General features: G+C 38.2%; 58 protein-coding genes, 1 tRNA gene and 1 pseudogene (2 of these 60 only partly in view). 31 read left to right on the top strand and 29 right to left on the bottom strand.

The window, feature by feature from the left end:
- The 4 genes from HEQ36_RS08825 to HEQ36_RS08810 all read right to left on the bottom strand — a co-directional run.
- Window positions 1-447, bottom strand: the 5' portion of a protein-coding gene (locus HEQ36_RS08825) for a Uma2 family endonuclease (protein WP_168635930.1). 126 nt of this gene lie to the left of the window's left edge; only the first 447 of its 573 coding nucleotides appear in the window; the start codon lies at window positions 445-447; the stop codon falls past the left edge of the window.
- A gap of 781 nt (window positions 448-1228) precedes the next feature.
- Window positions 1229-3436 (bottom strand): polysaccharide biosynthesis tyrosine autokinase, encoded by a 2208-nt coding sequence (locus tag HEQ36_RS08820; RefSeq protein WP_168635931.1) that lies wholly within the window; start codon window positions 3434-3436, stop codon window positions 1229-1231.
- 272 nt (window positions 3437-3708) lie between these two features.
- Window positions 3709-4701 (bottom strand): UDP-glucose 4-epimerase GalE, encoded by a 993-nt coding sequence (gene galE, locus HEQ36_RS08815; protein ID WP_168635932.1) that lies wholly within the window; start codon window positions 4699-4701, stop codon window positions 3709-3711.
- Window positions 4698-6116: a sugar transferase gene (locus HEQ36_RS08810; protein WP_168635933.1), complete on the bottom strand. Its 1419-nt coding sequence runs from the start codon at window positions 6114-6116 to the stop codon at window positions 4698-4700. The genes galE and HEQ36_RS08810 overlap by 4 nt, the downstream gene beginning before the upstream one ends.
- Before the next feature lie 1282 nt (window positions 6117-7398).
- On the opposite strand from HEQ36_RS08810, the gene HEQ36_RS08805 reads away from it, so the two are divergent.
- Both HEQ36_RS08805 and HEQ36_RS08800 read left to right on the top strand, forming a co-directional pair.
- Window positions 7399-8496, top strand: a complete 1098-nt coding sequence (locus HEQ36_RS08805; RefSeq protein WP_027402929.1) for a tocopherol cyclase family protein — start codon at window positions 7399-7401, stop codon at window positions 8494-8496.
- A gap of 33 nt (window positions 8497-8529) precedes the next feature.
- Window positions 8530-8603 (top strand) — tRNA-Arg (locus HEQ36_RS08800).
- A 667-nt stretch (window positions 8604-9270) separates the two neighbouring features.
- Here the strand turns inward: HEQ36_RS08800 and HEQ36_RS08795 are convergent.
- From HEQ36_RS08795 to HEQ36_RS08785, 3 genes are all read right to left on the bottom strand, one after another.
- A complete protein-coding gene (locus HEQ36_RS08795) occupies window positions 9271-10314 on the bottom strand; it encodes a 3-deoxy-7-phosphoheptulonate synthase (protein ID WP_053540990.1) in 1044 nt (347 codons plus the stop codon).
- Between the two features lie 1049 nt (window positions 10315-11363).
- Window positions 11364-11741, bottom strand: coding sequence for a DUF1823 family protein (locus tag HEQ36_RS08790; protein ID WP_053540992.1), 378 nt, complete (start codon window positions 11739-11741; stop codon window positions 11364-11366).
- A gap of 405 nt (window positions 11742-12146) precedes the next feature.
- Window positions 12147-12935 carry a dienelactone hydrolase family protein gene (locus HEQ36_RS08785; RefSeq protein ID WP_168635934.1) on the bottom strand — a complete coding sequence of 263 codons (789 nt, stop codon included), beginning with the start codon at window positions 12933-12935 and terminating at the stop codon, window positions 12147-12149.
- Between the two features lie 642 nt (window positions 12936-13577).
- Here HEQ36_RS08785 and HEQ36_RS08780 point away from each other — a divergent pair.
- Window positions 13578-15683 carry a M3 family metallopeptidase gene (locus HEQ36_RS08780; protein ID WP_168635935.1) on the top strand — a complete coding sequence of 702 codons (2106 nt, stop codon included), beginning with the start codon at window positions 13578-13580 and terminating at the stop codon, window positions 15681-15683.
- A gap of 192 nt (window positions 15684-15875) precedes the next feature.
- On the opposite strand, the gene HEQ36_RS08775 is transcribed toward HEQ36_RS08780, so the two are convergent.
- Window positions 15876-16133, bottom strand: a complete 258-nt coding sequence (locus HEQ36_RS08775; RefSeq protein ID WP_027402924.1) for a hypothetical protein — start codon at window positions 16131-16133, stop codon at window positions 15876-15878.
- Window positions 16134-16470: 337 nt separating this feature from the next.
- On the opposite strand from HEQ36_RS08775, the gene HEQ36_RS08770 reads away from it, so the two are divergent.
- Window positions 16471-17457 (top strand): cyanophycin synthetase, encoded by a 987-nt coding sequence (locus tag HEQ36_RS08770; protein WP_168635936.1) that lies wholly within the window; start codon window positions 16471-16473, stop codon window positions 17455-17457.
- A 3-nt stretch (window positions 17458-17460) separates the two neighbouring features.
- Here HEQ36_RS08770 and HEQ36_RS08765 read toward each other — a convergent pair whose 3' ends face one another.
- Window positions 17461-17811 (bottom strand): hypothetical protein, encoded by a 351-nt coding sequence (locus tag HEQ36_RS08765; RefSeq protein ID WP_168636189.1) that lies wholly within the window; start codon window positions 17809-17811, stop codon window positions 17461-17463.
- Between the two features lie 544 nt (window positions 17812-18355).
- Between HEQ36_RS08765 and HEQ36_RS08760 the strand changes: the two genes are divergently transcribed.
- Both HEQ36_RS08760 and HEQ36_RS08755 read left to right on the top strand, forming a co-directional pair.
- Window positions 18356-18964: a hypothetical protein gene (locus HEQ36_RS08760; protein ID WP_168635937.1), complete on the top strand. Its 609-nt coding sequence runs from the start codon at window positions 18356-18358 to the stop codon at window positions 18962-18964.
- On the top strand, window positions 18942-19355 hold the full coding sequence (locus tag HEQ36_RS08755) for a type II toxin-antitoxin system death-on-curing family toxin (RefSeq protein WP_233455464.1): 414 nt from the start codon (window positions 18942-18944) through the stop codon (window positions 19353-19355). Before HEQ36_RS08760 ends, HEQ36_RS08755 begins: the two co-directional genes overlap by 23 nt.
- A gap of 65 nt (window positions 19356-19420) precedes the next feature.
- Here the strand turns inward: HEQ36_RS08755 and bchH are convergent, their stop codons facing one another.
- On the bottom strand, window positions 19421-23110 hold the full coding sequence (gene bchH / locus HEQ36_RS08750) for a magnesium chelatase subunit H (RefSeq protein ID WP_168635938.1): 3690 nt from the start codon (window positions 23108-23110) through the stop codon (window positions 19421-19423).
- 163 nt (window positions 23111-23273) lie between these two features.
- Here bchH and HEQ36_RS08745 point away from each other — a divergent pair, with 163 nt between their 5' ends.
- On the top strand, window positions 23274-24239 hold the full coding sequence (locus HEQ36_RS08745; RefSeq protein ID WP_053540997.1) for an N-acetylmuramoyl-L-alanine amidase: 966 nt from the start codon (window positions 23274-23276) through the stop codon (window positions 24237-24239).
- Between the two features lie 639 nt (window positions 24240-24878).
- Here HEQ36_RS08745 and HEQ36_RS08740 read toward each other — a convergent pair.
- Complete coding sequence (locus tag HEQ36_RS08740) at window positions 24879-25460, bottom strand: Uma2 family endonuclease (RefSeq protein ID WP_027402916.1); 582 nt, start codon at window positions 25458-25460, stop codon at window positions 24879-24881.
- 79 nt (window positions 25461-25539) lie between these two features.
- Between HEQ36_RS08740 and HEQ36_RS08735 the strand changes: the two genes are divergently transcribed.
- The 10 genes from HEQ36_RS08735 (at window position 25540) to HEQ36_RS08690 (ending at window position 29067) form a co-directional block, all read left to right on the top strand.
- Window positions 25540-25857: a hypothetical protein gene (locus tag HEQ36_RS08735; protein ID WP_053541404.1), complete on the top strand. Its 318-nt coding sequence runs from the start codon at window positions 25540-25542 to the stop codon at window positions 25855-25857.
- Window positions 25854-26216 carry an aspartyl protease gene (locus HEQ36_RS08730; RefSeq protein ID WP_053540998.1) on the top strand — a complete coding sequence of 121 codons (363 nt, stop codon included), beginning with the start codon at window positions 25854-25856 and terminating at the stop codon, window positions 26214-26216. The genes HEQ36_RS08735 and HEQ36_RS08730 overlap by 4 nt, the downstream gene beginning before the upstream one ends.
- Window positions 26217-26307: 91 nt before the next feature.
- Window positions 26308-26622, top strand: a complete 315-nt coding sequence (locus tag HEQ36_RS08725; RefSeq protein ID WP_053540999.1) for a hypothetical protein — start codon at window positions 26308-26310, stop codon at window positions 26620-26622.
- A gap of 5 nt (window positions 26623-26627) precedes the next feature.
- Entirely contained in the window at window positions 26628-26915 is a 288-nt protein-coding gene (locus HEQ36_RS08720; RefSeq protein ID WP_234413254.1) for an HNH endonuclease signature motif containing protein, read from the top strand.
- Between the two features lie 52 nt (window positions 26916-26967).
- Window positions 26968-27162 (top strand): hypothetical protein, encoded by a 195-nt coding sequence (locus HEQ36_RS08715; RefSeq protein WP_228043854.1) that lies wholly within the window; start codon window positions 26968-26970, stop codon window positions 27160-27162.
- Between the two features lie 160 nt (window positions 27163-27322).
- Entirely contained in the window at window positions 27323-27793 is a 471-nt protein-coding gene (locus tag HEQ36_RS08710) for a hypothetical protein (protein ID WP_053541000.1), read from the top strand.
- 80 nt (window positions 27794-27873) lie between these two features.
- Entirely contained in the window at window positions 27874-28191 is a 318-nt protein-coding gene (locus HEQ36_RS08705; RefSeq protein ID WP_027402913.1) for a hypothetical protein, read from the top strand.
- On the top strand, window positions 28188-28550 hold the full coding sequence (locus HEQ36_RS08700) for an aspartyl protease (RefSeq protein ID WP_053541001.1): 363 nt from the start codon (window positions 28188-28190) through the stop codon (window positions 28548-28550). The genes HEQ36_RS08705 and HEQ36_RS08700 overlap by 4 nt, the downstream gene beginning before the upstream one ends.
- Before the next feature lie 35 nt (window positions 28551-28585).
- Window positions 28586-28852: a type II toxin-antitoxin system ParD family antitoxin gene (locus tag HEQ36_RS08695; protein ID WP_168635939.1), complete on the top strand. Its 267-nt coding sequence runs from the start codon at window positions 28586-28588 to the stop codon at window positions 28850-28852.
- Complete coding sequence (locus tag HEQ36_RS08690; protein WP_306459842.1) at window positions 28849-29067, top strand: type II toxin-antitoxin system RelE/ParE family toxin; 219 nt, start codon at window positions 28849-28851, stop codon at window positions 29065-29067. Before HEQ36_RS08695 ends, HEQ36_RS08690 begins: the two co-directional genes overlap by 4 nt.
- A gap of 173 nt (window positions 29068-29240) precedes the next feature.
- Here HEQ36_RS08690 and HEQ36_RS25995 read toward each other — a convergent pair whose 3' ends face one another.
- Entirely contained in the window at window positions 29241-29348 is a 108-nt protein-coding gene (locus HEQ36_RS25995) for a type II toxin-antitoxin system Phd/YefM family antitoxin (protein ID WP_367272404.1), read from the bottom strand.
- Window positions 29349-29470: 122 nt separating this feature from the next.
- On the opposite strand from HEQ36_RS25995, the gene HEQ36_RS08685 reads away from it, so the two are divergent.
- Genes HEQ36_RS08685 through HEQ36_RS08675 form a run of 3 tightly spaced genes read left to right on the top strand, consistent with a single transcriptional unit; the run spans window position 29471 to window position 30221 of the window.
- On the top strand, window positions 29471-29710 hold the full coding sequence (locus tag HEQ36_RS08685) for a hypothetical protein (RefSeq protein WP_027402910.1): 240 nt from the start codon (window positions 29471-29473) through the stop codon (window positions 29708-29710).
- Window positions 29707-29946 carry a putative toxin-antitoxin system toxin component, PIN family gene (locus tag HEQ36_RS08680; protein WP_267902182.1) on the top strand — a complete coding sequence of 80 codons (240 nt, stop codon included), beginning with the start codon at window positions 29707-29709 and terminating at the stop codon, window positions 29944-29946. The genes HEQ36_RS08685 and HEQ36_RS08680 overlap by 4 nt, the downstream gene beginning before the upstream one ends.
- Before the next feature lie 47 nt (window positions 29947-29993).
- Window positions 29994-30221 (top strand): putative toxin-antitoxin system toxin component, PIN family, encoded by a 228-nt coding sequence (locus HEQ36_RS08675; RefSeq protein WP_367272406.1) that lies wholly within the window; start codon window positions 29994-29996, stop codon window positions 30219-30221.
- A 29-nt stretch (window positions 30222-30250) separates the two neighbouring features.
- Here the strand turns inward: HEQ36_RS08675 and HEQ36_RS08670 are convergent, their stop codons facing one another.
- The 4 genes from HEQ36_RS08670 to HEQ36_RS08655 all read right to left on the bottom strand — a co-directional run bounded on the left by HEQ36_RS08670 (window position 30251) and on the right by HEQ36_RS08655 (window position 31472).
- On the bottom strand, window positions 30251-30583 hold the full coding sequence (locus HEQ36_RS08670) for a XisI protein (RefSeq protein WP_168635940.1): 333 nt from the start codon (window positions 30581-30583) through the stop codon (window positions 30251-30253).
- Window positions 30571-30990: a XisH family protein gene (locus HEQ36_RS08665; protein ID WP_168633116.1), complete on the bottom strand. Its 420-nt coding sequence runs from the start codon at window positions 30988-30990 to the stop codon at window positions 30571-30573. Before HEQ36_RS08665 ends, HEQ36_RS08670 begins: the two co-directional genes overlap by 13 nt.
- A 71-nt stretch (window positions 30991-31061) precedes the next feature.
- Window positions 31062-31283: a type II toxin-antitoxin system HicB family antitoxin gene (locus HEQ36_RS08660; protein ID WP_168635941.1), complete on the bottom strand. Its 222-nt coding sequence runs from the start codon at window positions 31281-31283 to the stop codon at window positions 31062-31064.
- A gap of 30 nt (window positions 31284-31313) precedes the next feature.
- Window positions 31314-31472, bottom strand: a complete 159-nt coding sequence (locus HEQ36_RS08655; protein ID WP_168635942.1) for an element excision factor XisH family protein — start codon at window positions 31470-31472, stop codon at window positions 31314-31316.
- 229 nt (window positions 31473-31701) lie between these two features.
- On the opposite strand from HEQ36_RS08655, the gene HEQ36_RS08650 reads away from it, so the two are divergent.
- On the top strand, window positions 31702-32067 hold the full coding sequence (locus HEQ36_RS08650; protein WP_233455490.1) for a DUF2513 domain-containing protein: 366 nt from the start codon (window positions 31702-31704) through the stop codon (window positions 32065-32067).
- 12 nt (window positions 32068-32079) lie between these two features.
- Complete coding sequence (locus HEQ36_RS08645; RefSeq protein WP_168635944.1) at window positions 32080-33708, top strand: HEPN domain-containing protein; 1629 nt, start codon at window positions 32080-32082, stop codon at window positions 33706-33708.
- A gap of 192 nt (window positions 33709-33900) precedes the next feature.
- Here the strand turns inward: HEQ36_RS08645 and HEQ36_RS08640 are convergent, their stop codons facing one another.
- The 4 genes from HEQ36_RS08640 to HEQ36_RS08625 all read right to left on the bottom strand — a co-directional run bounded on the left by HEQ36_RS08640 (window position 33901) and on the right by HEQ36_RS08625 (window position 37298).
- Window positions 33901-34230, bottom strand: a complete 330-nt coding sequence (locus HEQ36_RS08640; protein ID WP_039202651.1) for a XisI protein — start codon at window positions 34228-34230, stop codon at window positions 33901-33903.
- The gene (locus HEQ36_RS08635; RefSeq protein WP_039202650.1) at window positions 34218-34634 is read right to left on the bottom strand and encodes a XisH family protein; all 417 of its coding nucleotides are present in this window, start codon (window positions 34632-34634) and stop codon (window positions 34218-34220) included. Before HEQ36_RS08635 ends, HEQ36_RS08640 begins: the two co-directional genes overlap by 13 nt.
- A gap of 125 nt (window positions 34635-34759) precedes the next feature.
- Entirely contained in the window at window positions 34760-36037 is a 1278-nt protein-coding gene (gene ahcY / locus HEQ36_RS08630; RefSeq protein ID WP_168635945.1) for an adenosylhomocysteinase, read from the bottom strand.
- A gap of 451 nt (window positions 36038-36488) precedes the next feature.
- Entirely contained in the window at window positions 36489-37298 is an 810-nt protein-coding gene (locus HEQ36_RS08625; protein ID WP_053541013.1) for a hypothetical protein, read from the bottom strand.
- Window positions 37299-37496: 198 nt separating this feature from the next.
- Between HEQ36_RS08625 and HEQ36_RS08620 the strand changes: the two genes are divergently transcribed.
- Window positions 37497-38759 (top strand): mechanosensitive ion channel family protein, encoded by a 1263-nt coding sequence (locus HEQ36_RS08620; protein ID WP_290707364.1) that lies wholly within the window; start codon window positions 37497-37499, stop codon window positions 38757-38759.
- 488 nt (window positions 38760-39247) lie between these two features.
- Here HEQ36_RS08620 and HEQ36_RS08615 read toward each other — a convergent pair whose 3' ends face one another.
- Window positions 39248-40459 (bottom strand): HhoA/HhoB/HtrA family serine endopeptidase, encoded by a 1212-nt coding sequence (locus HEQ36_RS08615; protein ID WP_168635946.1) that lies wholly within the window; start codon window positions 40457-40459, stop codon window positions 39248-39250.
- Window positions 40460-40862: 403 nt separating this feature from the next.
- Between HEQ36_RS08615 and HEQ36_RS08610 the strand changes: the two genes are divergently transcribed.
- Window positions 40863-41246 (top strand): metal-sensitive transcriptional regulator, encoded by a 384-nt coding sequence (locus HEQ36_RS08610; protein ID WP_039204850.1) that lies wholly within the window; start codon window positions 40863-40865, stop codon window positions 41244-41246.
- On the top strand, window positions 41243-42058 hold the full coding sequence (gene menH, locus HEQ36_RS08605; protein ID WP_053541015.1) for a 2-succinyl-6-hydroxy-2,4-cyclohexadiene-1-carboxylate synthase: 816 nt from the start codon (window positions 41243-41245) through the stop codon (window positions 42056-42058). Before HEQ36_RS08610 ends, menH begins: the two co-directional genes overlap by 4 nt.
- Before the next feature lie 301 nt (window positions 42059-42359).
- Here the strand turns inward: menH and HEQ36_RS08600 are convergent, their stop codons facing one another.
- The 4 genes from HEQ36_RS08600 to HEQ36_RS08585 form a co-directional block, all read right to left on the bottom strand.
- Window positions 42360-43124 carry a WecB/TagA/CpsF family glycosyltransferase gene (locus HEQ36_RS08600; RefSeq protein WP_168635947.1) on the bottom strand — a complete coding sequence of 255 codons (765 nt, stop codon included), beginning with the start codon at window positions 43122-43124 and terminating at the stop codon, window positions 42360-42362.
- Between the two features lie 196 nt (window positions 43125-43320).
- Window positions 43321-43938, bottom strand: coding sequence for a TIGR04282 family arsenosugar biosynthesis glycosyltransferase (locus HEQ36_RS08595; protein ID WP_168465860.1), 618 nt, complete (start codon window positions 43936-43938; stop codon window positions 43321-43323).
- Window positions 43935-44639, bottom strand: coding sequence for a 16S rRNA (uracil(1498)-N(3))-methyltransferase (locus HEQ36_RS08590; protein ID WP_168465861.1), 705 nt, complete (start codon window positions 44637-44639; stop codon window positions 43935-43937). Before HEQ36_RS08590 ends, HEQ36_RS08595 begins: the two co-directional genes overlap by 4 nt.
- Before the next feature lie 365 nt (window positions 44640-45004).
- A complete protein-coding gene (locus HEQ36_RS08585) occupies window positions 45005-45748 on the bottom strand; it encodes a tetratricopeptide repeat protein (protein WP_168635948.1) in 744 nt (247 codons plus the stop codon).
- Between the two features lie 480 nt (window positions 45749-46228).
- Between HEQ36_RS08585 and HEQ36_RS08580 the strand changes: the two genes are divergently transcribed.
- The 3 genes from HEQ36_RS08580 (at window position 46229) to HEQ36_RS08570 (ending at window position 50551) form a co-directional block, all read left to right on the top strand.
- Window positions 46229-47542, top strand: coding sequence for a pentapeptide repeat-containing protein (locus HEQ36_RS08580; RefSeq protein WP_053541020.1), 1314 nt, complete (start codon window positions 46229-46231; stop codon window positions 47540-47542).
- Between the two features lie 921 nt (window positions 47543-48463).
- Window positions 48464-49651 (top strand): C1 family peptidase, encoded by a 1188-nt coding sequence (locus HEQ36_RS08575; protein WP_168635949.1) that lies wholly within the window; start codon window positions 48464-48466, stop codon window positions 49649-49651.
- 474 nt (window positions 49652-50125) lie between these two features.
- Entirely contained in the window at window positions 50126-50551 is a 426-nt protein-coding gene (locus HEQ36_RS08570) for a protease inhibitor I42 family protein (protein ID WP_168635950.1), read from the top strand.
- Between the two features lie 148 nt (window positions 50552-50699).
- Here HEQ36_RS08570 and map read toward each other — a convergent pair whose 3' ends face one another.
- The 3 genes from map to HEQ36_RS08555 form a co-directional block, all read right to left on the bottom strand.
- Complete coding sequence (gene map / locus HEQ36_RS08565) at window positions 50700-51470, bottom strand: type I methionyl aminopeptidase (protein ID WP_168635951.1); 771 nt, start codon at window positions 51468-51470, stop codon at window positions 50700-50702.
- 11 nt (window positions 51471-51481) lie between these two features.
- Window positions 51482-52480 (bottom strand): Gfo/Idh/MocA family protein, encoded by a 999-nt coding sequence (locus HEQ36_RS08560; RefSeq protein WP_168635952.1) that lies wholly within the window; start codon window positions 52478-52480, stop codon window positions 51482-51484.
- A gap of 624 nt (window positions 52481-53104) precedes the next feature.
- Window positions 53105-53437 carry a hypothetical protein gene (locus HEQ36_RS08555; protein ID WP_233455465.1) on the bottom strand — a complete coding sequence of 111 codons (333 nt, stop codon included), beginning with the start codon at window positions 53435-53437 and terminating at the stop codon, window positions 53105-53107.
- A 278-nt stretch (window positions 53438-53715) separates the two neighbouring features.
- Here HEQ36_RS08555 and HEQ36_RS08550 point away from each other — a divergent pair, with 278 nt between their 5' ends.
- Both HEQ36_RS08550 and HEQ36_RS08545 read left to right on the top strand, forming a co-directional pair.
- Entirely contained in the window at window positions 53716-54600 is an 885-nt protein-coding gene (locus HEQ36_RS08550) for a cupin-like domain-containing protein (RefSeq protein ID WP_168635953.1), read from the top strand.
- A gap of 42 nt (window positions 54601-54642) precedes the next feature.
- A complete protein-coding gene (locus tag HEQ36_RS08545) occupies window positions 54643-55992 on the top strand; it encodes a citrate/2-methylcitrate synthase (protein ID WP_168635954.1) in 1350 nt (449 codons plus the stop codon).
- On the opposite strand, the pseudogene HEQ36_RS08540 reads toward HEQ36_RS08545, so the two are convergent.
- A pseudogene (locus HEQ36_RS08540) lies at window positions 55973-56205 on the bottom strand (IS4 family transposase); the annotation flags it as partial. The gene HEQ36_RS08545 and the pseudogene HEQ36_RS08540 overlap by 20 nt on opposite strands.
- 12 nt (window positions 56206-56217) lie before the next feature.
- On the opposite strand from HEQ36_RS08540, the gene HEQ36_RS08535 reads away from it, so the two are divergent.
- Window positions 56218-57186, top strand: partial view of an MFS transporter gene (locus HEQ36_RS08535; RefSeq protein ID WP_233455466.1) — the 5' portion only. It continues 513 nt past the right edge of the window; 969 of the gene's 1482 nt are visible here — the first part of the coding sequence; it begins with the start codon at window positions 56218-56220; its stop codon lies off the right edge, out of view.

Below are 57186 nucleotides of genomic sequence, written 5' to 3'. Positions count from 1 at the left end.
ACTTAAATCATCAGGATCAAGAAACCATCCTAATTTACATCCATGCTCCATACAATACAAGATATTGCCAATCACTTTATTTGATTTCTGTTCAGGAGAGAGAATCTCAATTACCCAATCTGGAGACTGTTCAAATCTATCTGGGACTTCTCCACTACTGAGGAAAGGAATATGTTCCCATGTAAAAACTGCTATATCGGGAACAATTGACCTACTACCAAAGCTACACCTGAGTTCAGGAAAAGCATAGGCAATTTTTTCAGATTCACTCACCAAATTAATTTCGCTGCTAAGTTTCCCTTGCAGTCGGCTGTGTCTTCCTTTAGGCATGGGTTTTTGAATAATATCTCCATCCAAGAACTCTGACGCAGGCTTGGTCTCCGGCATCATTAAGAACTTTTCTAATGTAATATCTTTTGTAATATTTTTTACGGCACTGATGGTCATATATTTATGATTGGGGTAGCCGACTGTGGAAATCGTTTAAGGGAATGTAGGAATAGGTGGACTTGGTTTGTGTAGTCGCGTATCCCTGACGGGAGCCGGAGGCATCTTTATAATCGCCGGAAACTTTTCAAACATCCTCTGAGATAATTATATCCTATAGATCAGAACTTGCGAAACGTATAAATTCTTCCCTACGAGGGAATGGGGGGTCAAAGCCTCTCTCCGCACCTCTCACTAACCCTCTCCTCTTAGGGAACACCAAAAAATAAATTACCCAATTTTGTGGGATAGGCATCCTGCCTGTCCTTGATGGTAACAGGCAAGATGCCTGCACCACAAGGGATTTTTGGGTATTTTTTTAATTGGAAGTCCCTAAGAGAACTCCACAAAAAAGATGAACTGCTTGTATTATTAGCAGGCAAGATGCCTGCACCACAAGAAATTTTGGGATATTTTTTTATTGGAAGTCTCTAAGACTCTTATCTTATCCAATGTATTGCTTAGTTAAGCCATTTTCAACCAGCCAAATACATTATCAACAGTTAATTTTAAATCTACTCCTGCCAATGCAGGCAGAATATCGGTTTTTTCCATTAGTACTGGTTGGCGATCGCAGACATTGTTTCGAGAGTCTATACCTTAATTAGACATAGCTTTCCCCTGCTCCGGCCTTCTCAGTTACGAGCAGGTTGCGAGGGAGGAACCGAGATCAAAAGACCATCAAAGCTCAACTCCTAAAACACAGACAATTTAATTAATCTCGTCAGAGTGTAAAGACAAATTACACCCGACCAAAAAACCCTGACCGCACATTAGCCTCCGAAGACTTCTTCTTGTCTTCTTTACCTCCGTAATAACCACTGGCATAGTAATATCCACCATAACCACTTTCCTTACCAATACCATTCACAACCATGCCCAAAATAGGCACTCTCGCCTGCTCAAGTAATGACTTCGCCGCAGTTACCGCTGAATACTCCACTGCACCGGGACGGACAACCAGCAATAACCCATCCACATACTTGCCAACAATCAGGGGATCAGTAACAGCCGTTAAGGGAGGTGTGTCAATAATTACGAAATCATAATCCTTACTAGCCTCTTCAACCAAGGCAGCCATGCGCTGGGAATCTAACAGTGCCACTGGGTTAGGCGGAATTTTTCCTGCTGGTAACATATTCACCTGAGGGGATACTTCCTGGACAGCATTTTCTAACTGCGTCTGACCGGCCAAGATATTGCTTAATCCCAGCAAATTGTGTATTTCCCAAATCCGGTGCTGACGGGGAAGACGCATATCAGCATCCACTAACAAGACTCGTCTTCCTACATAAGCTGCTGCTAGAGCCAGATTTGCCGCCACAAAAGATTTACCCTCTCCTGGGGTTGCACTAGTCACCAAAATTACCCGCAATTCTTTGTCAGAGCAAGTGAACCCCAGGTTAGTCTGGAGCATTTCAAAAGACGTACTGACTGGTGAATAGGGGTCATCCAATAATGGCAACTCTTGCCGACCTTCCTGCCGATTTTTCGGATTTTTTTCCCCATATTGGGGAATCGTCCCCAGCAAAGGAAAGCCCAACAGCCGATTGGCTTCTTCAATATTTTTGAGGGATTGATTCATGGATTCCAACAGTAGCGCCGTTCCTGCGCCTAAAATAACTCCCAAAAATCCGCCTAGTGCGAGGTTGAGGGGAATCTTAGGAGAAATGGGACGTTCAGGAACTAAAGCTCCAGAAATGATCCGCGAATTACCTACATTCTGATTCTCTAAAACCTGAACCAACTGGAATTGCTTCAGAAATTCTTGATAGGTGATTTGTGCAACAGTTAACTGTCGCTGTAGCTGTTGTTGTTGTTGTTCCAGTCGAGGTAAGCTATCCAAACGTCTCCTGTTAACTATAAATACCCTTTGCAATTCCTCTATTTGTTTTGTTAATGCTAACCTTTCTACTTCTGATTTGACAAGGTCTTGAGTTAATGCCTGTTTAAGTTCTCCTATCTGCAAATTCTGTTTGGATAGGGACTCGGAACTACCAACGGTCTGGCTGACTCGCTGTTCTAGTACGTTTTTCAGAGATGCCTCTTTCATGACTAAATCCACGACCTTTGGATTATCACCAGTATAAAGACTTCGCGCCACTGCTAGTTCAGATTGGGTTTTTTGGTATTCTGTGAGGACTTGTTGTACACCGGGTGATTGACTTAAGGTACTGAGATCCACAGCCTGTTGTGTACCCAGTTTCATTTCATTCTGTAAAGCTACGGAACGAGTCAAGGCCGCCGCCAATTCCCCTTGGCTCTGGGTAATTGCTTCATTCAGCTTTCCCAGGGATTCCAAACCAGTTTTCGCTTCTACATCCAGAGCCACCACTCGGTTGTTCTCTTTAAACCGGCGCAAGTTCATTTCTGCTTTCGTAACTCGGTGTTCAACTTCTGGTAATTCCTTGGATAAAAATTCTCGCGCTGACCTAGCTTCGGTACGGTTAGTGCGAACATTACTCTCTAAGTAATATTTCATCAGGGAATTCACCACATCTGCTGCTTCCTGGGGATTTGTACTTCTGTAAGAAAGCTGCATCACATCTGTTCCTCGGACAGTCTTCAGCTTCAGTTTTTTGAGAAAAACTTCCAAAGAAAGCTGTTTGCCTTGATTATCTGTCAACTTTAGTGTGGTAATAGTTTTTATAACGATGGGATAGGAGCGGATGATCTCAGATTCAGTATCTACTGGGTTGCTAAGGTTTGTCAGTGCGCCCAATTCTCCCATCTGTTGAGAGAGACTTGAGAGTGATGAAGCCCCGCTTTTTTTAGTGAAAACCAATTTCCCTTCTGACTCGTAAACTGGTTTTGTTGAGTAAGTGACAAGAGCTGTGACTCCGAAGACAAAAGCAAATACGACTGATGCCACAGGCCAACGTCTTTTGAATATTAGCCAGTATTGTTGGATATCAATAGAGGAATCTTGGTCTTCTTGGTTAATGGACATAAATTAATTTAGGAAAATATACTAAGTATAGAACTTGCGCGCCGTGCAAATGTAGATCATCTGTTTGGACAGAAACTTCAATTATTCCGGGCTTTGGGCATTTAACTTTGTAAAATAGCGAACTGCTTGCAGCAGTGCTTGGAGATCGCCTGTTACGCAGCTTGACTATACTTAATAACATCAAACTAAGTAAATAATTCTCTTTTCTCGCTATTTGACAAATTGAAAAGTTTTCCCAGTTGCACCCCAGGAAGTTTAATCGAATGCGTTCATTAAACTCTGCTAAGTAAAACTTTGCTTTTTTCCCAGGCGAGAAAGCTGGAGATGATATTATCCAGGTCATTATACTTGGGTTGCCAATTCAATACCTGTTTAATTTTTTCTGCATCAGCCGTCACACAGGCTGGATCTCCGGGACGACGCGCCACTTCAATTACGGGAAAATCTACCCCAGAAATGTCTTTAACCCTTTCCACAACTTGTCTAACACTATAACCTTTGCCATAACCACAGTTGAGAATTTGACTTTCTCCACCCCTTTCTAGATAGCGTAACCCATCAACATGGGCTGTGGCTAGATCTTCGACATGGATATAGTCTCTAATTCCTGTCCCATCTGGGGTGGGGAAATCATTGCCAAATATCTTGAATTCTGCTTGGCGTTTGAGGGCTGCATTACAAGCATTGGCAATCAAATGAGTTGCACTGGTTAAGTTTTGTCCAATTCTGCCACCGGGGTCGGCTCCTGCGACGTTGAAATAGCGGAGAATTACATACCGCAGCCGAGATGCCAGTCCGTAGTCTTGAATCATCCATTCGCTCATCAGTTTGGAGCGACCGTAGGGGTTAATCGGTAAAGTCGGAGTAAACTCTGTGACGGGATTTTCTCTAGGTTCGCCGTAAACTGCCGCTGTGCTAGAAAAGATCAATTGGTCAACACCCATGATACTACAGCACCGCAGTAAATTCAGGGTATTCCGGGTGTTGTTAGCGTAGTAATCAAGGGGCTGGGCAACGGATTCTGGTACAACTAGACTGGCAGCGAAGTGCAATACCGCACTAAATTGATGTTTGCCAAAGACTTGGTAAAGGCGGTCTATATCTCCTAAGTCGCCAATAATTAGCTGACCATAAAGTACAGCTTGTGCTACTCCTGTAGAACAATTATCATATACAACCACATCATAGCCAGCCTCACCTAGTTGACGCACGACGTGGGAACCAATATAGCCAGCACCTCCAGTTACCAAGACTTTTTGATTCATCTGCCTTTACCTAATAAAACAACTCTGATGGTTTTCAAAACTATCACCATATCCAACCATAAAGAATAGTTCTTGATATAGTAAAGGTCGTAAGATAGCTTTTCATAGGCATCTTCTAGAGAAGCTCCGTAGGGATAAAGCACCTGCGCCCAACCAGTAATTCCTGGTTTGACTAAATAACGCATTTCGTAATAAGGAATTGCTTCTTTGAGCTTGACATCAAACTCTGGTCTTTCTGGACGTGGACCAATCAGACTCATTTCTCCACGCAAAACATTCCAAATTTGGGGGAGTTCATCAATTCGCAGAACTCGTAGCCAATATCCTACTCTGGTAATGCGGGGGTCACGTTGACTTGCCCATTGTGCGCCCCTCTTTTCCGCGTCTTGATACATGGAACGGAATTTGTAAACCCGAAATGGTTTACCATACAATCCTGTTCGTAATTGGCTATAAAAAATTGGTCCTGGACTATCTAATTTGATTATCAGTCCTACAAATATCATGAGTGGTGACACCAGCAGAGACAACAGACCAGTAACGATTATATCCATAACCCCTTTGATTTTGAGACTGTGACCACAAAATACTAGGTTAAAACCACTGCTGAAAGCAAACCACTCATCTTCGAGTAGAGATGAGGGAAGTTTGTAGCATAGGGTTTCCCAAATATCAGGTAGACGGTAAACGGGAATCCCTTTCAGTCGGAGTTGCATGAGACTCTGCACTTGTTGATCAGAGAGACTTATTTGAGTTCCTACTACTACTCCTGATAAGGGTTGATGACTCCAATAAGATAAGTCATTGAGAGATCCTTCATGACTTAATTGGGGTTCGATTTCTGCTAATTCAGGGATATGTTGACCAGTTTCCGTCAAGATAACTAATCGCCCCAGTGGATTTTGGGTTAAGAACATTTGGGCAAATTTTATGGCATGATTGTTGGCTCCTAGCATTAACCACCGACTTTGTTGAGCTTGCGATCGCCACCAATTAAATGCCCATATTCTTAAGATCATTGCCCAGATAGTAAAAATTCCCAGGTTAACTAATAATATACCCCGCATCCCTACTGAATTACCTTCCCAGTTTCCCGACAGATTAATTAACACGGAAGTTATGATGGCAACTATTAGACTGCTGATCAGGATGCGAGTCGGAGCTTGTAACCCAGCAATTTCTTTCTCTGGATGGTATGTATTTAACAAATACATTCCTGTTAAAGTCAGTAGTATAAATCCATATACAAATAGATCAAATCCTATCAATGGATGATCCAGAGTCCCGTAAGAACTAATTCCTAAACAGACAAATAGGCCAAAAATGTCTCCCATTATCAGAAATAGAGAGATAAAGCGTGGGAGTTTGACTAACTGAATACTGCCCCTATTAGTCTCAAATCCTATCTCTAGCATAAGTATTTTTTTTTAGAGCTTGGCTTGTAAAAACATGAATTTGTGAATCAATACCTTTTTTGCATTTAAGGTAAGAAAAGAGATTAATCCAGATGATATGCAATTGTGTAATAACAAACCCTGTACTTCACAAATCTTCCCGAATGAACACACTTTACTACACTGCGAGATTTTACAACTAGTAAGTGAATCTTAAATACATCTAATTGGTATCAAATACTTACTTAATCACAACCCATACCAAATTGTCAAGTTCCTAGCCACTGGGGTTTAGACTCAGTGATAGAAAGCGGAACAGCATCAGATTGAGTTAGTCAGATACTTAAGTAGGTGAGCGTTAAAAATTGTCGTTGGGGGAAGGCAGGGGAGCAGGGGGCAGGGCGCAGGGGGAAAGAGTTTGAGTTTGCTTTGCTCTTCTTCATATACCTTTAATTTTTTCTGTTCACCTACTTACATCAGAATTGAGGAGTCAGTATTCAGAGGAAGAAGCAACAGGGAACAGGAAAAACTCATGTTTAAAAACATGAGATTGAAATAATGACACTGTTTTTTCGTGCTACGCATCTTTTAAAAACATCTTTTTTTGACTGAAGCTCTAAACTGGTGAAACTTTAGTTTCTTATCTGTTCCCTGTTCCCTTCTTTTGTAAAGCTAGATTGCTGTTTGGCTTTGAATTAAGATCCTGTACCTCATTAATCTATAATATGCTGCATCAACCTAAACGCTGTCTGGAAAATAGGATTAAGTAAGTAGGTGAACACAATAAAACCAATTTGTGTAAAGAAAAGTAAAATCGCCCAAACCCTCTTCACTCTTGCCTCTTGCATGAGTGCCTCTTGCCTTGCCATAACGACGATTTTCAATGCCCTACTTATCATCGGAGAATGTGGACTGTTGATGGTTGGTAAAATGTCTTTTTGTGATGTGTAAGAAGAGCTAACTTTTATTTTTGGTTTACATTTCTTGTTCAATAATTACAGATGATGAAGCTTAAAATACGGAATATGTAGTGAAATTCAGTGGATGCCCCATTTTGTATCCGCTCAATAATCCGGGGTAAATCGTTCAATGACAACCCTCAAATGGCGTAAAATTTTTCCCGAATTAGGCAGTTGCCCCTATTTATTGAGCCGATACCCCATTTTAGTCCAAAGTTTCCACATTGCCAATACCAAAAAATAAATATACTTGAGAAGGTAATAACTTGCATTTTTACATCCATATATTCCCTTTAAGTAAAAGCTCAAATTTTAACCTTACGAAGTACAATAAAACACAATCCATGCTGAATATTCCCAAAAATTTCTTTGATTTCACCCAAACTCCCCATAGCGGTTATCATTGGGATGGGAGCGATCGCCGTTTTTTTGAGGGCTGGTATTACCGCGTCACACTGACCGAAATTCGGCAAACTATCGCCTTCATGTACTCCATCGAAGACCCAAGAGGCAATCAGCCCTACAGCGGCGGAGCAGCCCAAATACTGGGTATAAATGATGAATACCTTTGTCGCACTTTTCCTGATATCAACAAATTTTGGGCAAGTCGGGATATTTTGGGATTAGGACATTGGGGAAAAACCAACTTACAAGTTTCACCTCTGTATCTTATTCCTCGTGAATTTGCACACCATATTCAAGAAGGCTATCAAGCCACAGCTACCTTAAACCAAGGCATAATTACAGATCCTACCACTGGTAATTATTGCCGATGGGAGTATGCAATTCAACCCATGTACGCATGGGGAAATCAAAATAGTCCCCAGCAATCAACCGCCGGTTGGTTATCATTTTCTCAGATATTTGAACCTGGTTGGCAAATTTTAATGGCTCATGGTTTAGCCAGCGGTTGGATAGATTGGCATGGTAAAATTTATGAATTCACAAATGCTCCAGCATACGCAGAAAAAAATTGGGGTGGTGCTTTTCCCCAAAAATGGTTTTGGCTAAATTGTAATGCCTTTATCAATCAACCAGACTTAGCTTTAACAGCCGGTGGCGGCAAACGTGGTGTATTATGGTGGATGGAATCAGTCGCCATGATTGGTATTCACCACCAAGGCAAATTTTATGAATTTGTTCCCTGGAATTCAGAGGTAACATGGCAAATTCAACCCTGGGGTAGATGGCAAATGCAAGCCAAAAACCTCAATTACGAAATTGAACTGACAGGGACTACCCATCTTCCCGGTACACCCCTCCGCGCACCTACAACTAATGGTTTAACTTTTTGTTGTCGAGATACCATGCAAGGGGAAATCACTTTAGAATTGCGAGAACTTAATAGCGGCAAATCTCAAGTTATCCTGACTGCAAGTAGTAATCTTTGCGGGTTAGAAGTTGGTGGTGATGATTGGGATTATTGTTGGCGATCGCAATAAAAATGCTGCTATTATGATATTTACGTCATCCTTGGGGTTGTAGCTCAGTTGGATAGAGCGAGCGCCTCCTAAGCGCTAGGCCGTGCGTTCGATCCGCACCAATCCCACTTTTAAGTAATTGGACAAAAATATTTACAGTCATTGCGAGGGAAGGGAAGCAATCAGAACTCTTGCGATTGCTTCATTTCACTTCGTTCCATATTTGGACAAAAATATTTACAGTCATTGCGAGCGAAGGGAAGCAATCACAACCCTTGGAATTGCTTCATTTCACTTCGTTCCATATGGCCAACGCCACGCAACGCTTACGCAATGACATTGTGTAATTAATTCTGTCTCACTACTTATTTACTTGAGTTTGGACTAATTGACATTTAGAAGCAATGAAAAGAAGCCAAGAGAAAATTACCCAAAGTCTTTGAGAGACTGAGTGAAGTCGAATCGTGGAAAAAGAAGCAGAAACTAAGCATTGCACTTTGGACTAAAGCACAACTACAAAACAGCTTTTTTTCAGGTAAATGAACCACATTTTTAAATCTCATACAAAGAGAAGAATTAAAATAATTCAGGCTCTACCGTTCCCTTTATGTAAAACAATATTTATTGTAGGTTGGGTTGAGGGACGAAACCCAACACCTCCTACTATCTTCTCGCTAATGTTGGGTTTCAGTTTGTTCAACCCAACCTACAAAAATTAAATTAATATTTTATTCCATAAGGGGAGCGGTAGAACCATAATTCATGTGGTGTAAATACATAAAAACTGCTGTAAGTTTATTGTAATTTACTGTAAGCAGCCAAAATAATTCTTTCGGTTTCTTGCCAATTGATACATTTATCAGTTACGGAAACACCATATTTTAAATCTTCACGATTCCCTGTAATTACTTGACTACCTTCATACAAATTCGATTCTAGCATCATTCCTACAATGGAATTAGTACCATCTAATACTTGCTGGATAATATTCTCAAACACCATAGATTGTAATCTGTAATCTTTATTAGTATTACCATGACTACAATCAACAACTATTCTTGGTGATAAGTTAGCTGCTTTTAATTGTTCCTCTACTAACTGAATATTCTCGGCATCAAAATTAGGCTGATTTCCACCACGCAAAATTACATGACCATGAGCATTTCCCCTAGTTTGAAATACACTCACTTGTCCCTTTTGATTAATACCCAGGAAATTATGGGGAGTCTTTGCTGATTTGAGGGCATTTACAGCAACTTGAATATTACCGTCAGTACCATTTTTAAAACCTACTGGCATAGATAAACCACTAGCCATTTCTCGGTGTGTTTGCGATTCGGTTGTCCTTGCACCAATTGCAGACCAGGAAACCAGTTCACTTATATATTGAGGTATGATTGGATCAAGTGCTTCTGTAGCAGTGGGTAATCCTAAATCTGTTAACTTTAATAGTAAGTTTCTGGCAATTAAAATTCCTTCTTCTACATGAAAAGAATCATCCATTTTCGGATCATTAATTAATCCTTTCCAGCCTACAGTAGTTCTGGGTTTTTCAAAATAAACCCGCATGATTAACAGTAATTTATCCTGAACTTTTTCTGCCAAGCCTAGCAACTTTTCTCCATATTCTATCGCCGCTTTTGGATCATGAATTGAACAAGGACCGACTACAATGAATTTACGTCGATCTTGAAAATCTAAAATATTTTCTATTTCTTGTCTGAATTTTAAAATTGTATTTTCAGCAGTTTTAGTTAAAGGTAATTTTGCCTTAACCTCATTAGGAGTTGGTAAAACATGAGAACTCTTAATGTTAGTATTAATTAATTTGTTGATCATAGCAGAAATCTCTTTATTTGTGTTATACAGCAGTAATCCTATCTAAATTATTTGTGAAACCGTTTTTGATTCTTGTTAGCCCTAAAGTAGTTAGTTAGAACAACAAGTTGCACAAATTAGCTAAGATTACTATATGCAAGGGTAGAATATATTAATATACACAGTTTTGTAAAAAAATACAAGATATGTCCGTGTTATTTCCATAACATTTAGACATAAATCCTGCCTCTAGTAGTTCGTCAAATTTATTTTGACGGGTAATGTTCCCCCAACTCCCCCAACTCCCCCAACTCCCCCCACTCCCCCCTGACCCCCCCTGCCCCCCTGCCTCTCTTCTCCCCCTGCTTGCCTTCACCCGTCATTTTCGGGTTGACAGACTACTAGCCTTCATCCCTTGTCTAAAGAACAGATGTGGCTTCCTGAGTCAGCAACATCTTCAAGGGTTTTCGGCATTTTCCTTAGAGGATGTTTGAAAAGTTTTTAATGTATAAACAAACCCCTCTCCAAACCTCTCTCCGAAGCGGGGAGAGGCTTTGAAACCCCCCTTCCCTACGAGGGAAGGGGGCAGGGGGGTTAGGTTTTTGGAGATTATCGGTTTCATCTAATACTTTTCAAACAACCTCTTAGGGACTTCCAATTAAAAAAATCCCCAAAAGTTTCTTGTGGTGCGGGCATACTTCGACCCTTCGACAGGCTCAGGGCATCGCAAGCTCAGTACAAGTCTTGCCCGCTAATTACCAAGGACAGGCAGGATGCCCATCCCACAAAATTGGGTAATTTATTTTTTGGTGATCCCTTATAAAAGAATAATTTAATTTTGCAAATCGGACGCAAAGCTTATATCCCTAACTACTTAGAGAAGTTGGGGATATTTTAAGTAATTGCTAGATAAGTAATTGGACAAAAATATTTACAGTCATTGCGAGCGAAGGGAAGCAATCACAACCCTTGGAATTGCTTCATTTCACTTCGTTCCATATGGCTAACGCCACGCTTTGCTAACGCAATGACATTGTGTAATTAATTCTGTCTCACTACTTATAGTAATTTTACTCAATTGTACCAGTGGTTATTAACATATAACTTAATAACCAATTTGCTGATGTGGCTCTGCGAGTTTGTCGAGGACCAAATTCACCAATTTTGTAGCCTTTAAAACCGAGTCTTCCCTTGAGTATCTGTTTATTTTCCTGGGGAATAGAACGAGTTAATTTCATAATTGCTGGACGAGAAGCAATAAAATCCGGTGGTTGTGAATATTCATCTCGCCATGTTGATGATACTTGACTATTATCCCAAGTTTCTGTAATCGCATCATAACGATAACCTAAGTGATACCATAATAATTGGTTTACAGTGGCATCATCAATTGTATCGTTAATAATTGCCCAAATTGTTTCTGTATTTAGCGGTGGAAGATTAGACATGATTTTCAGGTAAGAGGAAGGAATAGATAATAGGTAATAATTTTACCAATTACAAAAAAGGGAACAGGGAACAGGGAACAGGGAACAGATAAGAAACACTCATTTGCTGAGTTTAGGGACTTCCAAGAAATAAATTATCCTGATTAACGAACCACAGAGGCGCAGAGGACACAGAGGAATAAGGGTTTGAGAGATTTTTGCGTTAGGTCGTTGAGTATTTTTTTATTTGGAAGTCCCTTAGAGCTTCAGTCAAGAAAAAGATGTTTTTAAAAGATGCGTAGCACGAAAAAAAACAGTATCATTATTTCAATCTCATGTTTTTAAACATGAGTTTTTTCTGTTCCCTGTTGCTTCTTCCTCTGAACAGTCCTTGCAGATATAATCAGTGTTCAAACCCACAAAATATTACTTAGCAAATATTTCGGCAAAAAACTGTCGCATAGCTTGCCAAGAACGCTGATCTGCGATTGAATTATAAACAGCTCCTTTGGGATTATTTTTGGCTTCTGGGTTAGTGAAAGAATGAAGCGCACCACCATAGTATATTAGTTGCCAGTTCACATTACCTAGACGCATTTCTCTTTCAAAACCTTGGACTTGCTCTTCTGGGACAAAGGGATCATCAGCGCCATGCAATACTAATACCTTAGCTTTAATATTTTTAGCATCATTAGGATTGAGTGTGTCTAGGTTGCCATGAAAACTAACTACACCTGCAATATTAACACCACTACGGGCTAATTCTAAGACTGTACCACCACCGAAGCAATACCCAATGGCAGCAATGTGTTTAGAGTCAGTTAAGGGATAATTTTGTAAAACTTGTAACCCAGCTTTTGCCCGTTCGCGGAGTAATTTTCGATCTTGACGATAAATAGTTGCTTGTTTACCTGATTCTTCGATGTTTTTTGGTCTAATTCCTTTACCATAAATATCGGCGGCAAAAGCCACATATCCCAATTTAGCCAACTGTTGGGTTCGTTTTTTGGCATAAGACTGTAACCCATTCCATTCATGAACTACTAATACACCGGGACGTTTAACTTTAATAGCATCATCATAAGCAAGATATCCTTCCAATACTGTGTTTCCTTGCTTATACTCAATTGTTTTAGTTTTAATTGCTGCTAATACATGAGCAGAACTCAACAAAACCACCGCAGGTGTCAGCAAAACAGAAAGTAAAAATTTCATACCTTTATTACGTATTCAAAATTGATTATGGTGAATTATCGCCACAAAACTCGACAAAATAAAAGTAATTATTGGGAGAATAGTTGCTAGAATTCTGCTTTTAGCTTTCCTATGATATAGGAGTCCGGTTTGATTCTTGTTCATTATACCGAGGCTCAATCGTTGATTCGATGGGGTTTACGGTTTACAGCTTGTATGGCTTACGCTACGCTATCAAAAATCAAATAGTAGCCCTATTAGTCTGTCAAGCTTGAAATTGTGAGTTATTAAATTTTATAACCGTTTGTTAGCAATACTTTCAAACTTCGTTAACACACAAAATTAATATTGACAGACCACTATGTATCTGAGCTATCAAAAACAAATTCAGTAGTTATAAAGTTGCAGCAGTATGGTTTACGCCACACTACGATACGCTATCAGAATGAACTTTTTGTATAACTGGCATAGGAATAGAGGTAGATTTAATTATTTTTCGTATAGAAATATACTTATTTGATTCTAGTCTCCTAACTTCTGTATCTGTTGAGTAAGATTGCCATTCTAGCAACGCGAAATTTTGTCGCAACGTTAAATTATTAGTTATATAAAGAAAAATCAATCGTTGTTTCCCACTAATTCATCGGCTATTAACTCACTACCATGCGTGCAACTGCTACTATTTATCAGAATCCCCTACTTCAAAGCTGTAGTTTACCCGTATTTGCGGATATTAAATCAGAGCAAGTCGAACCAGCTTTTAGTCATCTATTGGCAGAACTGGAAAAGCAATTAATTGACTTAGAGGCAAATATAGAGCCTACTTGGAACGGTTTAGTAGAACCTCTAGAAAAATTGACAGAAAGACTAAATTGGAGTTGGGGAATACTGAATCATTTAATGGGTGTAAAAAATAGTCCAGAACTACGTATTGCCTATGAAAAGGTACAGCCGCAAGTAGTTCAGTTTATGAATATCCTGGGTCAAAGTAAACCTATTTATAATGCTTTCAAAGCAATTCGGAATAGTCCTAGTTGGGAAACTTTAGATTCAGCCCAGCAGAGAATTATCAAAGCTGCAATTCGGGATGCAGAATTGTCTGGTGTTGGTTTAGAAGGAAAAGATAGAGAGCGTTTTAATACTATCCAGATGGAATTAGCAGAACTGGCAACTAGGTTTGCTAATCACGTTCTAGATGCGACGAAAGGCTTTATTTTAATTCTCACCACCCCAGATGACATTGATGGTTTACCAAGTAGCTTGTTGAGTCTTGCAGCCCAAGTTGCTCGTGCATCTGGTGAAGAAAATGCCACCCCGGAACATGGACCTTGGCATATTACTTTAGATTTTCCTAGTTATTTCCCATTCATACAGCACAGTACCAGGCGGGATTTGCGTGAAAAACTCTATAAGGCTTATATTACCCGGGCATCTTCTGGGGAATTAGATAATAATCCTTTGATTATACGAATTTTAGAGCTAAGAAAAGAACTAGCTAAATTAATTGGCTTTGAAACTTTTGCTGAACTGAGTTTGGCTAGTAAGATGGCTAAGGATATTCCCTCTGTAGAAAGGCTGTTAGAAGAACTCCGTCAAGCTAGTTATAATGCTGCTGTCAAAGATTTAGAACAACTCAAAGCCTTTGCCAAGGCGAAAGGAGCCGTAGAAGCCGAAAATTTGCAGCATTGGGATATTAGCTTTTGGGCTGAACGTCAACGGGAAGAACAATTTGCCTTTACTGCCGAGGAGTTACTTCCCTATTTTCCCCTGCCTCAAGTTCTAGATGGGCTATTTGGGCTGGTAAAAAGGCTTTTTGGGGTGACGGTGACACCTGCTGATGGTCAAGCCCCAATATGGCATGAGGATGTTCGTTATTTCCAAATTGCTGATAAATATGGTGAACCCATTGCCTATTTTTACCTAGATGCTTACAGCCGTCCTGCGGAAAAGCGTGGTGGTGCTTGGATGGATGCTTGTATTCACCGTCGCAAAGTTACAGAAAATGGTTTAACTACTATTCGGCTACCTGTAGCTTATTTGATTTGTAATCAAACTCCCCCTGTAGATGGTAATCCGAGTTTGATGGCTTTTGATGAAGTGGAGACATTGTTCCATGAATTTGGACATGGTTTACATCATATGCTGACTAAGGTGGATTATCTGGGGGCAGCAGGTATTAATAATGTTGAGTGGGACGCAGTGGAATTACCGAGCCAGTTTATGGAAAACTGGTGTTATGACCGCCAAACCTTGTTTGGCATGGCGAAACATTATGGAACAGGGGAAGCATTACCGGAACATTACTACCAAAAATTGTTGGCGGCACGTAATTACATGAGTGGTTCAACTATGTTGCGGCAACTGGATTTTAGTAGTGTGGACTTGGAGTTACATTACCGCTATTGCCCTAATAGTCAGGAAACTGTGACAGATGTGCGAAACCGGATTGCTAGGTTAACGACTGTGTTACCACCATTACCCCAGGATGCGTTTTTATGTGCTTTCGGTCATATTTTTGAAGGGGGTTATGCAGCGGGATATTATAGCTATAAATGGGCTGAAGTTCTCAGTGCTGATGCTTTTGCCGCTTTTGAAGAAGTAGGTTTGGAAGATGAAGCTGCAATTCATGCGATTGGCAGACGTTACCGAGATACGGTGTTAGCACTAGGTGGCAGTCAGCATCCAATGGATGTATTTAAAACCTTCCGGGGACGAAAACCCAGTACCAAGGCTTTACTCAAGCACAATGGACTGCTGGCTGCTGTGTAAGTTAGAAGTCGAAGGGATGAGGGAATGAGGAGAATATTTATCTTGAATTGTGCCTCTTACCTCTTGTCTCTTGTCTCTTGTGGATTTACAGGAATACCCGAAGTCCCTTGGGGAGAACCCCACCTCTGGTTTAGAGAACGCAAGGAATCCAAATTAAGTGGTTTCGGTGAACCAAGAATCTCATTGAGAGTGTTAAATAACAACTTCTTCCCGTTGGCAATCAAAGAAAAGCTCAAAAACAGTGTTAGGAATCATCTGACGGATGTGCTGAATATAGCCTTCGGCATCAGAACGACTGCGAAACCTGGAAACAATTACTTTTTCTTGTTCGGTGACAACACGGGCTACAGCCCAACCATTCAGCCTTTTTTTGTAGGCGTTATCTTCTCTTGCTGTAGGCATGGCTTGATTTTCTGAGGTGATATTTTTGTAATCCGTATTTTGTGGCATGATTATTTTATGCGTATGAATTTGAGTGAAGGGCGTTAGTATGTCTCTTAGCCAAAGATGTACTAGCGTCTTTTATTGATGATGCCACCTTGTTATTACATATTTTCAAAATTGTCAATACGTGATGCAACAACTTATCTTTTAAGAATGTTTAGTTTTATTTAATGCCAATGGGTATTTACTGAGTAGTTTAGTATTTAGATACACATAAGAACCAAAATCATTGTGTAATATATGGCATAATTCACGAATGATTTGAGGTTTCGGCTTGGGAAATATTTACGAATATTGCCATACTTTTTCAGGGTAATTTTGAAAGAATCCGAGAAAATAAAAAATGTCAATTACATCAATCATCCAAAAAGTAGCATTGCAAATAGGGGCTGTGATTTTAGTTGAACCAGAATATGAATTTGTGGGGCATATTACTTTTAAAAATGGGAAAAAGTCGGTTTTTAGTCATGCCAAATTGAATATTAATGGTTTCGCCTCAGCCGAATTAGCTAAAGATAAAGCCTATAGTAATTTTTTTCTGAAGCACTTTGGATATCGGGTGACAGAGGGAAAGACATTTTTTAGTGATCAGATGTGTGCTAAAATAGCTCATCCTCGAAATATTGATGATGGATTTAATTATGCACAATCAATGGGATTTCCTGTGATTGTTAAGCCGCTAAATCTGAGTCAAGGTATATTGGTGACTAAGGTGCATAATCAGGAGGAATATTATGATGTTGCTAATAAGATATTCCAAATTAAATCAGGGTTGATTGTTGAAAAGTTTTATAGTGGTAATGACTATAGAATTGTAGTGTTAGATGATGAGGTGATTACGGCTTATCAAAGAATTCCTTTATGTGTTGTTGGTGATGGTATATCTAATGTTTTGGAGTTGCTACAACAAAAACAGGAAAAAATTATTAGTACGGGTAGAAAAAATGTGATTAAATTTGATGATTTTCGCATTTCCCAAAAATTAAAAACACAAAATTTTGATTGGGATAGTGTGATTCCTCATGATCATACTGTTTATCTTTTGGATAGTGCTAATTTATCAAGTGGAGGTGAAGCGGTGGATTTTTCGGAAACTATTCATCCTGATTTTCAGAAGTTAGCAATTAATATGACTAAAGATATTGGACTCAGGTTAGCTGGGGTGGACATACTTACCGATAATATTACTATGCCGATGGTAGATTATACGCTGATTGAAGTCAATGGTTCTCCTGGGTTAAATCACTATGCTGCTAGTGGTAAATTAGCAGCAAAGAGAGTGGAAGAGTTATATTTGAAAATTCTCCAGGTGATAGAGAATGATGGTTAAGGGTTACAAATTTTTGCCTAGTAGTGATTCAAGTTCTCCTGACAAAGAGTTCATATCTGCGACTCTAGCTACGAGTAAACTATCGTGTCCGGCATCGTTTAAGCGGGATTTCCAATAGTTAATACTCTCAGCATTATTCATCCAAAACTCAATTACTGTATCTACTACTTGATCTAAATTCCAACCCCATTTAACGGGGACTGGTTCTATAGATGCGAGGAAGGCATCTAAGGTACAAGTGTGAGTTCCTAGATATTCTATGCCTTGGTGCTGCGGTTTTACTAAACTCTGTTGTTGATGATTGAAAAAATGCAAAACAGGAGATACACCTACCAGATTGAAGCTGTATTTAATCATTCTAGTCCTCCTAATGAATTCATCAATTGCCGAGAAACTTGAATTTTGGGCAAAAAACTCTTGCGGAAAAGTCCGCTAAATCTATCTAGAAAAAGGAGAATTTTTGCCTACTACATTAGTTTCAAGATTAAGCTAGAAATTAGCACTCAACCCCTGTGAGTGCTAGGGTTTATTTGGTTGTTACATTGTATTATCTATTATTTGGAGAATAATTTCAAGATTGTAGATAGCTTTTTTATTTTGTGTTATTGTAATTTCTATTCAAGGGAGGTACAATAGGAAATAATTAACCGCAGATGGAAGAAGATGGACGCAGATAAACGCGGATAAATTTGTACTTTATTAGACTAGGAAAAGTTATATTGTCAATGTGTTGGGTTGCACTTCGTTTAACCCAACCTATGATTAATTGATAATAAAGTGCGATTTAACGATTTTTGGCTTAGGCTATATTAGTAACTGACAGACTGGATTATTATGGGTTTTTCAGTTAAAATAGTCCTAGTGAAGCGCATAATATTACCAGAGAGGTACATAAAATATGGTATACAGCTTTACATTCCCACAAGAAATAATTGACAGCATTCAGGAAAGGATAGAAGTCCTGGAAAGATGCTTAAATGATGCTAACCCGCAAGATGAAGCAATGGCGGAGATGCTTGAGTTGGCTAATATTCGGCAAATATCTTTTAGTGAGTTTAAAGAAGAAGCAAGACAGATGTTATATCTACTTCAAAAATTTTTGAAGTTAGATAAGAAATTAAAAGAACAAGAAAAACAGGGCGATTTATCAATTCTACTCTTTGTTAGATACAATTTTTTATTCAAAGAAATTATAGACAATTACTGGAATTTCTTTCAAACAAAAAAAGGTAGAAAATTATTCAAAGCGATATTCATGCTTTGGGAAAAAACTTACAAAGAATTTCCAAGGATAAGACAGTTTAACAAAAATGAAATATACATTATTTTAGAAACACTAAAAAATATATTGCTTTCAGTAATTGAAATAAGTTTGAAAATTAATGTATTGACAGAAGAACAGGTTAATTTTAACATAGAAGATATCACACCTAAAGAATCGGAAACCACACTAACGTTTTTGGCATCTATAAAAAAATGGGATTATGTGTATAGAAAACTTGCATAATCCTAAATTTATTGAGGATAAAAAAGAGGTTTTAAGAATACACAGTGAGCTTCTCATTCAATATGGTGGAGAACCAGGTATCCGTGATGAAGGCTTGCTAGAATCTGCGATTAACCAGCCTCAAGCAAGTTTTGGGGGAGAGTTTTTACATCCTACTATTGTTGAACAAGCAGCAGCATATTTGTTTCATATTACTAAAAATCATGCTTTTGTAGATGGTAACAAACGCACTGGATATGGTGTCATGGTGACATTCTTGAACTTGAATGATTATGAACTGAACATGACACCAGAAGAAGCGGAGGCATTAACAATGCAGGTTGCTGATAATAAAGTGAGTAAAGAAGAGTTAATTGAGATATTGAGATATTGTATTATAGAATTGTTTTAAAGTATCAGGTGAAATGTGTTGGGTTGCACTTCGTTTAACCCAACCTACAATTAATTTTGAATTTTTTACGCGGTTACTCCTTCCAATTGTTCATCGCTTAATTCATACAACTGACGCAATTTTTCTAATTTATCTCCATCAGCTTGCCATAAACCGCGTCCTGATGCTTCCAACATTCTCCCCAAAATATTTTTAAAAGCTTCGGGATTTGCTTTACGTAATTTTTCCGCCATTTCTGGATCTAAAGCATAGGTATCTGCGGCTTGATCATAAACCCAATCATCTTGAAAATCAGCAGTACCACCCCAACCTATTAACGCCGTCATGCGTTGGGAAATTTCAAAAGCACCACCAGAACCTTGATTAGCCATTGCGTCAGCCCATTTAGGATTTAATAACTTGGTTCTGTATTCCATTCGCAATAAATCATCTAAATTGCGGGGTGTGGTGTCTTTAGAAAAACTTTCGACAAAACTGGCTTGTACTTTTTTGCCGCTTTGTTTTTCTGCGGCTTTTTTCAAACCGCCTGTATTGGCATAATATTCCTGAATATCGGTTAATCCATATTCTACCGAATCTATTTCTTGAATAATGCGATCGCTAGTTTTTAATAAGGTCTGTAATACTTCTGGTCTAGCTTGTCCTTTATCATTTCTACCATAACTAAAGACATTGCGACTTTCCCAAGTATTTCCCAAATCTTCTCCAGATTCCCAATTACCATCAACCACCCTATCATTAACTAAAGAACCAAAATCACCAGAGGGATTAGAAAACAATCTTGCGGAAGAATTTTCCACACCTTGGGCTTTCAAAATCAAAGCGTGTTTTCTGATAAAATTCATTTCCTCCGGTTCATCAATTTCCGCAGCCCGTTGAAATAAATCATCCAATAATTCAATGATATTCACAAAACTATCTCGGAAAATACCCGATAGATTTGCTAACACATCAATACGCGGATGTCCAACCTCAGCCAGAGGTTTTAAATCATATCTAACGATGCGTCCTGTTCCTTCCTTCACAGGTTCAGCACCTACCAATTCCAAGAGAATCCCCAAAGATTCACCCTTAGTTTTAATAGCATCCAAACCCCATAATAAAACTGCCACTGTTTCTGGGTATTTCTTATTTTCATCTAAAGACTGAGAAATAATTTTCTTAGCAATTTCCTTACCCCTTTCAAAAGCAGCAGGAGAAGGCATCCGATAAGGATCTAAAGCATGAATATTCCTACCCGTCGGTAAAACACCAGCACCATCACGCAACAAATCACCACCAGGTGCAGGAGGAATAAACTCACCATTTAAACCCCGCAAAAGATTTGTTAACTCATCAGTAGATTGATTTAATAACCTTGTAATTTCCTCTTCCTCCTTCTCTCTGTGTTCTCTGTGGCTCTGTGGTTCGTTTCCAAAATAAGCATCCAAATAACCAGTTAACTCCTCATGATTCGGTGCTTCACCTAAAGTATGTAAACCAGAAGAAAAAAGACGATTTTCGAGAACTTGGAGATACTCATACAACTTAACCAAATAATGATCAAAAGCATGATTACTAAACATCCTCACATTTTCCGGTGTAAAGGGAATACCCAACCTTTTAGCATCATCAAAAGGACAATCTACCTCCAAACCAGTATCAACAATTTTTTTACAAATCCCTTCCTTTAACAGATAATTCTTTTCTGGATCTTCCCGATATTCTGCAATTAAATCGCGTAAATTCACCAATTCCTTATATAAACCAGCGCGTCCATAGGGTGGGACATTGTGAGAAATTAATACTCCATAACCACGACGTTTGGCTAAGATTGATTCGGAAGGATTATTTGCGGCATAGATATAGAGATTTGGCAGATTTCCCAAGAGAATATCAGACCAAGAATAGCCAGTATTTCCTAATGGTGAACCGGGCAACCATTCAACGGTTCCGTGCATTCCGAAATGAACAACTGCATCAGCTGCAAATTCATTTTGCAACCATTTATAATAGGCTGCATATTGGGGATGGGGGGTTAAATCTCTTTCAAACATTAACCGCATGGGATCACCTTGAATTCCCAAAGGTGGCTGGACACCTATCCACACATTTCCTAATTGCACACCACCAATATTGAACTCATCACCATAGGTTTTAATGCCGCTACCGGTGAGGTATTTCCATTGTTTTTCAATGCGAGATGTAAAAAGATATCCTAACCATTTTTCTAAGGTTCTGGCATTAACGGTATTTTTATTTTGTGGAGACGTTTCATGAAACGTCTCCACATTCATGGGATTAATTTCATCTGCTTCTTTAATTTGTTGGATTAATACTTCACCATCTTCAGGAATATCACCAACTGTATAACCCTGTGCTTTGAGTGCATTTAGTAATTTAATTAAACTGCGAGGAACGTTTAATAATGCAGCAGTTCCCACTGCACCGTAACCGGGGGGAAACCCATATAAAATAATGGCAATTTTCCGTTGGGAAATAGGTTTTTGGCGGAGAGAAACCCAACTTTTAACTCTATTAGTTAATCGCTGCATTCGTTCAGGAACTAAATAAATTTGTTCACCGACTAAACCACCGAGGGGAATTGTATCAATCGCACCATCTAATTCTGGCAAAGCATACAGTACAACACTTTGCAATCCGCCTACACCTTGGCGCGTCCAAGAGTAAATATCTTGAATTAATAACGGTGCAGCGACGATATAAGGGACATTTTTGGCTGTGAGAATGCGTTTAGCTACTTCCACCTGTCTTCCTGCTTCCATTGAACCAGCCGGACCACCAACTAGGGGAAATCCAATGGTAGAAACTATGGCATCAATTTTTACTGCTTCTGCGGTAAGGGAAGGAGTTTCAATGTTACCTCTTTGACGTTGTTGGGTTTCGTAGTCGCTGGTCATCCAATCTCTGACGGCTACGTGACCTTCTACGCCGTTGATAAAGATGGGTAAGGGAGTTAAACCGGCTTTTTCAAAATAGCGGATCAGTTGGGGAATATAGGGCAATTTGGTGATAACGTGCTTTCGGTAAAGTAAAATACCAATGATTGGGCGCAGGCCCTGCGCCCCTACGTCCTGGTCCCTTTTCCGATACCATTGTAAATATTCACGCGGTGATCTAAAAAACCCTTGATATTCGGGATGTAATAAACCCATGTCGGGGGTTTCGATGGGTGGCGGTATATCTCCAATTTTTAAATCTAAGTATTTTTCCGCAATTGTCCAAAATAAGGCAGCGACGTTTTCTGAACCGCCAGCGTTCCAGTAACCATAGATAATTAACCAGTTACGAAGGTCTTGGACTTTTTGGACTGGGATGAATTTTAATAACTTGGGTCCAATTTTCAAGAAACTGATATAACCGGCGAGTTTGTCTTCTTCTTTACCGTTGCTGAATTTGTCAAGGATGAATTTAATGGGTTTGGGCATTCCTGCGGGTTTGTCACCGATAGCGAATGCTCCTATTTTGGTTAAACTAATTAATTCCAGTGCTGACTCGAAAATGAGACGGATAGGAATATTGGCGACGCGCTCTCGCAACCACACAACTTGGTCATAATCGAAGAGTAAACTGCCAAAGAACACATCTGCGTTTTTCAGGGCTGCTTCTACTTCCGTGCTATTGGTGGTAATATTGCGATCGCTAAATACTCGAATATCCAACTCTGGACACCGGGAACTAGCCAAATCAGCCGCTTTTCGGTACAAGTCCACGTTAAACGATTCAAACCCAGCAATCAAGACAATGCGTTTCATGCGCTTTTGCTACGAAATATTTCTTTACATTGATCTTAAACATTTTTGGGGATTAATGGGGGAATCTCTACCTAGAGATTAAAATGATGTCTATGCTTTTTGGAACTAAATTAACCAGTAGCAGACTCTTGGCATAGCAACAAAGTCAATTAAGGAGATAAAAATGAAATTCGGCATTGATATTGGTCACAACTGCCCTCCCGATAGTGGTGCAGGTGGTATTAAATCGGAAGATAAGTTAACAATGGAAGTGGGTAATAAGGTTATTGCTAAATTAGAAAGTTTAGGACATACAGTAATCTCATGCAAACCAAATAGTGCCAGTACAGTAAATCAATCATTAGGTAGCCGGTGCGAAAAAGCCAATAATAACCGAGTAGATTTTTTCGTATCTATTCATTTTAATGCTTTTAATGGACAAGCTAATGGGACAGAAGTATTTGCTATTAGCGACGCTGGCAAAAAAGTTGCCCAAAAGGTATTAGATGAAATTGTCAAATTGGGCTTTTTTAATCGTGGTGTTAAAAGTGGTTCACACCTGTATGTTCTCAAAAGAACAAATATGCCAGGAATTCTCATAGAAGGTTGCTTCATTGATTCTGCCAAAGATATGCAAATATATGATGGTGAAGCAATGGCTAATGCCATAGTTGCCGGGTTAACAGGTAAAGTAGCAAGTACTTCTGTAAATCCTGCTTCTAATGCTCCTGCAAATCCTGTTATAGATGAGGAACAGAATAAAGATAAGAGCATTCTCAGACTACAACAGGCTTTAAATCGGCTGAAAATTACTGATAAAAATAATCGTCCCTTAGTAGAAGATAATGGCATGGGAGCAGCTACATCTTCAGCAACGGAAAAATTCCAGAGAATTGTGGGAGTTTTACCAACAGGAATTGCTAGTAACACTACCTGGGATGCTATCAATCAGATATTAGCTAAACGAGTTATTCAAGGAACTCATGCTAGTGGTGTGATTATCAGATATTTACAATATCGTATAGGTGCTAATCCCGATGGTATTTATGGTTCGCAAACGGAAGCAGCACTCAAGAAATTTCAACAGCAAAATGGTTTAACGGCTGATGGTATTATTGGGGCAATGACTTGGCAGAAATTGATAGGTTAGGAGCAATTTTTTACCTAATATCTATCCAGACTTCATAAAGGATATTGCTGGTAAATAGGGGGTTTTAAACGGTTATACTCCCTATACTAGTAGTCTGTCAACCCGAAAATGACGGGTGAAGGCAAGCAGGGGGAGAAGAGAGGCAGGGGGGTAGGGGAGGGAAGAACAGAAGTTTTTTCCGAAGAACTCAACTCGTCTCATTCCCAGTGTCTGACTGGGAATGAATTCTAGAAGGCTCTGCCTTCAATGATATTAGAGGCAGAGCCTCATCAACTGCATTCCTAGTCAGAGACTAGGAACGAGATGTGGTAGGGATTTGAGCTTAAGTTGACACCTATGAACACTGCTAAACCCCTACACATCTGGGTTCTTTGTCATTTGGCAAAAGTTTAAATCTCACCCGTGTGTAGTATAAAAGTTCTATGGCTATTATTAGTCCTGAGTTAGCAGCAGCTTTTAATGATGAAACTAAGAGAATGTTTGAAAAGTTTTTAATGTATAAATAAACCCCTCTGGTAAACCTCTCCAGTATTAAATGTTATTCCTTTTCCCTCTCCTCTTAGGAGCCTCTTAGGAGAGGGTTAGGGAGAGGTGCGGGGAGAGGCTTTGAAACCCCCATTCCAGCTAAGTAATCTTATTTTATTTACTTAAATTTGTAGGAAAAGTAACGTCTTCATAAACATTAGTTAGAGAACAAGAAAAATTCACACTGTTTAACTCTAATTGTTGATTTACTCTATAGCTATAAAGAACCCATCTTCCTTCAGCATTGCGCCGAAAACAATCAATCCTTTGCCGATTCTGGCTTACTAAAACATATTCTTGTAAAGTGTCTAATTCTTGATAATCACTAAATTTATCACCTCTATCTAAGGCCTCTGTAGAAGGTGATAAAACTTCAATAATTAAACTCGGATATCGTTTAAAATATTCAAATTGTGTATCTCTTGAATCGCAAGTTACCATAATATCAGGATAATAGAAAATATCTAGAGATTCAATTCTCGCTTTCATATCAGCGACATAAAGACGGCATCCTGTACCACGAATATGATTTCTTAAAAGGGCGACTAAGTTAGCGGTAATTGTCACATGGGCATCACTAGCACCAGCCATTGCGTAAATTTGCCCTTGGATATATTCATGTTTAATAGGGCTGGATTTTTCAGCTTCTAAATATTCTTCTGGGGAAAGATAGGGGTGAGATTGGCTAAGAGTCATATTAGAAAACTTTTATATTGATTATTTAGATAATATCATATATTGTGTTACAATGTTAGTTGGAATTGAGGTTAAAAATATGACTCACATAACATCAAAAAAAGTAGTAAGAAGAGGAAGAATTTTTCCTGAATTGACTATATCACCAGAAGAATTAGCCAAACGAGAAGCAGAAGATGAAATATTTTATCAACGTTGTCGGGCAATTTTTGAGCGTGTCCGTCCTCAATATATCGAAAGTCACTATGGTTGGTATATTTCCATAGAACCAAATAGTGGGGAATATTTAATTGATCAGGATAGAATGCAATCTCATAAAAGAATGTTGGAAAAATATCCTCAAGCTAGACACTTCGTTTTTTGTTTGAATGAAACGGGGACAACTGGCACAATATGATAGATGGTTATTTTGGAGAAAATGGGCAATTATTTTTTGAGATTGAATTAGTTACTGATGATGGCTTAAATCTTCCTATAGATGCACTATTTGATACGGGATTTGCAGGTTTTATGGCTGTTAATACACAAGATTTAAATGGATTAGAATGGGTGTATAGTGGGGAGGAAATTTTACGGACTGCGAAAGGTGAATCAAAATTTCAGATTTATTTAGGTCAAGTGATATTAGACGGAAAGCAGTATCAAATTCCTGTGAACGTGGGTAAAGGTATTAATGAAATTTTATTGGGTTCTGAGTGGTTGAAGTTGTTGCGTTTGGTGGTGGATTTTCCAGAGGGTATTTTAACTTTGGGATAATTTTTTATTTCGCGCAAAGATACAAAGGAGCAAAGGCGCAAAGGAAGAGAAGTGTTATAAAATATATATAGTTCCAATACCAGGATAAATCATGACTATTCAAATTAATGCTCCTCCTGCTATTGATTATGCACCTCTGGAATTACAAGGGGAATTAATCGCTATGCAAGAATTAACTATTGAGGAGTTATTAACTATTGCTCAAAGTCGAGTTCCAGAAAGTCAGCAAGAATTACATTTACAACTTTTAGAAAAAAATCAAAATAATCAATTAAGTGAATCTGATAGATTATTATTGAAATCGCTGCGAGTGAGTGCTGATTATTTAATGTTGAAAAAAGCCTATGCCTATGCACTTTTAAAGTGGAAAGGTTATTCTCTTCCAGATTTTGAGCAATTAGTATAATACCAGTGTCATCTATTTCTAAATCTCTTCGTCAACAAGTTATTAATGAGGCGAGCTATAGATGTGAATATTGTCGCACATCTAGCCGTTTAACAGGTATGCCTTTAGTTATGGATCATATTTTGCCTAGTTCTTTAGGGGGAAATGATGAGCGAGAAAATTTAGCTGCTTGCTGTTATCGTTGTAATGAGTTTAAAGGAGCGAAAATAACAGCTAATGATCCTGTAACGAATGAATCTGTATCTTTGTTTAATGCTCGTCTACAAAGATGGTTAGAGACTTCCAAGAAATAAATTATCCCAAGAAACGAACCACAGAGGCACAGAGTACACAGAGAGAGAATTTTTGCATCAGTTTTGGGACATTTTTTTATTTGGAAGTCTCTTAGATCATTTTCAATGGGCAAATGGTGGTACTCATATTATTGGGATAACTGCTATTGGCAGAGGTACGGTTTTAGCTTTACGATTAAATAATGAAGATGTTGTCCAAGCTAGGGCTATTTGGATTGGTTTAAGTTGGCATCCTCCTAATGATTAATGATGGGGATTTTTGGGGTTTTTATTTCGCGCAAAGAAAAAATGAAACCCCAAACAAAGGTTTTTGTAATCTTACCTATTGACAAATGATAAGGGTTACGTATAATAGTACGTAATATTATATTCATATTAAGTCAGCGTTTCTGGAAAACGCAGGTATCATGTCAATGGCAATTTTTAGCAATGCTTACTCAGATGAGTTAGTGACAGCTACTGAGTTAAATCGTCAACCTGGAAAGGTTTTAGATAAGGCTTATGAACACCCAATTACTATTACTAGAAATGACCAATCTTTTGCGCTGTTGCGTCGTGAGGATGTGGCTTATTTAGTGAAAGGTGTAACACAAAGTAAGGCGGTTTTTGAGGTATTATCGTTGGCGTTTCGGTTATTGTTGGGTCAAGAAATTGGTTATGAACATCCTTATGGTTGGTTGCGGGTTTTTGATGCTGATGAATTGCAAGAGTTTATTAAAGAAGTGAGTGAGGCTTTTCGCTTAACTGATACTTCTAATCAGGCTTGGGATTTGATTGATGCTATTATTTATGAATGGAAAGAAAGTTCTATAGCTATTAGTAGTCCTGAGTTAGCAGCAGCTTTTAATGATGAAAATAAAGAGGGAAAATCATGTTAAAATTTATGTTCAAATAATGATAAAAGTTGCAATTAAGCACAATTTAAGTTAAGATAATAAATAGAGTTAAAGTTAATGATATGACTCACATAACATCAAAAAAAGTGGTAAGAAGAGGAAGAATTTTTCCTGAATTGATTATATCACCAGAAGAATTAGCTAGACGAGAAGCAGAAGATGAAATATTTTATCAACGTTGTCGGGCAATTTTTGATCGTGTCCGTCCTGAATATATGGAAAGTCACTATGGTTGGTATATTGCCATAGAACCAGATAGTGGAGAATACTTTCTTGATCAAGATAATATCCAAGCTCATAAAAAAGTCCATGAAAAATATCCAAAGGCTAAGAATTATGTGTTTTGCTTAAATGAAACAGGAACGACTGGGAGAATATGATTCAGGGAAATTTTGGTAGTGAGGGGCAGCTATTTTTTGAGCTTGATTTGATTACGGCTGATGGATTAAATCTACCTGTGGATGCGATGTTAGATACAGGATTTACCAAGTTTATGGCAATTAATACTCAAGATTTGGATGGACTGGATTGGGTTTTTCTTGGTAATGAACCTATGCAAACAGCACAAGGTGAATCAAGGTTTAATATCTATTTAGGTAAGGTAATATTGGATGGTAAGGAATATGAAATTCCTGTTCATGTGGGGGATAATATTACAGAAGTTTTATTAGGTTCTGAATGGTTGAAGTTTTTGCGTTTGGTTGTGGATTTTCCAGAAGGTATTTTGAATTTAGGATAATTTTTTATTTCGCGCAAAGGCGCAAAGGTGAAATCATGAATATCCAAATTAAACCGGAATTAGAGCAAATTATTCAAGCGCAAATTGCTATGGGTAGATATACAAATCCTGAAGATGTAATTAGTAAGGCTTTGAAGTTACTTTTGGAGTGGGATAAGGGTTATCAAAATTGGTTGGAAGAAACACGGGAAAAGGTTGATATTGCTATTGAACAATTGGATAGAGGGGAAGGTATTAATGGAGATGTTGTGATTTCACAATTGCGGGATAAGTTGCGTCAAGCGAGAGAGATACAAGGATGAAAATACATATTATTTCTCCAGAAGCTAGTCGGGATTTATTAGAAATTATTGATTATTTTGCCAATAGAAATATTGATGCTGGAGAGCGTTTTGTTGATGAATTTGAGAAAAAATGTAAATATTTAGCTAATTTCCCCAATATGGGGCGTAGCTATGAATATATTAGGGTTGATTTGCAGGGTGTTCCTTTGGATGGTTATGTTATTTTTTATTGAGTTATTAATGGTGGGATTGAAATTGTGCGTGTAGTTAGTGGTTATCGAAATCTGGAATCTTTGTTTACAGAATCAATGGATGATTGAAACTTTATCTCACGCAAAGACGCAAAGGAAGAATACAAAAAATTTAACCCTCTGCAAAACCAGTAAACTGCCTAATATGAGGCGCTCTAAATCGCTTTACCTGATTCCATGATAATTATACTTTCTCCTGCTGCTACTTGGTGAAGATAGCTAGTGAAGTTTTTCTGGATTTCATCAATGGTTATGGTTAACATGAGATGATTGTTTAGGAATGTTTCTAGTATATCAAGAAGTTATGAATATTTTTATTTCACGCAAAGGTGCAAAGGAAGAGAAGTGTTATAAAATATATACAGGATAAATAGCAGAATAAATCATGAATGCTTACAAGACTTATATCACCATTGAAGACCCGAAGCAGGTAGTTTTATCTGATTTACCTTTTCAAGTTGGACAGCGTGTGGAGATTATTGTTTTAGCTGAAGATAACCCGCAAGTTACAATTAGTAATAAGTTGCGGAATTTATTTGATAAAACTCAGGCTATTTCTGGTGTGGAAGAGGTTACAGAGGAGGATATAGCCGCAGAAATTGAAGCTTATCGGCGTGGGGAATGAAAGTTATTATTGATACTAATGTTTTAGTTTCTGCTGTTCTCAAGGGGAGAGAACCAAGGGATGTTATTCAATTTGTTGTGGATAGTCCTAATTGTGATTGGGTTGTTTCTGAGGAGATTTTAGCAGAGTATCAGGATGTGTTAAGTCGGAAGAAGTTTAAGTTGACAGATGAAGTCAGAAAAGAATGGTTAGATATTATAGATTTGGTGACTACATTAGGAATGAGGATTAAATAAAGTGCAAATCTTGTTAGATGTAATCTAACTAATGTTAGACGGTCGTTATCAAGAATTGTAAGTTAATAAATCCACGTTCCTTAGTTGATGTTCAGGTAACTATAGATTTTGCTAGAGATAGAAAGGATGAAAAGTTTTTAGCTTGTGCTATCGCAGCAGAGGCGGATTTTTTAATTACTGGAGATGCTGATTTTAATCAAGCGCAGAATTTAGTGAATACTACTATTGTTTCTGTGTCTATGTTTAAGCGGTTGGTTTGTGATTTTAGGGGATAATCAAGCGATTAGAACGATACATAAAAAAGTTAAACCGATGCAAAACCTGTAAACTGTCTGACATAAGGTGATCTAAAACCTAAAACAATATCTGTTTTCGGAACACCTAACGCTACTAATTGATGAGGAATTCCTTCTTCGGTAAAATCTCTTTCAATCCAAATTTTACCATCTTTAATACTAATATGAATGGGAAACCAGTAAATTCTCTTTTCATCTTTCCATCCTGTAACCAATAATAAATAAACATCCCTTTCTGTATCAAAAACAAGTTCGAGATTTTCTGAATCTTCTACACATTCTTCTTGTGCATACTTTTGAATGAAATTTTTAACTATTTCTCGATAATCTAACTTTTCCATAGTAAGATTTCCTCTCTTTTTACATCAAACACTAATAACTTAATGTCATAAGTCTGTAAAACAGTTTGAATAAAAGAATCTAGAAAAAATCCTTCATATATATCTTCAGATATAGCTAGATATAATATCCTGTGAGGATCTTTCTGTGTTAATACTACCTTATAATTCAAAAACTGACCAATAGCTGTATGAAATTCAGAAATGGCTGAAAGTCCTATAAAACTTTTTACCTCTACGGCTATTTTTTGATTATCTTTCTCCGCAGTAATTAACTTTTCTGCACCTAAGTCTATTCTCACTTTAACTTTTTCAGTAAGTTCAAAAGATAAAGGATCATGAGTAATTAGCCAATTATCTTTTTCTAAAGCTAACCTAACTGCATTGTGAAAAAAGTCTTTTGCTGACATAAGAAGTTAAAGTGATATTTTATCTTAGATTATACCTAATTTGTTAAGTTGTTAATTTACAAACTATGAAGTTATGAAGCTATTTGATAAATTACAGGTTTATATCTTGCTTCGGGAATGGGTTTACCTTCTATTTCCGCAGCTTTTAACCAAGCAGCTTTGGCTTTGAGAACTTCTTGCAGTGCTTCTTCTTCAGTTAAACCAAATCCTGAACAATATTTTAAATCAGGAATATCAGCAATATAACCTTCATCTTCTTGACTGTAGAAAATATTAATGTGATACTGCTTCATTGCTCATTCTCCAAAGTGAGTGCATATTCTTCAATCAAAATCAAAAATTGACGAACCTGATTCTGCACCTAAGTCTATATATAAATCTCTTATACCCCATTTGAGAACAAATGGATCTTTGGTGATTTGCCAATTATCTTTTTCTAGGGCATTTCTAACGGTATTATGGTAAATGTCTTTAGCTGGCATAGGGATAAATTTATACTACAATATATAGTATATTAATTTGGGTATTTACAAAAAGCCCTGGCGATTAGAAATCGCGGCTATACAAACGAAGTCCACCTGCGTGGACTAAAAACAAAATTTTTGAACCCGCGAAGGCGGGTTTTGTCTGTGTAGACGCGAATTATATTCGCCGGGTGCTATACTTAAAATACACATAAAATCCAATTAGATATACGTGAGTGTTATTAACATGAAACGAGACTGGAATCTTGTCAGACAAATATTGCTTCAAACTGAATCCTCTCCTCCAGGAGTTTATATTCAAAGTTTTACCTGTGAAGGATTTGATAGAGCTACGATTATTGAACATATTGAAATTATGATTGAGTCCAAATTACTTGATGGTGTTGTTTACAAAACTTCTATGGTAGGTTGTGCAAGTTTTGTAGTATATAAAATTACCTGGGAAGGACATAATTTTTTAGAAGATGCCAGAAATGATACTATCTGGAAAAAGGTAATGGCAGAAGCAAAGGATAGGGGAACTTCTACAAGCTTTGTGGTTATAAATGGACTTTTAACTAAAGCTGCACAGAAATTTGCAGGACTAGGATAAGTAGGTAGTAATATGGAATTCAAATTTGTAAAACCTAAAGATGAAAAAGAAGCTAATCACACTTGGAATACTTTAATTAATAGTTTAATTAAAAGAAAAAATTATTGTATTGCCTCAACCCTTGAGGAGCAAGAAAAAGCTCGTAAATTTGGATATTTAATAATTAATTCACAAATGTGGATGTTTAATGATGAATCAATTAAGATTTTTTGGATTTTTTGTGAATTTATTACTATTTTTTTGAAAACTAATTATCTAAATAATAAAACGAAAGATATAACAACTTATCATACTATTTATAAATGCCTAAAAATAGAAATTGAATTGGAAATTACTAATATTAATCAAGGCAATAGAAAGAGAGAATCTAAGGATGTACTGACAGCAATATTTTCTCGTATATCTGAACAAATAAAAGAATATGAATTCTTTTTCGTTGTAGACGGTTTAGAATTACAAGAAATCAATAAAATATGTTTTGGTAATATTAAAGTAGTCAAATTTGATGAAAATTCAATGAATGATTTCTATGAAAATAATATTGAAATCAATCCTTCATATGCTGAAAATCTAAAACAATATATTGCAGATAATTTTTTGAATAAAGTAGTGATGATATGTTCATCTGTTGGTGATTCAGATAAAGCTGAGGAAATTGTAAGATATAAATCTAAAGAATTAATAAATTATTTTAGATATTTAATATGTGTTATGGCACATGATAGGATTTCAGACAATATGATAAAGATAAATATTGCGGCTGAAGCGTATACTCAAACTGAATATGTTCTAAGAAGAAAAGTTGCTAATAATACAACAGCTTCTATAAGAGGTAGAGGAAGAAGGAGTTTACATAAATTCATTATTAATGAAAATCTACTGAATGACTTAGAGGAAAAAGCTTTTTTAAATGAGTATAAAACTGTTTTAAATACTAAATTAATTAGCGAATTAGAGGGTAGTATTATAACTGCGATATATTGGACTGGAGAAGCTCAAAATGAATTTGATCTTGATATTGCATTTTTAAAATATTGGACTGCTCTTGAAACTATATTTTCTAACGAAAAGGAAAAAATTACTCATGCTTTGTGTAAAGGAATTTCAATTACCCTAGCATTTAGTAGTTATCATTTTATTGAAGTTTGTGAAACCTTGACTATTTATAAAAGAATTTCTTATCTTTATGATAAACGTTCAAAAATTATTCATACTGGATTCAGGCAAAGTATTACTGCACAAGAACTATCAGAAATTTGCAGATATACTTCATATGTAATTTTAAGTTTGTTTGATTTCAGAAATCAAGGTTATACAGAATTAAAGCAGATTGGTAGAGAAATTGAAAGACTATATAAGATTGTAAATCGAGAAAAAACACAAAAAATAACAGAACTGGCTGATAAAATCCAGAAAATATTAGAAGAGATAAGCACTTTAAACTCAATGAATACAACTACTGAAAAGATGATAATCGCAGCTAAAAGTCTTGAACATATAGAAAATAATTCCAACTTAATACAGGAAATTATGAATGCGATAAGACAAGGTGGTATTACAGATTTGGCAAAATTACTTAATCATCCATCTGCACCTTTTTTAATTGTTGCTTTAGAAGGGTTGCAAAAAAAAATAAGTTAGTGAAATTTTCTCAAAAAAGTTTAAACTTTCATCTTATTTCTTCTTCCCTTCTTCCTTCGCGCTCTTCGCTCCTTCGTGGTTCATTAAATAAGTCCATAACACAAAACGAAAAAAAAGGGATAAGCAAAACGCCTATCCCCAAAAAAGCAACTAATCATCAAGTTACCAAAATCCAACAATTGAATAAAAAATCTAAACCGATGCAAAATCAGTAAACTGTCTCACATAAGGTGATCTAAAACCTAAAACAATATCTGTTTTTGGTACACCTAACTCTACCAACTCATTAGCTACTCCTTCCTCTGTAAAATCACACTGTATCCAGATTTTTCCATCCTTAATATCAACATGAATCACCGAACCATAAGTTCGTTTTTCACCTTCCCAACCTAGATGAATGACTAAATAGTGATTTTTTTGATCATCAAATATTAATTGTATTTCCGTTCCCTTAGCTAAATGACTTTCTGTATGTCTTGCTAATACAGTCTGTACCAATTCAGGATAATTTATTCCTTCCATAAAACAATCTCCTCTTTGCTAATTTCAAATATCAATAATTTTAATTTATGTTCAGCAATTATTTCTTGAATCACAGGTATTAGAAAAAAAGCTGTATAGATTTCATAACTAATTGCTAAATATAAAATACGATCAGGTGCTTCTTTTCTTAAAACAGAACGGTAGTTAAGTGTTTGTCCTAAAGCCGTATGAAATTCACTGATAGCTGATTTTCCCAAAAAAGATTTTATTTCAACTGCTATTTTTTCTCCTTCCTTTTCTGCTGTTAAAAGTCTTTCTGCTCCTAAATCAAGACGAAATTCTATAGTATCTACTATAAATCTTAAAGGATCGTCAGTAATTAACCAACCATCTTTTTCTAAAGCTAACCTAACTGCATTGTGAAAAAAATCTTTTGCTGACATAAAAACTTATAATAACACCCTCCATCCCATTATATCCTCCCTCTGCGCTCTCTGCGTCTCTGCGGTTCGTTAAAAAAAAGGGATAAGCAAAACGCCTATCCCCGAAAAATCAACTAATTAATGACTTACGTTCCAGACTGCCAAGAATTGGTATAGTCAATTTGCGCGGCTGTCAAACTATCAATGAAAATGCCCATAGCTTGCAACTTCAAACGAGCAATTTCCTCATCCACTTCTCTAGGAATAGAATGCAAACCAGCAGCTAAACTACCCTTATTCTTCACCAGGTATTCAACAGCCAAAGCTTGGTTAGCAAAACTCATATCCATAACTGCGCTGGGGTGTCCTTCAGCAGCAGCCAAATTAATCAAACGTCCTTGTCCGAGAACAACAACGGATTTACCATTTCTCAACTTATACTCTTCAGTGAAAGGACGGACATCCTTGATTTCCTTAGCATTAGCAGCCAAGTATTTCAAATCAAGTTCCAAATCAAAGTGACCAGAGTTACAAACGATCGCACCGTCTTTCATCACATCGAAGTGTTCACCCCGAACGACGTGCTTGTTACCTGTGACAGTAATGAAGATATCACCGTGAGGCGCTGCTTCTGCCATTGGTAGCACGCGGAAACCATCCATAACGGCTTCAATAGCCTTGATGTGGTCAATTTCGGTAACGATGACATTTGCACCCATACCACGGGCGCGGAGGGCTGTTCCCTTACCACACCAGCCATAACCGACAACGACAACAGTTTTACCAGCTAACAAAATATTTGTAGCGCGAATAATCCCGTCTAAGGTAGATTGACCAGTACCATAGCGGTTATCAAAGAAGTGCTTGGTGTCTGCGTCGTTGACGTTCATCGCAGGGAATGTAAGAACGCCTTCGTTAAACATGGCGCGTAACCGCACGATACCTGTAGTGGTTTCTTCGGTGCTACCAATTAAATCAGCGATTTGGTTTTGACGGTGTTGAACCAATTCTGCTACCACGTCGCTACCGTCATCAACAATGATGTTGGGGCGGTGATCTAAAGCTATTTGGACGTGACGGCTATAGGTAGCGGCATCTTCGCCTTTTTGAGCAAATACGGCAATACCATGATCAGCTACAAGACTTGCAGCTACGTCATCTTGAGTTGATAAAGGGTTACTAGCAATTAAAACTGCATCAGCACCACCGGCTTTGAGGGCGATCGCTAAATGTGCAGTTTCTGTGGTGACGTGGGCGCAAGCTGAAATACGCAATCCAGCAAAGGGCTTTTCTTTCTCAAAGCGATCGCGGATTTGCTTCAATACGGGCATTTCTCTTCCAGCCCATTCAATCCGTTGTCTTCCCAAGGGAGCGAGGGCGAGGTCTTTAACCTCGTGCTTTAATATGGGAGTTGTTGCAATCATGAAAATTATCCTCTAAAAAATGAAACAGGTCTATAAACCTTTACGTACTTTAACAATATTTTCTGACAACTAGCCATATTTTCTCGTAAATACTGATTCCCGATTTATCAGCAAAAGTAATTTTGCCAATTATATGCCGAAATATATCAGATTTGATATAGTAAAAATATGGAAAAAACTGATAAACCTCTAGTTTTATTACATGGATAAGTTCAGAAGTTAAGTACAAATCATGAGAGAACAAACCACGAAGGAACGAAGAAAACGAAGAAAAGAGGGTTTCAGAGATATTTTGTGTAAGTCATAAGATAGTCAACCCAGAATTGCTAATGCTGAAAATGGAGATGATTCTGTTTCCATTGAGTTATTAATACGTGCAATGTTAGCTACTGGTGCAACTCCCCAGGATATCGGCCAGATAATTGCTAGTGTGCAGGGGTGAGAGTATTTTCTAAGTTAATGAAGCCAAAGTTTGTATCAACAGATGAGATTCTTTACCAATATCACCTTGTAATAAAAATTGATACCATTGTTGTAACTGTTGCCGAGCTAAAGTATAAAGCGGATCATCAATACCTGAGTGAAAAAGTTCTATTATCGCCTGTCTTTGAGTCTTTCCCCGTCCTAAAATCCTCAACCAGAGAGTGGAAATATCTATAGGTAGTTCATTTGTAACAACGATAGTAGTAGAAAAAATTGCAGGTAAATTATAAACACCTGGAATATTCACAGCAGATGATTTAATTCCAAATCCTTGAAAATGGTCAGGAAAAATAGAGGGAACGATGATCAATTGAGTTTTATTATCATCCTCTTCCGATTTTTCCCGATCTATATCTTTTAAAGTTTCATTTACAGGAATAATCCCGCCATTAGTTTCACTTGTCCACGTTAAAAAATGATTTATACAGTTTCTTACTTCCTGCGTGTTTGGTGTCCAGCGTAGAGGTTGAATAATACAGGGAGTTGAAGTAAGTTCTCCCAATAATCCCAAGGATATCCTAGATTTATTAATATCAGGTTCAAACAATACATCCACTATTTTTGCTTCCGCCACCACTTCGGGACTAACTAATATATTAGGGTTATTAGTAAAGAGTGTTTCTATATATGTACGTTCCCAACCAAATCGAGAAGGATGTTTATAGACTCTTAATTTAGGGTTGCGGGGAATAAGTTCATTCAGGAAAACATTACCATAATTACTAAGTAGTGCAGAAAGGTAATTTTGGGCAAAAATCACAAAAGATGGTCGAGACATAGGAAATTTTTCAAAAATATTATTTCTAAGATATTATACATTTAATTAGCCATATTTTATCATAAATACCTATTAGCTAGTAGATACTACCTTTATCTTCAATATAAGTAAGATTAAGACCTGATCTAACTTTTGGCTTTTTCATCCTTCTCTGATAAGACTATAGCAACCTTGCGAATTACCCAAGGAGGTATTTGAGTGCTAGTTCAATTTTTAGCTATTACGGGTTCAATGATCATATCTATTGCACCTATACCTAAAGCTACAACCCAAACTCCAGAGAATTTACACAAAACTGCATTTATCAAAACAGCATTAACCCAACCACAACCAGAAACGCAAACTCAATTTTTCCAACAAGTTGGTATTGCTACTGCTAGTACCATCACTATGATGATTATGAGTTGGGGAGTCCGTCGTTTCCAAAAACGTTTAAGTAATAATTTACTAAAATCATTTGAGTCTAATTCCTTAGATGATCAACCCATTACCAAATTAATTAATCAACAACAGCAACATCTTCAAGAAGTTAAAACCAGACTATTTCAACTTGCACAAGCTGGAATTTGGGTCAGTGGTAATTTAATTATTTTAGGACTATTTCCTGCTACCCAAGCCTTACAAATTGGGATTCTCACCATTGCCAAAATTCCCATCAAATTAATTATTGTTGGTGTGGGAACGTATGTCATAGTCCGGTTTACTTATGCTATCATCGATCATTTTACCTCTACCATCATTAGTGGTGGAGCATTACTAACTCCAGAAACTTCCGAACGTCTACAATTGAGAATATCCACATTTTCCGGTGTCACTAAAAGTATCACCACCATTATTTGGGTAGGTGCGGGAATTTTAATGTCCTTAATTGCCTTGGGAATAAATATTGTTCCTCTTCTGGCTGGTGCCGGTTTGGTCGGTGTGGCTATATCTCTCGCTTCCCAAAACTTAATCAAAGACGCAATTAACGGCTTTCTAATTATTTTTGAAGATCAATATGCTCTGGGTGATATGATTACCGTCGGCACTGTGGGCGGTTTGGTGGAAAAGTTGAATCTACGAATGACTCAAGTTCGAGATTCAGAAGGGCGTTTAATTACCATTCCCAATAGTGAAGTCAAGATTGTAGCTAATCTCTCCAGCCGCTGGTCACGGGCTGATTTAAGTATTCCGATTTCTTATCAAGCTGATGTAGACAAAGCTTTACAATTAATTGAAAATGTGGGTTTGGAGATGAGTCAAGATCCCGAATGGCAACATCAAATTCTGGAAAAGCCGAATGTTTTAGGAGTCGAACATTTTAGCGATCGCGGTATCATGATTCGCGTCTTAATCAAAACTCAGCCCCTCAAGCAATGGACTGTAGCCAGAGAATACCGTCGTCGTCTCAAAATTTCCTTAGACGCAGCCGGAATTTATATTCCCGTACCCCAACAAGCCAATTGGGTTACTAAATTTTAGCCTAAACAAGTTCAAAAATTTTCTAGTTATTCAGTCATCAAAAGACAACTTTTGCTATGAGACTGGGAATATAGCTAAGGCCACGCTACGCTATCATCATCTCGTTCCTAGTAGTTCGTCAAATTTATTTTGACGGGTAATGATCGGAAAAAACTTCTGTTCTTCCCTCCCCTACCCCCCCTGCCTCTCTTCTCCCCCTGCTTGCCTTCACCCGTCATTTTCGGGTTGACAGACTACTAGTCTCTGACTAGGAATGCAGTTAATGAGGCTCTGCCTCTAATATCATTGAAGGCAGAGCCTTCTAGAATTCATTCCCAGTCAGAGACTGGGAATGAGATGACTTGAGTTCTTTGGGGGATAAATGTTTTATGTTAAGTTGACACCAATGAAGCTCTTGCTTTACCCCTACCCGCAGAATCAAATAATTAAGCCGTATTGAGTATAAGTTGACACCATTGAATGAAGCATACCCCCATACTCAAAACTAACTAAGAAAGGTCTTTCAACTCAGCGGTGCGGACGGAAAGCATCTGTGTCTGATTCCCTCTTTGCACTTTTATCTGCAACGCCTGACCAAGGGTACTGTCTTCCACTACACCTTGTAACTGTTCAGCACTAGTAATTTCTTTACTATCAATCTGTACAATCACATCACCGCGACGGATACCCGCAGTTGCAGCCGGAGAATTAGGGACAACTCGCATGACTAAAACTCCTTTAACTTCAGGAATTGCAAACATGGAATTAGGATCATTGTTATTTTGTTTTGCTAATTCCGGTGTTAATGTCACCATTTGCACACCTAAGTATGGGTGAACAACTCTGCCATCTCGTTGCAATTGTACAGCGATCGCCTTAGCCTTATCAATAGGAATTGCAAACCCAATCCCCATCGCATCGGCGCGAATTGCGGTATTAATTCCAATCACTTCGCCTAAACCATTTAATAATGGTCCACCAGAGTTACCGGGGTTAATAGCTGCGTCAGTCTGGATGAAATCTAACCGTTTATCACTGATTCCTACTTGAGCGCTCGAACGTTTTAGGGTGCTGACAATCCCCAAGGTAACAGTATTATCAAATCCTAACGGATTACCGACCGCGATCGCCCAATCTCCCACCTGAACATTATTAGAAGCACCCAAAGGAGCAACAGGTAAATCTTTACCAGCATTAATCTTAACTACAGCCAAATCCGTAACTTCATCAATACCTTTCACCTTACCCTCAAAAGTGCGACCATCTTTTAGACGGACTGTAACCTTATCAGCCTTATCAACTACGTGAGCATTAGTGAGAATTACGCCGCTTTTGTCAAGAATAAAACCAGAACCTAAACCCCGTAATTGTTCCGTCGGTGATTGTTGGGGAAAGCTATCACCAAAAAACCGCCGAAAAAATGGATCTTCCATCATCGGATCATTGCGGCGAGTAATCGTTCGTTCAGTATCAATTCTCACTACCGCCGCACCCACACGATTCACCGCTGCTGTCACAAAACTATGACTACCAATGACAGCAGTAGCAGAAGATGGTTTTTGAGCAACTTGTGTGAATGACTCAGTGACAGGATTTGGTCCCGGTTCTGCTGCTGAAGGTAACACCCGTAGGGAAGTGACAGTCAACACCACTCCCATAAAAATCGCTAACACATGGGTACTGAGTTGTCTAATAGACCGGGGCATTTGAAAAAATCGCATAATCACAACCTAATCTACAAGCCTAGTTTTTGCTGTTTCTTGATAAATCTATCTACATCTCATTCTAGTTTATTGACATTTTCACTCACATTTAAGTTTCGGGGATTTTGCCAAATCTTGGCTCAAACATGAATATTTCCCATCTGTCACTAATTCAGTAGCAGCAGTTAAACAACATACAAAATTCCTATCTCTCTAGGCTAAAATATTGATTAAGTAATTAGACAAAAATATTTACAGTCATTGCGAGCGAAGGGAAGCAATCACAACCCTTGGAATTGCTTCACTTCACTTCGTTCCCTATGGCTAACGCCACGCAACGCTAACGCAATGACATTGTGTAATTAATTCTGTCTCACTACTTAGAGCCAAAATGCCAAAACCAATATTCATAGAACAACTCATGAATGGAGCAACCCCCATCACAAACAACTCCTCACCTGTATCAGAACCAGGCGAACATATCCACAATCACAGTCATACGGATCATACACACATTGATTCTGTTCATCCTCATGTCCACAGTGAAGAGTCCTTACGGCGGATTATTAACCGACTATCACGTATAGAAGGTCACGTTCGCGGAATCAAGACAATGGTACAACAAAATACGCCATGTCCTGATGTATTATTACAAATTGCCGCCGTGCGAGGAGCATTAGATAAAGTAGCACGAATTGTCCTAGACGAACATTTAACTGAGTGTATTGGTAGAGCCGCCCAAAAGGGTAATATAGAATTAGAAATTGAACAATTAAAAGCCGCTTTAGATAGATTTTTGCCTTGATTATCCATAAATATCAATTTCACTATTCTTTAAATCATCAACCAAACAAACCAATAATTCTGTTTTTACATGGCTTCATGGGGAATATTTATGAATTTGATCAAGCCATAAAACTACTAGTTGATGATTTTTCCCATCTTACCATTGATTTACCGGGACATGGCAAAACTCATGTTTTAGATGATGAATGTTATACAATGGCATCTACAGCCGCAGCGATTATCCAATTATTAGATCAATTAAAAATTGACCAGTGTTATTTAATTGGTTACTCAATGGGAGGAAGATTAGCCTTATATCTGACTCTGTATTTTCCCCAAAGATTTATTAAAGTTATCCTAGAATCTGCTTCTCCTGGTTTAGCCACAGAAACCGCAAGGTTGGCTAGAATTAAAAGTGATGCTCAAATAGCCAAAAAATTAACGAGAATGACAAATAAAGATGATTTTGATTACTTTCTCCATAATTGGTATCAACAGCCAATTTTTGGGGATATTAAAAATCATCCACAATACCAATCTATGATAGCCAGTAGATTAGCAAATAATCCGCTAAATTTAGTTAAATCACTGCAATTTATGGGAACAGGTTCTCAACCTAGTTTATGGGAATTTCTACCTAAAAATACTATTCCTCTATTATTATTAGTTGGTGAGGAAGATGAAAAATTTATGAAAATTAATATGGAAGTTACCAAAAAATGTAACTTTGTTAAATTACAAATAATTGATCAAATTGCACATAATATTCATCTAGAAAACACTGTAGCATTTGTGCAAAATATGCAAAAATTTTTTAGTAGGGTGTGTTAGCGACAGCGTAACGCACCATTATCAATAATTTGGTACATTACAGATTTCTCATTGTTGTTGTTACCGAATTCTGGGCGCAGACCCTGCGCCCCTACGTTGCGAACTGTTTCCGTTCTATAAAACTTACCCAAAATTACCAAAGTCTAGACACATCTGGACAGCGATAATCTTAGTGTTTATTTCCTGCTTCATCGCGGTCTTAGAATGACTTCCAATCTTGTTTGCCCGCTCCACAGACAATCTCGGTAGAACTTACCGTTTCTGACCGTAGTTCCTAAAAAGAACCCTATTACCGTTGCACTCAGAACTCCCAACGATTAACATCTTTCCTAGTCCAACGATAAATCAAGGATTTGTAAACGAACTCTGGTAAGGCTAACATTCGTTGCCAGCGCCAAGGTTCTTGATATAGTCTATATAGCCATTCTAAGTTATTATTTGCTAACCAACGGGGGGCGCGAGTTTTTCCACCTGACCAAATATCAAAACTACCACCAACACCTACCCAAATGGAGTGAGGACACAAATGACGGTGTTCAGCAATCCATAATTCTTGACGTGGTACTCCCAAACCAACAAATATTACTTGTGGCTGTAGTTGAGTCAGAGTTTGCAATAACTGTTGTTCTTCTGCTGGGGAATGATAACCAGAATGTGTGCCGGATATTTTGAGAGTGGGAAGTTGTTTTTGCCATAAATCTGCTGCTTTTTCGGCTATTCCTGGTGCGCCTCCATAGAAAAATATTGAAGCAGATGTTTGTTCTTGATCTATTATTTGTAAAAGGCTTTCTGCTAATTCAATTCCGGGAAACCGTTGCACTTTTTGTCCTAATAAATATTGTAAATAGAGAACTACTCCTGCGCCGTCGGGAATAACTAATTCAGCATTTTTAATGATTTTTGCTAATGGGAGATTGCGCTCTGCTTGCATAGTCATTTCGGCATTGAGGGTGACGACATGAGTCCCTTGACCTGCTTTTAAGCAATCTAATAACCAGTTTGGATAATTATTCATTATATGCACTGGTAAGCCTAGTACGGGTAATGCTTGCGGGAATTTAAACATAGTTTTTTTAAAATCAGAATTTAGGAGAATGTTTGATAAAGATTAGTGTATCAAGTTTTTCCCTGAATGAATGACAAGAATTTGTCAAGTAAAACAGTTTAGGTGTTACAGCAATTCTCGGTTTCATGAAATACAGTGGAGGGCGCAGACCCTGCGCCCCTACAGGTTTTGCGATAGGAAAGTGTACCTCATAACATCAGAAAGTGGGGTTAAGATCCTCTGGACGATCAATATCCGCTAAAGTTTGCAGATAGCTCATTGATAAGTTTAACTTCTGGGCAATTTCTACTGTTTTTACAAATACTTGAGCGGTTCCCCAGGAAATATTTGTAAATAATTCTGCTATTGGTTGTTGTAACCCAATTAAATAATAACCACCGTCTAGGGCAGGACCCAGGACAAGATTACAAACTTTTAATTCCTCGAAGGCGGTTGTTAAAATTTGCGAGTTTAGATCAGGGCAGTCTGTACCAATGATGATGACTCGTTCTGCTTTTTGATTAAACGCATTGATGAGCGATCGCTCCATTTTTGCTCCCAAATCTCCTTCGCCCTGAGATTGATATTTTAAATCATTTCCTAACCAATTTTGCATTTTTTCCAAATTACCACCTGTAAACCGCACTTCTACGGATACTCTGGTGGTCTTTTGCAGTTCTTTGACCTGAAAAATAGTATGTTCGGTCATTTGTTTGTGCAAGTTAGCAGCACCAACTTCACCCAAAGCAGGTATTAACCGGGTTTTTGTTGTCCCTGGTTCTGGGTAGCGGGTAAAAATAATCAGGTGTTGTTTTGATGGTTTCCAAGATATCATTCAAAATTTGCGGCTATTAAAGATATGGCAACTATGGGTGCGGTGACTGCGCGAAGAATCCGACGACCCAAGGAAATGGGCTGAAATCCTGATTCTATGGCTATTTCTATTTCTTGATTTGTCCAACCTCCTTCTGGGCCAATGGCAATAATGATCTCATTTGCAGTTTTATTGATTATCTGCTGTAAATGAGGATAATCTCCACGAGCTTCACAGATATAACGATGAGTGGCAATATTTTCTTTGATGGCAGTGTTGAAAGCTACTGGTTGGAGGATGGTGGGAACTACAGCCCGTTCTGACTGTTCAGCGGCTTCTGAGGCTATACGCTGCCAACGTTCTAGTTTTTGGGGGCTGGGATTTAATAGGGTGCGATCGCTCAAAATAGGTGCAATACAAGTTACCCCTAACTCAGTACAACACCGGACAATTTCATCAAATCCATTGCCTTTGGGTAATGCCATCATCAAGGTAATAGCCACAGGTAATTCAGTTTTTACCTCCAGCGGTTCTAAAATCTCTCCTTGTTCCCCTTGTAACTGCGCTAACCACCATTTCCCCATACCATCCATCACAATAAATTTATCACTATCTCGCAAGCGCAATACCCGCAGCAAATAATGTTGTTGTTGAGGTGTTAATACAAGTTTGTTAGCTTGAAGTTGTTGGGGATGAACAGTAATGCGTTGAAGTTGGGACATATTAGCAGGAGTCAGAAAGTAAGAATAGTCTTAGGGACTTCCAAGAAATAAATTACCCTAATAAACGAACCACAGAGGCACAGAGGACACGGAGGAATGAGGGTTTGAGAGATTTTTTGCGTTAGGTAGCTGAGTGTTTTTTTATTTGGAAGTCCCTTAAATCTGGGAAGGTGATATACTGCAAACGGTTCATAAGTTTAACCAAATATGAACCCCCTCTGGTAAATCTCTCCAATATTAAATGTTATTCCTTTTTCCTCTCTTCTTAGGAGAGGGTTAGGGAAAGGCTTTGAACCTTGTTCTTTGTATGATAAAAAAGTCCAGCTTCTAGCCGTTTTGAGTATAGGTCTTTAGACCGGAGAGTGTCAATGTAATAATGCTTGAAACCGCTGTTCACCGCGAATTTTAGCAAAATCTGGGTCGGTTTTCGCTAAATCTTGATATTTTTTGGGTACAAGTTGAATAGCTTTTTTGAAGTTATCAATTGCTAGTTCGAGATTATTTTGCAAGGCATAATTACAAGCCTTGTTATAATATGCTTGGTGCAAATTGGGTTGAATAGTAATTGCTTGATTGTAAGATGCCAAAGCTTCTTTGTAGCGTTGTAATTTAGTCAGAGCAATGCCTCGGTTAATCCAAGCTTCATGTTTATTCGAGTGAATAGCGATCGCTTCATTGTATGATTTAACAGCTTCTTCATAATTTCCTAAAGCCGTTAAAGCATTACCACGATTATACCAAGCCTCATCTTTATTTGGACGAATAGCGATCGCCTTATCATAAGATAATACCGCTTCTGGATACTGTTGCAAAGCAATTAAAGCATTACCACGATTTACCCAAGTCTCCGCACTATCAGCTTTAATAGCTATGACCTGATTATATACATTTAAAGCTTCTTGATAACGATGGGTATCCAACAAACCATTACCTTGTAGTAATAAATTTTTGGCTTTTTGACTATCTTGCACCTCTGTAATTAGTTGATTAACATTGCTTTCCTGGGCAACTTGTTGAGTATTATCTGGAGAAGAATTTGCCAAATCACTACAGCCAATCGCCAGAAAACTAATTAAACTAGAGGCAATTAATTTTCGCCAAACTACCATGTTGCACCTACAAAAATCATATAATTATCCTAAAACTGATGGAAACTTCTAAGTCGTATCGAAATCAACTAATCATTACTAATTGTTTTTTATTTATGTAAACTCAAGATGAAGATTTGGATAAGGTTTTCATAAAGTATGAATATTATACCATATCTGCCAGAGTCAGATCCCCGACTTCTTAGAGAAGTCGGGGATCTTATTTATAGCTGTTGTGGCGGAGTCATTTGGTGAGTTGCCAAAAAAAAGAATCATCCCACATAAAAATTCTAAATGATTTGTGGTAAAATTACGTGCTTGTTGCTTGTGGAGACAAAAAAATTGATTTACAACCGCACAGAATCATAATTACCCGTATTTATCTGTGATCAATTATCCAGATTGATCTGAGATTGAGGATAAAGATTATATAATACTGTGAATACAAGTGTTTTGACAGCAATTAAATTGATAATGAGACGATGGGAGGAAACTAAAAATATGAGTATTGAACCTGACTCATCCAACTCAGAAATAAATCAAGCAGATGAATTAGCAACTGATGGTAGTGATCACTCATTACTAACAGAAGGATTAGGAAAAAAACAAATATTTGGACAATCTGCATTCAAGGCGAACATGAGCAAAGGGGCTACGTTTCTTGTGGAAAGTAACTCCAGTTTGCAAACTGCTATTACCCCAAGAATTTTATTATTTACCAGTTTGGCGATCGCCACAACTATCATTAGTATTGTCATTAATAACTCATTTCTGGGGATTGTGGGAACTTTAGCAACCTTGATTTTATCACTGTTAATCCTGTTCCCGTGGCTGCAAAATATTATTCAAGAATGGTTTTCACCTCAAGATAGAAATGTATTTATTGGCTTAATAGGAGTAATAGTAGCAATAATTGGCTTATTCAGATTTACTAATTTGGGTAGTGGTTTACTGAGTTGGGGAAAAAGAGTTAACTGGGATGCTTCTGGGACTTTAGCAGAATGGTTTGGAGCATTGGGACAAATTGCCATTGCTATCATCGCCGTTTATGTAGCATGGCGACAATATGTAATTTCTAAAGACCTCACCATTCAACAAAACCTGCTAACTGTACAGCAAAACATTATTACCCAACAGCAAACCATAGATTCCTACTTTCAAGGAATTTCTGACCTAGTATTAGATGAAGAAGGATTATTAGAAGATTGGCCACAAGAAAGAGCGATCGCTGAAGGACGCACCGCCGCTATATTTAGTAGTGTAGATGGCAGTGGTAAAGCCAAAATTCTGCGATTTCTCTCCCGTTCCAAATTACTCTCTCCCCTCCAGCGCGATCGCCGACTAGGAAGAGCTATTCTAGATGGTAGTGGTGGTTATGCCGAAGATCTTTTAGAAGGAGTGCGCGTCATTGATTTAGGTGTCATGTTAGCAGGTGCAGATTTAGCCGACAATGATTTACGCTGGACAGATTTAAGTGAAGCTAACCTCATTCGTGCTAATCTGAGTAATTGCGATTTAGTCAAAGCCAACCTTGCCCGCACAATCTTATATGATGCCAATTTGAGCAACGCCGATTTAAATGGAGTGCGCCTATTTTATGGTTTACCTGAACAGGCATCCCCCCGCAGTCGCAGCGAACCACCCAACTACGAAACAGGAGAACACACCGGCGCAGTTATCGAAAATGCCGACTTCACCAACGCCCAAAGAATGTCCGAATCTACCCGTCACTATTGCTGTACTTGGTGTGGAGAAAAAACCAGACGGACAATTCCCGGTGGTTGTCAAGGGATTCCTAACAAATTGGGAAGATAAAATTTAGGAAAGAGGCAATTGACCATTAATTTAATTTTCGTAGGTTGGCTTGAAGCATGAAACCCAACATTAGCGAGAGGATAGTAGGAGGTGTTGGGTTATGGCTATGGCTCCTACGTCGCCACGCAAGCTATCGCCACACTTCGTAAACGTCCCTCAGTCCCTCAACCAAACCTACAATAAATATTGTTTTACATAAAGGGAACGGTAGATCCGGTAGAGCCATATAACGCTTCCCTTGCCCAATCTTTGATGTGTTTTAGCCGAGTTAAATCATCAATTTTGCTCATAAATAACCATTGCTTCTATTAAGACTTGCTCACGAAAATAACGACTTAAATCGGCTGATGTTCTTAAATCTATCTGCCTATTTAGGGTTTGCTGAAAAAGTTGTCTGTGAGGGCAGAGAACAGGGAACAGGGAACAGTTTCAACTATCTGGATATCCTCTCTTTTGTAAAATCATCTCTTAATACTGAACCAAATAAAGACAACTTGCGAATCGAGTGACTTTGACAAAAATGATTAATTTCTTCTTCCTCCGTGTCCTCTGTGCCTCTGTGGTTCGTTTATTAGGGTAATTTATTTCTTGGAAGTCCCTAAGACTATAACAAGTATAGCCTTACTTGAACTTTAATTGTATAGTTATAACCTTACAACTTACGCAAGTGCCACACCAAAAATCTGTTTATTTGCAGGATTTATGTAGTCTGACGCACCCTTCCAATGTATCAGTTGCGTAATTCCTCAAACTTTGTCTTTGACCTATCTAACAGGAAATTGACAATTCTTAATATTCAAAAATCTTGGAACTAAACCTATAAACCACAAGTCAACAGCAATACCTATGGGTAATGGGTAAAAAAATCTTTAAAAAACAGAACTAAAACTGAACTAACAAGTTTAAGGAGGATTTAAATTGATGAGAAATTCTAAATTTCTGCAAATATCTACTGCGGCTTTATTGAGTTTAGGAATCTTCCAAAACATAGCTCTTGCTCAACCAATTAAAACCCAAATAAGAATCCCCGCATCTCAAACTGTAGATAAAAATTTATCGCAAATCAAAATCAATCCCCTTTATCTTGAACGAGAACAAAAAGCTCCCTTAATCATTAAAAATCAACTACTGGAATTACGCCGGGATATCCAGTCAAAAAACTTCACCTTTCAGGTAGGTTACACCACAGCCTTAGATTATAAACTAGAGCAACTAGCCGCCACCCAAGCACCGGATGATTTACCGACACAGGCTAACATCCAAAACGCCGTTGCTGCACAAATCTTAAATCTTGATTCAGCCGAACGTGAGAAATTTGAACGTATCAATCCCGGCGTAATCCCTGAATTACAATTAATTAAACGTAATGGCTGTTTTGCCTCAGCCAAATCCTTTGACTGGCGGAATTTAAATAAAGTTACCCCAGTTCGTAACCAAGGAGGTTGCGGTAGTTGTTGGGCATTTGCTACCTTGGGAGCTTACGAAGGGAATAACCTCATTCGCAATAACTCCGCTGCTGATGCTTCCGAACAGCAAATTATTAACTGGGGTGGTGCAGGTAGTTGTGGTGGGGGTTGGTGGTCTAAAGCATTTGATTTCCTCATTAACAAAGGCACAGCCACCGAAGCCACAGTACCCTACACCGCCACCAACAATCCCTACAATCCCAGCGTAGACACTCCCTACCGTTCCATAGCCTGGGGATATGTTAAACCAAACGGCGGAATTCCCACAGTTGCAGAAATGAAACTGGCTATGTGCAAATATGGACCCTTAACAGTTGCAGTGAGAGTTACTCCTGCTTTCCAAGGTTATGTTAGCGGCGTATTTAACGAGCAAGCAAATGGTCCTATTAATCATGGTGTCACCCTCATTGGTTGGGATGATCAAAAACAAGCTTGGTTAATCAAGAATTCTTGGGGTACAGGTTGGGGTGACAATGGTTATATGTGGATTGGCTATAACAGCAATAGCATCGGTTATGGCGCAGCTTGGACTCAAGCTAGAAGCAATTTCTACAAGCTTTCTCCTGACTTGTTGAAAAAAATCACTCCTTTAAAAATCAATCCAGAATTAATTAAAGTTAATTCCAAAAACATCTCTCGATAATTGTTTTGACTTTAGCTAACCCATTGGTGTCAACTTAAGCTCAAATCCCTACCACATCTCGTTCCTAGTCTCTGACTAGGAATGCAGTTGATGAGGCTCTGCCTCTATACTTGAGAAGGTAATAACTTGCGTTTTTACATCCATATATTACCTTTAAGCAAAAGCTCGATTTATTCCCTTGCGGAGTATAATATCACTGAAGGCAGAGCCTTCTAGAATTCGTTCCCAGTCAGAGACTGGGAACGAGATGAAAAATTTTCCGGTTATTCAGTCATCAAAAGACAACTTTTGCTATTAGACTGGGAATGAATTCCCAGTCGGGCTGTGGGTTTTACGTTAAGTTGATACCAATGAAGCTCTTGCTTTACCCCTATCTATAGAATCAAATAATTAAGCCATGTTGAGTATACAATGGAGGGCGCAGGACGGGTTTTGTGATAAAAAACTGTACCTCCTAACATCAGAAAGTGCTGTATGTCCCTTACAAAGCGAGTTTTTTTAATTATTTCTCTGTTAACTACCTTGACTATTATTTTTCAAGTTAGTAATACGGCTAATCCTCCTATGTCTAAATCAGAAATCACTGTCAATGATGCTAACAATAACAGTCAGATTATTATTCAAAAAGGTAATATTATGATTGTTGAATTGTTAACTAATCCAGGAACAGGCTATAGTTGGCAAATTATTAAAAATGACCCTGACAAACTCAAACCTTTGGGAGATTCAGTATTAAAGCCATTAGAGACAGAAGCCCCAGGAGCATCTGAAAATCAAGTTTTCCATTTTTTAGCCCAAAATTCGGGTTTAGCAGTGCTAGAACTCCATTATTTACGTCCCTGGGAAAGAAATCTGCCGCCCTTAAAAACCTATCAAATTAACGTCAAAATTCGTGGATGATATTTAAGGAATTTCGCACATCTGCCAATGGACTATTCTACTTTGACGAGATTAATAATACTCTCAATAACTTTATCTTGTGAATGTGGATTTACTTGTTCTATCACCTGCATATTAAGCCCCCCCATAGTATTTTGTGTTGGAGAAATTATGAGTTGTCTGGTAAAGTCAGAATTTCTACGCCATCTTCGGTGACAGCAATGGTATGCTCAAATTGAGCAGACAGGAGGCGATCGCTTGTTACCGCAGTCCAACCATCTCCAAGCATTTGGGCTTCATGAGTTCCTTCATTAATCATCGGTTCAATGGTAAACACCATCCCGGCTCTCAGTTTCTTCCCTCTACCCCTAATGCCATAATGGGGAACATCTGGTGCAGTATGGAAAATATTACTAATTCCATGTCCCACAAAATCCCGCACCACAGAAAAGCCGAAAGACTCCGCATACTCTTGAATTGCTGCCCCAATATCCCCAATTTTTGCCCCTGGTTTTACTTCTGCAATCCCCAACCGCAAACACTCTTGGGTTACCTCTACTAACTTTTGGGCTGTGGGGGAAGGATTACCCACTAGAAATGTTTTTGATGTATCACCATGATAACCTTCAACAATAGGCGTAACATCTATATTAATAATGTCCCCATCCTTGAGAATTTGTTTAGCATTGGGAATACCGTGACAAATCACCTCATTCACACTTGTACAAATAGACTTAGGATAACCTTTATAACCTAAAGGTGCGCTTTTTGCTCCATGCTTTTGAGTCCATCTTTCCGCTTCATCATTCAATTGTAGAGTGCTAACTCCCGGTTTAACCAAAGGTTCTAAATGTTGTAATAACTTGGCGGCCAAGCTGCCAGCACGGCGCATTTTTTCGATTTCTCGTTGGGATAAAATGACTATGGTTTCGATTTTCATCAATTTTCTATCTACTCTTTTAAAAATATAGTTAATCCAGTTGTTGCCGCTCTGTGTGCAGCATCTGCTACCTTGAGAGCATATAAGCTTTGTTCTGGGGTGATATATAAAGGACTACCATCGCATAGATGATCTAATACCATAGTCGTATCTTTAGCAAATAAACCCCGACGAGTACCCACTTCAATCAACTTTGTTCCGGCTGCTGACACTAGCATTCCCGTATCACCATCGAGAATTATCTCCCCTTTTTCACCTTGAACTTCTAATTTACGTTCTGATTGCCACAAAGTTTCACCTTTGCCATAAATTACCTGTGCCAGTAGTCCACTTTCAAAGTATAATTGGGCTGAACATAAACAGGTTTGGTAATAATCAGGCTCAGTTTCCCAATATCGTTGGTGACAATTGACAGTGAGGACTTCACCAAACAAATCAATCAGCCGATTTAACCGAGATAATGCCCCAATGAGGGGGAAGCCAAACATATCATGATTATAAGTCCACTTCCGCGGGGCCGGATGCTGGGGATTCAGGGTGCTATAGCGGATATAAAACAAGTCACCAATTTGGTCTAAGTGTTGTTTTAAAGTTTGATGCCAACCCCCCAATAATTCAATGTGTTCGACGTGCAAAAGCTTGTTTACTCTTTTTGCTAAAGCAATCAGTTCTTCTGCTTCTTTGACATCTACAGACAAAGGATATTCAACAATGACGTGTTTACCGCTAGATAAGGCAGCATGAGCAATTTTACCATGATCTTGATTAATGGTGCAGATCACCACCATATCTAAATCGTCTCGTTCTACTAGCTGTTGCCAAGAATTCATGGCTTCAGTAGCGTATTCTTGGGCTAAAACCGCTGTCCTTTCGGGATTGCCAGTTATGGCTATTAAATCAGTTCGGGGATCTTGTTGCAATGCCTCAGCCCTGAGTTTAGCCGCATAGCCTGTTCCCACCAAACCGACTCTGAGACTGTGTGTACATAAAGGTAGTTCGTTATTGTCCATGGATTTATCACCAGTTTTCAATGTTTCGGTTTAATGCCGTTGGTATTTTATCAACAAGCAGACTCAGAGGATGTCTGAAAAGTTTTGAGAAGGTGATTCTGATTACGCCAGTTGCTTTAACATTAAGTAGGTTGGCGTTGAAAATTGTCGTTATAGCAAGGCAAGAGGCAAGAGGCAATAGTAAAGAAAGTTTTAGCGATTTTACGTTTCTTTACACAGTTTGGTTTTATTGTGTTCACCTACTTAGACGAATCATGCCGACATAAATAAAAGATATCCCCTCAATAATTAGGGGAAGAGAGCTAATCATGCATCCATGAGCAATCGAAAGAACAGAGAGAAGATTGTTCACGAATAATAGTCGCCAAAGAAGGAATATTTCCCACCTGAGAAATGAGGTATGGTTCACTCCCCCAACCCGGGCTACGGTTTGGTCGAAGTGTTGCCAAGGATTGCTCTCTATTCCTGATGAATAGACTTCTGTTTTCTGAGTTTCAAAGTCAGTGTGATTTTTAATCAGTATGTTGGATAAATACCCTGCTGATATGTTTATGCCTATATCTTCTAGGAATTCTAATAAGTAGTTGGACAAAATTATTTACACAAACCTTTGGGCTGAACTCATTAACTGACAAAGGATTGGTAAATAAATAATATGTAATTAATTCTGTCCATGTACTTAGCTTGCCTTGGGTCATGTTCCCCCCGTAGTGCAAGCTGAGAACTAAGGCTTTGTTTTATCTCTGGTTTTCCCTGCTCTCCTTTCAATCTGTTGTTTTCATCTCGCAAGTGTTGATTTTCTTCTCTTAGTTCTTTTACTTCTAACTGTAGCTGTTCTATTAGATTCAGTAATATTTCTATTGTCCGACGCATTGATTTGTCTGCAATCCCTTTGGGGTCAATGGTTTGCAGTATCTCTAGCTGTGTGTTTTTTTCTTGTTGCTGTTTTTGCGTCATGTCCCATATTCTATAACCCTTTGTCTCCTTTGCTTACTTTGAGATTTTTTTCTTTTTCCCCTACTTATTGAGCCGATACTTCCGTAACAAGGTGAGATATAATATGATGGTAGAAATAGTGAATACTCCCTATTTTCTTTGATATTTTTAGTCTCAGTGTTTTTTATGCTTTTTTCACCTCTTCTCCATAAATTTTAGTTATTTTTCCTCTGTATTTGCTCAAATCCTCTCTGAGCAAGCTTTCTGCCTTTATCTCACTGTTAAACTCACGTTAAAATATGGTTCAAACAATTAGCCGTGTAGACCTATCATCTCTAACGCCCGATATATTTAAAGACCAATATCGCAAAGAAGTAAAACCTGTTGTTATTACAGGATTACTAGACGAAGACGGCGAATGGAACCTCCCATTTCTCGCTGAAAAACTGGGGGATCACGAATTTAATTTCCGCGACTACGGTAAGCAAAGGAATGACTCGCAGAACAAACAAGCGATGGGGGTAGGAAGTGGAACTATTACCCGAAGAATGCGATTCTCCGACTATGAACAGATGCTGCGTAGTGGGGAAGCTCGCGAACAGGATATTTACATGGCAAAATGTTCCTTGAAAGACACTCCCTTGGGAAACCCAAAATTCTCAACCAAAATGAGAGAGCAGTTAGGGTTAACAGAAGAGATGAGCGACTTGAGCATGTACACAGGACCTCAAGGTCACACCACAACTCTGCATTACGATCCATTCGACAATATCCTGATGCAGTTGTCTGGTGTCAAAAAAATCATCCTTTTCCCACCTTCTCAACTTTATAACCTCTACCCAAATCCGGTGATCGGTCATTTACTACATGGTCGAAAATTAGGTTGTTGGTATAGTCAAGTTAATCTTGCTGCTCCTGATTTAAAAAGATTTCCTAAGTTACAGGAAGCACTTCAGCATCAATATGAAGTCATTCTCCGCCCAGGTGATTCAATTTATATGCCTGCAGGATGGTGGCATGAAATCACTATTATAGGTAATAGCATGGCTGCTTCAGTGAGACAACTCTGGAAGACTTGTCCCAGAATGCGTGGGTTTTTATCTTTAAGTAGATGGCGAGTTACTCTGGGATTTTTATTGGAATCGCCCCATACAGGTCGCCTAAATCTTTTCCCCAAAGACTGATTAGGAAATTTTTAACTTTAGTTACATTCATAGAGGACTAAAATGGAAACCAGGTATCTATCTATAACGTTACCAGATGCTTCATCTTATAGTATTCCTGTTAACTTTACACAAGAAGGACAAGGAATAATCTCTGGTGAAACTCTTGCTAAAAAAACAGGATTACTCATATACGACCGCTATCTCAACCATACTATCTCTGAATTGGTAACTATTACTCATGTCGATCCCAAGAATTTAGAATTATACTACCGGGGCTTTCCTATCAGCACAGTTTCCCGCAAGTGTGATTTCTTGGATACGGTAATTTTATTGCATAAAGGCACCTTACCAAACCAACAAGAAAAACAATGGTTAAAAAAGCAATTAGCCGAAAATTCTATTTTAGATAGAAAAATCCAAAAAGGATTAAGCCAGATCATATCTTCATATTCTCATGATGCTAATCCTATTGCTATCTTAAGTAGTGGGTTATCTTATCTGGCTGCGGAATGTCCCTTACCTTTAAGAAATGAAACCGAACAACTACAAGCAGTCATCAAAGCCCTGGCTGTTAGTCCGATTATTGTAGCTATGATTATACAACATTTTCGGCAAGAATCATTTGAATTTCCCGAAAACTTTGGTGCGGATGGAGAGGATTATGATTATGCCCACAACTTACTAGCAATGATACATGGTGCTAATCAAGTTAGTAGTGAACAACAGACTTTGATGGATAAATTACTAGTTATTCATGCGGATGCTGGTCTAGCTCCATCAACGTTTGCGGGGGTACAAAATATTTCTCATGGTACTAGTATGTGGAACGCTTTAGTATCTATGGTCAATGCTTTATGTGGCGATAGACATGGTGGAGCAAACATCAGAGTTTTACGAATGTTTGACGAAATTGCTAGGCTTGATGGTGATCTAGAACAAAGTCTGAAAACTTATATAGATAAAGCCATTGAACAAAAAAATAGAATCCCTGGGTTAGGACACATTGATTTCAAAGGACTCGATCCAAGAGCCAAAATTCTTGCCCAAATATGTGACAAGTTGATTAACGACTCCCAGGGAGATACTTTTATGCATATTGCCAGAAAAATGCATTACCTCGTTGATAGTATGGCTCAGTTTGATACAGTAAAACCTAACATTGATTTTTATTCTGGTCTTTTGTGGAGAACACTCGGAATCCCTGATATGTTAATGACAGTTATGTTTTATTGCAGCCGTGTTGCTGGTTGCACAGCCCATTTTTGTATCGCTACCCACAACAAGAAAATAGTGTTTCCTAATAATTGTATTGCAGGAAGTACAGGTTTATCTTTTGATAATAACAGTCAAGTTGTTTCCTATATGAGTCCATTATTTAACGTCAAGACAGAGGAGACAAATCCAGCTTAGAGACTGGCTTTCGCAGCGCTTTAAGCATTCCTAAATCTTGATTCTCTTTTGCAGCAAAGTACTTAATCGGGTTATCAGCGTTACCTTTGTTGTAGGCAACGCTAAAATGGTACAGATAATTCGTCAGCAACTGCATCACCCAAGTCTACTTAATACTGCATAAAATAACCAAGTAGCCCAGACTTGTAACTTAACACCATTAATAGAACCAGTTCACTCTTCAAGATGAAAACTATTTTTATGCGGAGCATTGAACAACAATCATCGCAGCCTCTTTTAGAATCTGCATCAGATCCATTGCAAAAATGGTGGGTAATGCTGGGTATTAGTATCGGAATGTTCCTGTTTTCCTTAGATATCCACATTGTCAACCTATCTTTGCCCACATTGGTGCGAGAACTCCATACCAACTTTGCGACCATTGAATGGGTGCCCTTAAGTTACTTACTAATGCTCACAGTTTTGGTGCTAAGTGTAGGTCAATTGGGGGATATGTGGGGTAAGAAATGGTTGTACTTCGGTGGACTAATTCTTTTCACCTTCAGTTCACTGCTGTGTGGACTGGCTCCAACAGTAGAATATTTAATTGGGTTTCGAGTAATTCAGGGATTCAGTGCAGCCTTTATCTGTGCGCTTGCACCAGCGATTATTACAGAAGTCTTTCCCAAAGAGCAACGGGGACTGGCGCTGGGGATTTCCACAGGTATTGCTTGGCTGGGAACTGCATTAGGACCAACACTGGGAGGATTGCTGATTGGTTTTGGGAGCTGGCGGTTAATTTTTTTGGTAAATCTGCCGTTTTGTATAATTGCTAGCTTACTTGTCCTCTTCTTTGTCCCTGATTCTAGCAAAAGTGAAGCCAAACAAAGCTTTGATACTCTAGGAACGCTGTTGATGGTAGTCACCTTGACTTGCTTTGTACTTGGAATCACAAAATTACAGAGCCAAGAATTTGGTGATACAAACACAATGGTTTTTCTGGCTGCTGCAGTCCTAGGCTTGGGGAGCTTTTTAGTATCGCAAACCCAGATTGCCAAACCGATGCTCAATTTAGAGATGTTTCGTTCTTTAGAACTCAGCCTCGGCTTATTACTGAGTGCGATCGCCTATGGATTTACAATAGGTGCACTCTTCATTTTACCTTTTTTTCTAGAGTTAGTCAAACATTATCCCGAACAGCAGGTAGGGCTAATG

This window comes from Anabaena sp. 54 (assembly GCF_017355725.1).
Classification (GTDB): Bacteria; Cyanobacteriota; Cyanobacteriia; order Cyanobacteriales; family Nostocaceae; genus Dolichospermum; species Dolichospermum heterosporum.
Note: the sequence above shows the minus strand (reverse complement) of the source record. Positions and strands in the feature narration are given on the sequence as shown.

What these genes read in the sequence shown, in the direction of transcription:
- HEQ36_RS08820 (WP_168635931.1), bottom strand. Translation starts at nt 3,436, where the DNA reads ATGTCCATTAACCAAGAAGACCAAGATTCCTCTATTGATATCCAACAA.
- galE (WP_168635932.1), bottom strand. Translation starts at nt 4,701, where the DNA reads ATGAATCAAAAAGTCTTGGTAACTGGAGGTGCTGGCTATATTGGTTCC.
- HEQ36_RS08810 (WP_168635933.1), bottom strand. Translation starts at nt 6,116, where the DNA reads ATGCTAGAGATAGGATTTGAGACTAATAGGGGCAGTATTCAGTTAGTC.
- HEQ36_RS08805 (WP_027402929.1), top strand. Translation starts at nt 7,399, where the DNA reads ATGCTGAATATTCCCAAAAATTTCTTTGATTTCACCCAAACTCCCCAT.
- HEQ36_RS08795 (WP_053540990.1), bottom strand. Translation starts at nt 10,314, where the DNA reads ATGATCAACAAATTAATTAATACTAACATTAAGAGTTCTCATGTTTTA.
- HEQ36_RS08790 (WP_053540992.1), bottom strand. Translation starts at nt 11,741, where the DNA reads ATGTCTAATCTTCCACCGCTAAATACAGAAACAATTTGGGCAATTATT.
- HEQ36_RS08785 (WP_168635934.1), bottom strand. Translation starts at nt 12,935, where the DNA reads ATGAAATTTTTACTTTCTGTTTTGCTGACACCTGCGGTGGTTTTGTTG.
- HEQ36_RS08780 (WP_168635935.1), top strand. Translation starts at nt 13,578, where the DNA reads ATGCGTGCAACTGCTACTATTTATCAGAATCCCCTACTTCAAAGCTGT.
- HEQ36_RS08775 (WP_027402924.1), bottom strand. Translation starts at nt 16,133, where the DNA reads ATGCCACAAAATACGGATTACAAAAATATCACCTCAGAAAATCAAGCC.
- HEQ36_RS08770 (WP_168635936.1), top strand. Translation starts at nt 16,471, where the DNA reads ATGTCAATTACATCAATCATCCAAAAAGTAGCATTGCAAATAGGGGCT.
- HEQ36_RS08760 (WP_168635937.1), top strand. Translation starts at nt 18,356, where the DNA reads ATGGTATACAGCTTTACATTCCCACAAGAAATAATTGACAGCATTCAG.
- HEQ36_RS08755 (WP_233455464.1), top strand. Translation starts at nt 18,942, where the DNA reads ATGTGTATAGAAAACTTGCATAATCCTAAATTTATTGAGGATAAAAAA.
- bchH (WP_168635938.1), bottom strand. Translation starts at nt 23,110, where the DNA reads ATGAAACGCATTGTCTTGATTGCTGGGTTTGAATCGTTTAACGTGGAC.
- HEQ36_RS08745 (WP_053540997.1), top strand. Translation starts at nt 23,274, where the DNA reads ATGAAATTCGGCATTGATATTGGTCACAACTGCCCTCCCGATAGTGGT.
- HEQ36_RS08740 (WP_027402916.1), bottom strand. Translation starts at nt 25,460, where the DNA reads ATGACTCTTAGCCAATCTCACCCCTATCTTTCCCCAGAAGAATATTTA.
- HEQ36_RS08735 (WP_053541404.1), top strand. Translation starts at nt 25,540, where the DNA reads ATGACTCACATAACATCAAAAAAAGTAGTAAGAAGAGGAAGAATTTTT.
- HEQ36_RS08730 (WP_053540998.1), top strand. Translation starts at nt 25,854, where the DNA reads ATGATAGATGGTTATTTTGGAGAAAATGGGCAATTATTTTTTGAGATT.
- HEQ36_RS08725 (WP_053540999.1), top strand. Translation starts at nt 26,308, where the DNA reads ATGACTATTCAAATTAATGCTCCTCCTGCTATTGATTATGCACCTCTG.
- HEQ36_RS08710 (WP_053541000.1), top strand. Translation starts at nt 27,323, where the DNA reads ATGTCAATGGCAATTTTTAGCAATGCTTACTCAGATGAGTTAGTGACA.
- HEQ36_RS08705 (WP_027402913.1), top strand. Translation starts at nt 27,874, where the DNA reads ATGACTCACATAACATCAAAAAAAGTGGTAAGAAGAGGAAGAATTTTT.
- HEQ36_RS08700 (WP_053541001.1), top strand. Translation starts at nt 28,188, where the DNA reads ATGATTCAGGGAAATTTTGGTAGTGAGGGGCAGCTATTTTTTGAGCTT.
- HEQ36_RS08695 (WP_168635939.1), top strand. Translation starts at nt 28,586, where the DNA reads ATGAATATCCAAATTAAACCGGAATTAGAGCAAATTATTCAAGCGCAA.
- HEQ36_RS08690 (WP_306459842.1), top strand. Translation starts at nt 28,849, where the DNA reads ATGAAAATACATATTATTTCTCCAGAAGCTAGTCGGGATTTATTAGAA.
- HEQ36_RS25995 (WP_367272404.1), bottom strand. Translation starts at nt 29,348, where the DNA reads ATGTTAACCATAACCATTGATGAAATCCAGAAAAACTTCACTAGCTAT.
- HEQ36_RS08685 (WP_027402910.1), top strand. Translation starts at nt 29,471, where the DNA reads ATGAATGCTTACAAGACTTATATCACCATTGAAGACCCGAAGCAGGTA.
- HEQ36_RS08680 (WP_267902182.1), top strand. Translation starts at nt 29,707, where the DNA reads ATGAAAGTTATTATTGATACTAATGTTTTAGTTTCTGCTGTTCTCAAG.
- HEQ36_RS08670 (WP_168635940.1), bottom strand. Translation starts at nt 30,583, where the DNA reads ATGGAAAAGTTAGATTATCGAGAAATAGTTAAAAATTTCATTCAAAAG.
- HEQ36_RS08665 (WP_168633116.1), bottom strand. Translation starts at nt 30,990, where the DNA reads ATGTCAGCAAAAGACTTTTTTCACAATGCAGTTAGGTTAGCTTTAGAA.
- HEQ36_RS08660 (WP_168635941.1), bottom strand. Translation starts at nt 31,283, where the DNA reads ATGAAGCAGTATCACATTAATATTTTCTACAGTCAAGAAGATGAAGGT.
- HEQ36_RS08655 (WP_168635942.1), bottom strand. Translation starts at nt 31,472, where the DNA reads ATGCCAGCTAAAGACATTTACCATAATACCGTTAGAAATGCCCTAGAA.
- HEQ36_RS08650 (WP_233455490.1), top strand. Translation starts at nt 31,702, where the DNA reads ATGAAACGAGACTGGAATCTTGTCAGACAAATATTGCTTCAAACTGAA.
- HEQ36_RS08645 (WP_168635944.1), top strand. Translation starts at nt 32,080, where the DNA reads ATGGAATTCAAATTTGTAAAACCTAAAGATGAAAAAGAAGCTAATCAC.
- HEQ36_RS08640 (WP_039202651.1), bottom strand. Translation starts at nt 34,230, where the DNA reads ATGGAAGGAATAAATTATCCTGAATTGGTACAGACTGTATTAGCAAGA.
- HEQ36_RS08635 (WP_039202650.1), bottom strand. Translation starts at nt 34,634, where the DNA reads ATGTCAGCAAAAGATTTTTTTCACAATGCAGTTAGGTTAGCTTTAGAA.
- ahcY (WP_168635945.1), bottom strand. Translation starts at nt 36,037, where the DNA reads ATGATTGCAACAACTCCCATATTAAAGCACGAGGTTAAAGACCTCGCC.
- HEQ36_RS08625 (WP_053541013.1), bottom strand. Translation starts at nt 37,298, where the DNA reads ATGTCTCGACCATCTTTTGTGATTTTTGCCCAAAATTACCTTTCTGCA.
- HEQ36_RS08615 (WP_168635946.1), bottom strand. Translation starts at nt 40,459, where the DNA reads ATGCGATTTTTTCAAATGCCCCGGTCTATTAGACAACTCAGTACCCAT.
- HEQ36_RS08610 (WP_039204850.1), top strand. Translation starts at nt 40,863, where the DNA reads ATGAATGGAGCAACCCCCATCACAAACAACTCCTCACCTGTATCAGAA.
- HEQ36_RS08600 (WP_168635947.1), bottom strand. Translation starts at nt 43,124, where the DNA reads ATGTTTAAATTCCCGCAAGCATTACCCGTACTAGGCTTACCAGTGCAT.
- HEQ36_RS08595 (WP_168465860.1), bottom strand. Translation starts at nt 43,938, where the DNA reads ATGATATCTTGGAAACCATCAAAACAACACCTGATTATTTTTACCCGC.
- HEQ36_RS08590 (WP_168465861.1), bottom strand. Translation starts at nt 44,639, where the DNA reads ATGTCCCAACTTCAACGCATTACTGTTCATCCCCAACAACTTCAAGCT.
- HEQ36_RS08585 (WP_168635948.1), bottom strand. Translation starts at nt 45,748, where the DNA reads ATGGTAGTTTGGCGAAAATTAATTGCCTCTAGTTTAATTAGTTTTCTG.
- HEQ36_RS08580 (WP_053541020.1), top strand. Translation starts at nt 46,229, where the DNA reads ATGAGTATTGAACCTGACTCATCCAACTCAGAAATAAATCAAGCAGAT.
- HEQ36_RS08575 (WP_168635949.1), top strand. Translation starts at nt 48,464, where the DNA reads ATGAGAAATTCTAAATTTCTGCAAATATCTACTGCGGCTTTATTGAGT.
- HEQ36_RS08570 (WP_168635950.1), top strand. Translation starts at nt 50,126, where the DNA reads ATGTCCCTTACAAAGCGAGTTTTTTTAATTATTTCTCTGTTAACTACC.
- map (WP_168635951.1), bottom strand. Translation starts at nt 51,470, where the DNA reads ATGAAAATCGAAACCATAGTCATTTTATCCCAACGAGAAATCGAAAAA.
- HEQ36_RS08560 (WP_168635952.1), bottom strand. Translation starts at nt 52,480, where the DNA reads ATGGACAATAACGAACTACCTTTATGTACACACAGTCTCAGAGTCGGT.
- HEQ36_RS08555 (WP_233455465.1), bottom strand. Translation starts at nt 53,437, where the DNA reads ATGACGCAAAAACAGCAACAAGAAAAAAACACACAGCTAGAGATACTG.
- HEQ36_RS08550 (WP_168635953.1), top strand. Translation starts at nt 53,716, where the DNA reads ATGGTTCAAACAATTAGCCGTGTAGACCTATCATCTCTAACGCCCGAT.
- HEQ36_RS08545 (WP_168635954.1), top strand. Translation starts at nt 54,643, where the DNA reads ATGGAAACCAGGTATCTATCTATAACGTTACCAGATGCTTCATCTTAT.